Raw genomic sequence first — 57671 nt, 5'->3', positions numbered from 1 at the left:
GGTTTAGATGAAGAAAAACTTTTAAAATATCAAAATGAAATTTTTACAACAAAACAAACACAAGCACACTTAGCTTATTTACTTGAAAAATATAATAAATATAAAATTCAATATTTTATAACTCCTTATGAAGAAGAAGTTAAAAAATATAGTTTAGAAAATCAAGTACTTATATATGCTATTGGTAGACAAGAAAGTAGATTTATTCCCTCTTCTATATCTTTTGCTACAGCTCAAGGAATAATGCAAATAATGCCTTTTTTATCAAAAGCTTTAGCTAAACAATTAAATGTTTCATATAATATATATGAACAATTTATTCCTTCTGTAAATATAAAGTTTGCCAATAAACATTTAAATACTCTAAAAAAACAATTTAATTATAATCCACTTTTTATAGCTTATGCTTATAATGGTGGACCTGGTTATACAAGGGGACAATTAAAAAGAGGTTTATTTAAAAATTTAAATAAAAAGTTTGAACCATTTTTAAGTATGGAATTGATTTCTTATAATGAAACTAGAAAGTATGGTAAAAAAGTTCTTGCAAACTATTATATATATAATAATTATTTAAATAAGAAAAATAAGAAGAGTTTATCTTCTATTTTTCAAACTTTAACTGTACCTTAGAATTTTTGCCTTTTAATTCTAAAGTTAAATTTGTTTCTTTTTTTAAAGTTTCAAATTTAACTAAATAATGTTTTCCCCATGCTCTATTTTTTAAAATTGAACTGTACTTTCCATCTTCTTTTACTTCTTTAATACTTAGAGGTTTATTTTTCTCATTTAAACTTATTTTATAGTCATAATCATTTAAGTTTTGATTTTTCTTATTAATAAAATATGTACTAATTAAAAAAGTTTCTTTGTCTAACTCTTTTATATTATTTAAATATGTTGCCCAAAATAAAACTTTTTGTTCATTATTTTCTAATATATCTGCTTTTTTTGTGTGTTGAATTGCTCTTGCTTTTTGTTCATTTGCTTTAAAATATTTTAAAGCATTTGTAGATGAACATCCTACAAAAATTGTAGAAAGCAGGCTTAATAGTATAGTTTTATACATAATTACTCCAAATTTATATGAAGCTAATTTTACTTTAAATATCTAAAATAGAAATTAACTTACATTTTATATATATAAAACTTTATGAAAATATTGTATTATTCCAAAAAGGAAATATATGAATACACTATTAATAATAGCTCATGGTAGTAGATTAAAAGAATCAAATGATGAAATAATTGATTTTGCTAATAGTATCAAAGATTTAAGTAATAGAGATTTTGAAGTAAGATATGCTTATTTAGAACTTGCACAACCTAATATTTTTGATTCTTTAGAAGAGTGTTTAACGAAAAAACCTAATGGAAAAATAAAAATATTACCTTATTTTTTAGCAAAAGGAAAACATGTAAAAGTTGATATTCCTAATGAAATAGAAAAAATAAAAAGTATTTATAAAAATGCTGAAATTGAAGTTTTACCTCACTTAGGAAAAATTAATGGTTTAGCTCAGCTTATTGTTAATAATTATGCCTTAAATGAAAAATGATTTAATCTAAATATACTTTAACTACAATTTGGATAAAATCCACACTATGAATAATAAAAGATTAGTAGTGGCTTTATCTGGCCCATCAAATAGTGGAAAAACAACAGTTATTGTTAAGTTATCAGAAGCTTTACAAAATAAAGGTTTTAAAGTTTGTATTATAAAGCATGATCCTAAGGATAAAGCTACATTTGATACAGTTGGAAAAGACTCATATAAGTTTAGTCAAACAGGTGCAAATGTAGCAGTTGTAAGCCCTAATAAAACAACACTTTTTAAAAAAGAAACATCAACAATTGATGAAATGATTACTTTGTTTGATGATTTTGATTATTTACTTGTTGAGGGTTTAAAAACTTTAGAATTACCAAGAATTTCTATTTTTAGAAATAATCTTGATGAAACTTATTATCCTTATACAGATGCAATAGCTTGTGATGAAACTATCGATAAAGATAAAATTCCTACTAATATTTTTACATTAGATTTAAATAATCCAGAAGAGATAATCTCTTGGATAGACAAAAACGCAAAAAGAGTATAATAATGCAAGATATAATAAAAGCAATTGAAGAAGCTAGTATAAAAATTAAAGATCTTATTGAAACAGGTGATACAGGGAAAAGTGAACAAGAAAACTCAACAGGTGATACTCAATTAAAATTGGATATAGCTAGTGATGAAATTATTGAAGATATTTTTAAAAAAGTTTCATCAATCAAAGCTATTGTTTCAGAAGAACAAGAAGAGATTGTTAATTTAAATGAAAATGGTGAATATCTTATTGCCTATGATCCTTTAGATGGGTCTTCATTAGTTGATGTTAATTTATCAGTTGGTTCTATATATGGGATTTATAAAAATGAATTTAATGCAAAAAGTATAATTGCTTCTGTTTATGTTGTATTTGGTCCAAGAGTTGAAATGGTTGTAGCAACTGATGATGTTAAAATGTATAGATTACTAAAAGGTAAATTTGAATTTATTCAAAATATTGTTTTAAATGAAAAAGGAAAATTAAATGCACCTGGTTCAACTCAAAACTGTTGGGCACCTTATCATAAACAAATGATTGACGATATTTTTCAAGATGGATATAGGTTAAGATATTCAGGTGGTATGGTTCCTGATTTACATCAAATCTTATTAAAAGGTGGAGGTTTATTCTCTTATCCTGGAACTACAGATAGACCAAAAGGTAAACTTAGACAATTATTTGAAGTATTTCCATTTGCTTATGTTTATGAAAAAGCTAATGGTGGTGCTGTTGATGGATTTAAAAGAGCTTTAGAAGTTGAAACAACTCATATTCATGATACAACTCCTTGTTTTTTTGGTTCTAAAAATGAAATTAATAGAGTATTAGAAGTATATAAAAATAATGGATGAAAAACAAGAAATTGTTATTGATGAATGGCAAATAAAGTTAGATAAAAAAATATCTGAACTTAAAACTTGTCAAGAATCAAAAAGTTTAAAATCATGTACTCCTTGTGAGCAGTTTTTTGAGTGTGAACTTAGAAAAAAATATGTAATTGCTGTTTATGAGTCAATGAATAAAGGCTCTGGCGGTGGATTTGAATTTTAAAAAATATTATAAATTATAAAAGAGGTAAAGAATGGAAGAATCTTGTAAAAATGTATATATAACAACACCAATTTATTATGTAAATGATGTGGCTCATATAGGTCATGCGTACACTACTATTATTGCGGATATGCTAGCTAGATATTCAAGATTAACAGGTGCAAATACTTATTTTTTAACAGGAACAGATGAGCATGGTCAAAAAATTGCTCAAAGTGCAGAACAAAGAGGTAAAACGCCAAAAGAGTATGCTGATGAAGTTTCAGGTAAATTCAAAGCTTTATGGGATGACTTTGATATTACTTATGATAAGTTCATTAGAACAACGGATGAACAACATAAAAAAGGTGTTCAAAAAGCTTTTGAAACAATGTATAACAAAGGTGACATTTATAAAGGTGAATATGAAGGTTTTTATTGTGTGTCATGTGAGACATTCTTTACTGAAAAGCAACTAATTGATGAACAGTTCTGTCCTGATTGTGGTAAACCAACTAATATTGTAAAAGAAGAGAGTTTCTTTTTTAAATTATCTGCTTATGAAGATAAACTTATCAAATGGTATGAAGAAAATGAAGACTGCATTTTACCAAGATCAAAGAAAAATGAAATTGTTAATTTTGTAAAAGGTGGTTTAAGAGATTTATCTATTTCAAGAACATCATTTGATTGGGGTGTTAAACTTCCAGATTCTCTTGATGAACCTTTACACGTTATGTATGTATGGCTAGATGCCTTAATGAACTATATTACTGCGTTAGGTTATGGGACTGATGAAAAAGATATGAACCATTGGCCTGCTTCAACTCATTTAGTAGGAAAAGATATTTTAAGATTCCATGCTATTTATTGGCCTGCATTTTTAATGTCTTTAGACTTACCTCTTCCAAAACATATAGCTGCTCATGGTTGGTGGACTAGAGATGGTGAAAAAATGTCAAAATCAAAAGGAAATGTTGTAAATCCTAAAGAAGTTGCAGACGCTTATGGTTTAGATGCATTTAGATATTTTATGTTAAGAGAAGTTCCTTTTGGTCAAGATGGTGACTTTTCTCAAAAAGCTTTAATGGATAGAATTAATTCAGACTTAGGAAATGACTTAGGAAACTTATTAAATAGAATTTCTGGTATGTCTGGAAAATATTTTGATTTTAAAGTTACTTCAAAAGATGTAGAAAAATTCCATAAAAAAGAACTTGAAGAAGTAGAAACAATCTTAAATAATATTGAAGAATATCTTTATAATATGCAAATTAATAGATATTTAGAAGATATTTGGAAGGTATTAACAGTTGCTAATAAAGCAATTGGAGATTATGAACCTTGGGCTAAAATGAAAGAAGGCAAAGAAGATGAAGCAATGGCATTAGTAGCTTTAATTACTAATATTATGGCTAGAGTTGCTATTCTTTTAGATTCAGTAATGCCAGAAAAAATATCAAAAATAGCTGAGTCTTTAGGTCTTGAAATTACAACTGAAAACTATATTAAGTTAATTAAAAATAAAGAACTATTAGAAGATACTACTATTACTAAAGTTTCTCAACTTTTCCCAAGAATTGAAGAGATTTTATTAGAACAAGCTAAAACTTCTGAAGTATCAAAAAATGAAGCAGAAAAAAAGTCTGAGTCTAAAAAAGAAGTAATTGAAGAAGATGATAATTTGATTACAATTGATAAGTTTTTTGAAACAACTTTAAAAATAGGAACAATTGTAGAAGCCGAAGAAGTGCCTAAATCAAAAAAATTATTAAAGTTACAAGTTGATTTAGGAGAGGGGAAAAATAGACAAATTCTAGCTGGTATAAAAGAATTTTATAATGCAAGTGATTTAGTTGGAACACAAGCTTGTGTTGTAGCAAACTTAAAACCTGCAAAATTAATGGGAATGCTTTCTGAGGGTATGTTAATGGCAGCTAAAGATGAAAATGGTTTATCTTTAATCAGACCAGAAACTGCAAAAAAATCAGGAACAAAAATAAGCTAGTGCAAATTTCATCTTTAATAGATATCATTGATGGGAGACTTTTAAACTCTCCCTCAATTTCATTTATTTATTCTTTTAAAACAGATCCTTCAAAAGTAAAAGAAGGAGATTTATTTATAGCTAGAACTATTAATGATATCCCACTTGCTGTACAAAATGGAGCATTTGCAATTGTTTCACAAGATATTCATCCAATTATTGATAAAGAGATTGCATGGATAAAAGTTTTAGATGTTGATTTATCAATAATTCAGTTAATTAGATTTAAATTAGCAAATTATAACATTAAAGCATATCATTGTAATAATGCTTCATACGATTTAATGAAAATTTATTCTCAAACTACAAGTAAAAATATTAAGTTTATTTCTAATAATTTAGATAGTTTTATTAAAAACATTGATGATATTCAAGATAATGATGTTATTTTTTCAAGAAATAAAGAGCTTTTAGAAAAAATCTATCCAAATATAGAAGCATTTGATTATAAAATAAAATATGCTAATTTAATAGAACACTCTTTATTTGAAGTATCATTTACGTATAAAGATATATATTTTTCTAAATTAAAGTTATCTAAAATATATATAGAAGATTTTTTAAGAGTTTATGATTTCTTTAATAAAGATATTGATTTATTAAAATTAAAATCTTTTAATTATTTTAAACCACTTTTTTTAGATAAGTCTTTAGAAATTATAGAATTTGGAAAAAGTGATAAATTTATAATTACTCAAAATAATTTAGAATTAGTAGCAAGTGAAATTAGTTATTTAAAAAATAAGTTCAAATATGCAAAAACATTATTTATAACTTCTAAATATAGTCAACATTTAGAAAAAAATCAAATTATAGTGAAAACTACAGATGAGTTGAAAGAAATATTAAAGAAAAATAGTTTTAATGCTGTTTACGTTATAGGTTTTACTTATGATGAAATTGCTCAAGCTTTACAAAAGTTAGAAAAGCAAGCTTCTCTTTTCTAACTTTATTTTAATAAACCATTCCAAATGAGCTTATTACCTTTCCTACAACTTGAATATCTTCAGTACTAAGTATTTGAGCAGGATAATCTTTATTATCTGAGATAATATCAAAATTTCCATCTACTCTTTTTTGTATTCTTTTTACAAAAAGTCCATGATTTGTAGTAAACGCAAAAATTCCATCTCTTGAGGGATCATTTTTGGTTTTGTCAACAAATATGATATTTTCATCATTGAGTGTTGGTTCCATTGAATCCCCTACTACATTAATAGCATCAATATTTTTTAGATTATCTTCTCCTCCTAACATTTCTATAAAATATGGAGGAACCTCTAATGATTCATAATTATCATCTGCATCATAAGCTCCTCCTCCAGCACTTACATTAACAGAAGGATAGTATTTAATCCAGTATTTATCTGTAGAATCTACTAATGAGTCAGGATTTTGATTATAAAGCAACCAATTAATAGATATTTTTTTTAAAGCACAAAAATTTAAGATATTTTGATAAGGAATTTTGCCTCTATTTTTCATAGTTGCAAAATTTGCTTGACTTAGTTCTAATGAGTTTGCAACATCTTTATCAAAAACTTTTCCATTTTTACCATCTGCACTAATAATATCTTTAAGTTTGTCAATAATTTCACTAACATCTAACATTTTTACTCCTAATACATACTAATTACATAATTATATTACAAAATGAAATATTTTTCAAGGTTTTTTAAAAAATATCATAGAATTTGAAATATTTATTGAAAAAGGATATTAAATGGAAAGAAAAATAACTATAAGTATAGATAATTTTCTTGAATTTTTTCAAAAACTTGACATATTGATTTATAAATTTGGTGAAAAAGTACTTTAAATTACTAAAATTTATAAATTTAATACAAATAAAAGATAAGTATAAATGTTAATAAAGGTACTTTTATATATTATTACAGTGATAATTACATGGTGGTAACCACGGAGAGTATTATGGAAGTAAACTTAATCACAGAAGCACTGAAGTTCATGTTATTGGGAATGGGAGTAGTATTTTCATTTTTAATAATTATGATATTTGTTTTAAAAGCACAAGCTGCTTTAATCACAAAGTATTTTCCTCAAAAGGAAAAGAAGCCTACTGCAAATAAACCTGTTGGTTCATCTGCATCTAACAATTCTGCAAAGACAGCTGCTATCATAGCAGCAGTTCAACATCACAAAAATCTAAAAGGTTAAAATAAAATGGCTAAAAAGTATATTGATGTTATGGATACTACTTTTAGGGATGGATTTCAATCTGTCTTTGGAGGTAGAGTTTTAATGGAAGATTTCTTTCCAGCTGTAGAAGCTGCGAAAGATGCTGGTATAACTCATTTTGAGTTTGGTGGAGGAGCGAGATTCCAATCTTTATTCTTTTACTTACAAGAAAATGCATTTGAAATGATGGACAAATTCAGAGAAATTGTTGGTCCAGATGCAAATCTACAAACTCTTGCAAGAGGTATCAATACAGTAATGTTAGATACTGGTTCAAGAGAACTAATTGACTTACACGCAAAAATGTTTGCAAAACACGGTACAACTACTATTAGAAACTTTGATGCTTTAAATGATGTACAAAATTTAGAGTACTCTGCAGAATGTATTAAAAAATATGGTTTAAATCATGAAGTTGTTGTTACACTAATGGATTTACCTCCAGGATGTGAAGGTGCTCATGATGTTCCTTTTTATGAAAAAACATTAAGACAAATTTTAGATAGTGGTATTCCACATGACTCAATTTGTTTTAAAGATGCTTCAGGGACATCATCTCCTCAAAAAGTGTATGAAACTATCCAAATGGCTAGAAAGTTAGTTGGTGAAGATACTCATATTAGATTGCATACACATGAAACAGCAGGTGTTTCTGTTGCTTGTTATTTAGCAGCATTAGAAGCTGGTGCTAATGGAATTGATTTAGCAGCATCTCCTGTTTCAGGTGGTACATCTCAACCTGATATTTTAACAATGTTACATGCTGTTAAAGGTAAAAACTATGATTTAGGTGGTTTAGATATTGAGAAAATCTTAAAATATCAAGAAACTTTAAATGATTGTTTAGGTGAATATTTTATGCCACCTGAAGCAACTCAAGTTTCACCTTTAATTCCTTTCTCACCTATGCCAGGGGGAGCATTAACTGCTAATACTCAAATGATGAGAGATAATGGTACTTTAGATAAGTTCCCAGAAGTTATAAAAGCAATGAGAGAAGTTGTTGAAAAAGGTGGATATGGTACATCTGTAACTCCTGTTTCTCAATTTTATTGGCAACAAGCTTACGCAAATGTAATGTTTGGACCATGGAAACAAATTGCACCTGGATATGGGAAAATGGTTCTTGGATACTTTGGTAAAACACCTGTTGAACCTGATGCTGAAGTTGTTGCATTAGCAGCAGAAAAATTAAAAATGGAACCTACAACTGAAAATCCACTTGATATTGCAGATAGAGATGAAAAGAAAAAAATCTCTGTATGGAAACAAAGATTAGAAATGGAAGGTTTAGAAACTTCAGAAGAAAACATTTTCATTGCTGCTGCATGTGATGAAAAAGGAATTGCTTTCTTAAAAGGTGATTCACCATTAAATGTAAGAAAAAATGATACAACACAAGGGGAAAATACAATGGCAAATGCAACTGGAAACTATACTGTAGTAGTAGATGGACAAAAATTTAATGTAAGTATTGCTGAAGGAGATGCTGATATTCAAGTAACTCCAGCAACAAATAATACTTCTGCTTCATCAGCAACACCTATTGTAAATGGTGAAGCTACTGAAGTTCCTGCAACTGTTAATGGTAATGTATGGAAAATTTTAGTAAATGAAGGTGAAAAAGTAGAAAAAGATCAAAAAATAATGATTTTAGAAGCGATGAAAATGGAAATTGATATTAATGCCCCAGTTGCAGGTACTATAAGTAAAATTACAGTGGGTGCTAATGAATCAGTAGATGAAGGACAAACATTAGCTATTATTGGCTAATTGTATATTTGGAGTTAATATGAAAAAAAACCTATTTATCTTACTGTTTACAATATTAAGTGTTTTTTCAATAAATTCACTAGCTGCATCAGCACCTGTTGAAGGTGCTGGTGAGCAAAAAGAGTATCATTCTAAAACAATGACAGAACTTGTTGAATCATTTTATGATACAACAGGTTTAAAAGCAATTATTTCTCCTGTTGAAGGTTTAAAAGGACCTCATGGAGAAGAATTAACTAAATTTGCACAAAGCTTTGGTAGAATCATTATGATTCTTATTTGTTTTGTATTATTTTATTTAGCTATTAAAAAAGGTTTTGAACCTTTACTATTAATACCTATTGGATTTGGTGGACTTTTAGCAAATATTCCAATTGCTGAAATTGCTGGTGAAGATGGTATGTTAGGTATTATTTACAATATGGGTATTGCTAATGAATTCTTTCCCCTATTAATTTTTATGGGTGTTGGAGCAATGACTGACTTTGGTCCTTTATTAGCAAATCCTAAAACTGCATTACTTGGTGGTGCAGCACAATTTGGTATTTTTGGTTCATTAGTTGGTGCTGTTGTACTATCTCAATATCTTCCAGGAATTGACTTTACACTACAACAATCAGCAGCTATTTCTATTATTGGTGGAGCTGATGGGCCAACATCAATTTTTATTGCTTCTGCTTTAGCACCTGAGTTACTTGGAGCAATTGCAGTTGCTGCTTATTCTTATATGGCATTAGTACCTGTAATTCAACCTCCAATTATGAGAGCATTGACATCAATGGAAGAAAGAAAAATTAAAATGGGTTCTACTAGAAAAGTTTCTAAATTAGAAAAAATAGTATTCCCTCTTATTGTTTTAGTTTTAACATTATTAATTTTACCTGATGCATCGCCATTAATTGGTGCTTTATGTTTTGGTAATTTTGCTAAAGAATCAGGAGTTGTTGATAGATTATCTGATACAATGCAAAATGCATTAATCAATATTGTTACAATCTTCTTAGGTCTTGGTGTTGGTTCTAAACTTGCTGCTGAACAATTCTTAGTTGCAGAAACTATGGGTATTATGGCTATTGGATTAGTTGCATTTGCTTCTGGTACTGCAATGGGAGTTATCATGGCAAAAGTTATGAATATGTTAAGTTCAAAAGAGAATCAAGTAAATCCACTTATTGGTGCAGCTGGAGTATCTGCTGTTCCTATGGCAGCGAGAGTTGTTAGTAAAGAGGGTCAACAGTACGATCCATCAAATGTATTATTAATGCATGCAATGGGCCCAAATGTTGCGGGAGTAATCGGATCAGCAGTTGCAGCTGGTGTTCTGTTATCAATTTTTAAATAAAACAAATTTTATATAGTAGGGAAAGTTAAATTATGTCTGAGATTAAAGACGCTTTAGGTCTAGAAAATGTAGGTGAAGTAAAAAGGAATCTTGATATAGATTCTTTAATTAAAGATGCAGTAGCAAATGAAGGAGCAAGAGTTTCTTCAACTGGTGCTTTAATGGTAGATACTGGTATTTTCACAGGAAGAAGTCCAAAAGACAAATTCTTTGTTAACCAAGATCCTTCGAATAAATATATTGCATGGGGTGATATAAATCAAAAAGTTTCAAGTGAAGTTTATGAAGATTTATTAAAAAACTCTAAAAAGCAATTAAGTAATAAAGATTTATATGTTACTGATGTTTATTGTGGAGCTTCATTAGATTCTAGAAAATCTGTAAGATTTATTACAGAAGTGGCATGGCAAGCACATTTTATTCAAAATATGTTTATTGTTCCTCAAACACAAGAAGAATTAGATAATTTTGAGCCAGAGTTTACTGTTTATAACTCTTGTAAAACGTGTGATATGTCTTATGCGAGTCATGGTTTACATTCAGAAGTTTATGTGGTATTTAATGTAGAAGAAAACACAGCTATTATTGGTGGTACATGGTATGCTGGTGAAATGAAAAAAGGTGTTTTCTCTATGATGAATTATTGGCTTCCTTTAGAAGGTAAGCTTCCAATGCATTGTTCAGCAAACATTGGAAAAGATGGTGATACTGCATTATTCTTTGGATTATCAGGGACTGGAAAAACTACATTATCTACAGATCCTAATAGAGCTTTAATTGGTGATGATGAACATGGTTGGGATGACAATGGTATTTTCAATTTTGAAGGTGGTTGTTATGCTAAAGTAATTAACTTAGACGAAAGTTCTGAACCTGAAATTTTTGGTGCTATTAAAAAAGGTGCTATTTTAGAAAATGTTGTTGCTGATGAAAATGGTGTTGTTGATTATTCAGATGGTTCAAAGACAGAGAATACGAGAGTATCTTATCCATTAGATCATATTGAAAATCATACTCCTGATATGAGGGGTGGACATCCAACAAATATTATTTTCTTATGTGCAGATGCTTTTGGTGTTTTACCTCCAGTGGCAAAGCTTGATAAACAGCAAGCAATGTATTATTTCTTAAGTGGATATACAGCTAAAGTTGCAGGAACTGAAAGAGGAATTACTGAACCCGTTGCTACATTCTCATCTTGTTTTGGTGAAGCATTTTTACCTCTTAATCCTACTAAATATGCTGAATTATTAGGACAAAAAATTGATAAGCATGGAGTTAATGTTTATTTAGTTAACACTGGATGGACAGGTGGTCCTTATGGTGTTGGTTCAAGAATGAGTATTAAAAATACTAGAGCTTGTATAAATGGAATTTTAGATGGTTCTATTGAAAAATCAGAATTTGAAACGTTACCAGTATTTAATTTATCAATTCCTAAAACATTAAATGGTGTTGATACTGAGGTTTTAAATCCTAGAAATACATGGGAAGATAAAGCTGCTTACGATGAAACTAAGAAGAAGTTAGCAGGTATGTATATTGAAAACTTTAAAAAATACTTAACTTTAGAAAGTGAATATGATTTCACAGCTGCAGGACCAATATTATAAGGTATAATTCTACTATAAAAAGTTTACTGTTAAAAGGAGTGAAGTTTTCACTCCTTTTTTTCATTAAATAAAATAGGAGAAATATATGAGATTATCAGATTTTTTAGCTGACATTAAAAATACAGAAGACGAAGTAGTACATTATTGTTGTAAACACTTATTATCAAAAAAGTATAATGTTGAAGAAGATTCTTTAGATGAAGAAACTTTAAAATCATTACTTGTAGATTATGATAATTTTAGTAGAGCACTAAATGATAGTGCAGGTACAATTTATAGAAAGTATGAAGCTGAGTTAAATGATGTATATAAAAGCATTTGTAATAAGTTTAATGAAGATTATGATAATAAATCTCTTTTTGAATATAGATTAGCTAGAGTTTCAAATCAAGAACCTAGACAATTTTTAGATATTGAGGATAGAGATACACAAGAAACTGTTATTCAAAAATATGAAGATAAAATCAATGCTATACTTGAATCAAAATATTATAAAGAGAATAAAGAAGAGTTATCTAATAATTTAGTGATTCCTCAAAAAACATTAGATCTAATTAAATCAGCAGCTGGTTTAGTTTGATTTTTCAAATAGAGTTTAACACTCTATTTGAATTTCTTCAATTATTTCTAATCCAAAACCTTGTAATCCTACAAATGAATGTTTTCCTCCACTTGTCATAAGTTTAATTTGTTTTATATTTAAAGAATTAAGGATTTGTGCCCCTATTCCATAATCTTTTTGAGTTTCTCTTTTTTTCTCATCAGATAAGAAAATTAATACTCCCCCTTTTGCTTGTAAAAAGTTAATTGTTTTTAACATAGAATTTAATTTTTCATCTTTTAAAAATAGTTCTATATCAGGTAAAATTGTATGGAATTTTACATGACTTATTTCATTTTGATCTCCAAGAAGTATTGCAGTATGTATATTCCCTAAATGATCTTTAAATTCTTTTTTCTTTGCGTTACTTCCTAAAAATACTGTTTCTTCATTACTGATTTCTTCAACAAGTTTTTCATGTGATAATCTATACTCAACTAAATCTGAAATATAAATTTGTTTCATATTGTGTTTTTGGGCAAAAATATCTAAATCATCTCTTCTTGCCATTGTTCCATCTTCTTTCATTATTTCACAAATAACAGCTTCGCCATTTAATCCTGCAAGTTTACATAAATCTACACTACCTTCTGTGTGACCTGTTCTTACTAAAACACCACCATCTTTTGCTATAAGTGGGAATATATGCCCTGGTCTTACAAGTTCAGATGCTTTTGAAACAGGATTAGCTAAAATTTTAATTGTATCATCTCTTTCCCCTGCACTAATTCCTGTTGCTGCATCTGCTGCATCAACTGAAACTGTAAATGCAGTCTCATAAGATGAAGTGTTAGAATTAACCATAGGATTTAATTCTAATTTATTTGCAGTTTCTTTTGTAACTGATACACAAATTAAACCTTTTGCATGAGTAGCCATAAAGTTAACTTTCTCTGGTGTACTTAATGCTGCTGAATAAACTAAATCTCCTTCATTCTCTCTATCTTCATCATCTAACATGATGACCATATTTCCTTTTTGTATTTCTTCAATTGCTTCTTTTACTCTTTGTATTGCGTTCATATCTCATCTTTTTAATAGTTTTTTTAATATATGATATATTATATCAGAAATTTTAAAATTCTTTATAAAAGCACTTGACAAATATCATGATTTCTACTATAATTTCGGCACTTAAAAAATGGGGTATCGCCAAGTGGTAAGGCAACGGTTTTTGGTATCGTCATTCGTAGGTTCGAGTCCTACTACCCCATCCATTTTAGGTACTTTTAACGCGGAATAGAGCAGCTAGGTAGCTCGTCGGGCTCATAACCCGAAGGTCACAGGTTCAAATCCTGTTTCCGCAACCAAATAGCCATAGTGTCAAGGTAGCTCAGCTGGCTAGAGCGCTGGTCTCATAAGCCGGAGGTCGAGAGTTCAAGTCTCTCTCTTGACACCATTATTCACAAAGTGAATAATACTTAATATTTTTGGAAGCTGGTGTAGCTCAGTTGGCTAGAGCAGCTGATTTGTAATCAGCAGGTCGGGGGTTCAAGTCCCTTCACCAGCTCCATTAAACTTTACTAAATACAAATAATCATTAAAATATATTTATTCAGTAGCTTTATGTATTGCTTCTTTTGTTCCTTCATACACTTTTTTAGTACCTTTTTTTGTTGCTTGCCAAGCATCAGAACTATCCTCTTTTACACCTTCCCATGTAGCACAAGCATTAAATAAAAATGCCGATATTATAAGTAGTAAGATATTTGTTTTCATGAGTCTTTTCCTTTATGGGTGTGGATTCTCAAAGAATATATAGTTTGTAGAATAATCTGAAAACTCAAAATAAACTTTACTTTCATTATTATCTTTTTTAAAGTTTAAATTTTCATCAAGAATTCCATAACCAAATCTATATGGTCTATTATTTTTACCTTCAGTTGCTACAGCAGTTGAAAGTTTATCAATTTTTATAAATCTTTTTACTAGTTTTTCTCCTGCATAAACTTCAAGTACACCATTTACCCCTGTCCAATTCTGAATATATCTATTTATTTTATTTTGTTTTTCTTCACAGCCATTAAAAAAAAGTGCTGTTGCAATTATTGACGTACTTATTAGTATTTTTTTCATTAAATCTCCTTAAAATGTAATTTAAAATAAAAGTGTACAACAAATGCACTAAAATGAAAATAATTAGTTATATATTAAACAATAGAATGTGAAAATTTAAATTTGTGAGTCTATAAATAGGGTTTTGCCCTATTTATATTTATTTAGATAGTAATTTCTTTAATATCAGCGATTTTTCTGAAAGCTTGGTAAACTTTACCAATTGTATTTTTTCTATTTCTTTTAATAGCTTCATTTTCATGGTTTACGAAAACGTTATCAAAGAAATTATCAAGTTGTGGTTTTAAACTAAATAAAGCTTCTAATTCTTCATCATAAGTTATATAGTTTTTTGATGTAATTTTATTAAAAGTTTCAACTAATTGTTTTTCTGCTTCATCTTCAAGAAGTTCTTCTTTTACTGTTAGTTCTGAATTAACATCTAAATCTTTTATAATATTTGCAACTCTTTTAAATGTTGCTGTATATTCTTTAAAATTATCACTTTGAACAATTGGATTTAAAGCGCAAAGTTTTTTAGAAATTTTAAATATATCAGTCTCTTGTGAACCAAGAACTGCTTTTAATACTGATGGATTTACATCAAAAATTTTAAATAATCTTTCATTGAAAAATTCAATTAATTGTGATTTATCTAAGCCTGGATAATTTGAAGATAATGTATCTATGATTTTATCTAAATCAACTGATAACTCATGTTCCATAGCAATTTTAACAATACCTGCTGCTGCTCTTCTTAATCCAAATGGATCTTTTGAACCAGTAGGAATTTTTCCAACACTAAATAATCCCATCAGATTATCTAGTTTATATGCTAAAGCTACTACTGCAGAGAATTTATTTGATGGTAATTCTGAGTCTTCTCCATCTGGTAAGTACTGTTCTTTAAGAGCTGTATATACTAGTTCATCTTCTCCTGCAAGTTTTGCATAGTAGTATCCCATAAGACCTTGAAGTTCTGTAAATTCAAATACCATTTCAGACATTAAGTCTGCTTTACTTAGCATTACAGCTTTTTCAATAAGTTCTTTTTGCTCAATATTAAAAGTGTCAGCTAAGAAAGAAGCAATTTTTGCTTCTCTTTCACATTTTTCATACATAGAACCTAAACCTTCTACAAATGTAAGTTTTTTAAGTCCTTCATTTGAAAGTCCTGCTTTAATATCGTTTTTCCAGAAGAACATACCATCTGCAAGTCTTGGTCGTAGAACCTTTTCGTTACCTTCAATAATGTATCCAAAGTCATTTGTTTTAGAGTTTGATACAACGATAAAGTTATTTGTTAATTTGTCATCTTTATAAACAGCAAAATATCTTTGATGTTCTTTCATAGAAGTTACAATAACTTCTTCAGGAAGTTCTAAAAACTCTTCATCAAATTTACCAATTAATGCTGTTGGATACTCTGTAATTGCTACTACTTCTTCTAGTAATTCTTTATCAATTTCAATTTTTACACCATCTCTTTGCTCAATTTCTTTCATTTGATCTAAAATGATTTTTCTTCTTTCATCTGGGTATAAAATAACACCATTTTTATCAAGTTTACAGAAATAATCACCTGCAAAATCAAATGTAAAAGGTTCATAAGAAACCATTCTATGGGCAAATGAAAAGTTAGAAGATTTTACACCAAATAATTCCCCTTGAACAATTTCTTCTCCTAACATAATACTTAAACTTCTAATAGGTCTAATAAAGCTATCTGTTCTTGAAGCCCATCTCATAGATTTTCCAAAGTTTAATGAAGAAATAAATTCATTTACCATAGTATTTAATAATTCAGTACTATTTGTTCCTATTACTTCTTTTTTGTAGTATAAAACTTCCCCTCTTCCTTGATCAATTTTTTCTAATTCATCTACATTTACACCACATTTTTTAGCAAAACCAAGTGCAGCTCCTGTTGGTTCACCATCTTTAAAAGCAATTTTTACAGGTGCTCCAAACATTTCTTGTATTGAGTTTTCTTGTTTTACTTGAAATTCTCTATGCCATAATACTAATCTTCTTGGTGTATAGAAAAATTCAAAATCTGTTAATAATCTATTTTTTTCTAAAATGTCACTCCATTTTTTTTCAATATTTGGTAACTCTTTTAAAAATGGAATTGCTGGTAATTCTTCAACACCAATCTCTATTAATAATGGTTTATTCATCTACTGTTTCCTTATTAGAAGTCTTGTCATCTTTATTTTCTATTTTATCTTTGTATTTCTGTATTTGTTGTTTATTAAAGTTGATAATGAATAATGCAATCATAATAACAAACATAATAAGAATTACTATATCTAATATTTCTTTCATATTTTTGCCTATATATTTATATAAAAGGTAATTATATTATCTAATGTTTGCTTATTTTTTGGTTAGTTATTTTAATCAAGAATTGACTTATAAATAACTCCATCTATTTCAAATGAAGCTATTTCTTCTAATTCATTATTAGATGTTATTATAGCTAACACTTTTGAGTCAAACATATAGTTTTCTGCAACCTTTTGAATTTGTTTTGCTAAGTTTTTAGATGCAATAATATATTTTGCATTTAAAGCATTTGCATAAATTGCTTCTTTTATTGATGCTACTACAATAGCACTATTTAAATTATTTTTAAATGTATATTTTAATATTTCTTCGTTATAACCAAATGAAATAAGACTATTTGCTTTAGTTTTATATATTTCATCAATTGAAGAGATATTAAAAACTTCTTCAAAGGGTACAAGTTTATCACCAATTAGAATCATTCTTAATCCTACTTATTATTTAAGCACTCTTTAGAACAGTAGAATTTCCCATTACTTAATATTGCTTCTTTTTGAGAAACATAAGTTTTACAAGTTGGACATTCAACCATTTCATCAGAAATGCTTTCATCTTTTTTTGTTTGTACAATATCTTTTTCTCTGCCTTTTTTAAAGAAAATTAAATAAACAAAGAATAATACAACTAGTACCGCTAAAATTTTTAATATCATTATTTACCTTTTATATATAGATAGTTTCTATCTTTTCTATTTACTATTGTATAGTTATTTACTTTAGCATTTTCTATTTCTTCATTTACAAGTGAACCTTTATAGAAAAGATAAGAACTTGTTTCTTGTTTAATGTTTTTAGTTATGTCTAAAAGTAAATTTGTATTAGTAACAGCTCTTGAAGTTATTAAATCTACATTTAAATCTTCTACTTTTTCTACCCTGTTACAAATAACAGTTAAGTTTTCAAGTTTTAAACTTGCTTTTACAAAGTTTAAAAAAGAGACTCTTTTAACTCTTGGTTCAATAAGATACGCTTTTACATCTCTTAGTGCTATAGCAAGAATAAGTCCAGGATATCCAGCCCCTGTTCCAATATCAGCAAAACTTTTATGTTTATCTATAAATTTAAGCGGATATACTGAATCTAGTATATTTTCATTTATGTCATTTATTTGAAGGCTTCCTGTTAAATTATGAACTTGGCCCCATTGTCTAAGTAGTTTTGTGAAAACTTCACAATCTTCATAAAATTTATCATCAAATTTTAAATCATTTGATTCTATTAATTCTTTTAAACTCATTATAACATGTGTCCCATTTGATCTTTTTTTGTTTTTAAATAGTGTTCATTGTGTTTGTTTGTAACTGTAATTGCTGGAACTCTTTTTACTATATCAATTCCAATACCTTCAACATATTCAATTTTTTTAGGATTATTAGTAATTAGTTTTATTTGATTAACTTTTAAATCTTTAAAAATATATTCAACTACTCTATAGTCCCTATCATCTTCTCCAAAGCCTAATTCAAGATTAGCTTCAATAGTATTTCTACCTTGATCTTGAAGAGCATAAGCATTTACTTTATTAAATAAACCTATATTTCTTCCTTCTTGTCTATGGTAGATTATAAGACCACCCTCTTTTGCTATAAAATCTAATGCTAAATTTAATTGATTTTGACAATCACACTTTAAACTTCCTAGTGTATCGCCTGTTAGGCATTCTGAGTGAATTCGTACAAAGGGTGCTTTTATATTTTCAAAGTTTTCACTCATAATTGCTAAATGTTCTTGATTTCCATCTTTATATGCTTTTATTCTAAACTTTCCATGTTTTGTAGGTAGGTTAGCAATATTTGATTGTATTATATTCATTGTTCTTTAAACCTTATATTGTTAGAATTCGTGATTATAACCAAAAGAGGTAAATAGAATGTTTAAACGATTTAGAAGACTAAGAATAAATGAAACACTTAGAAATTTGGTACAAGAAACACATCTTTCTTGTGATGATTTTATCTATCCATTATTTGTAAGAGAAGGAGAAAGTATCAAAACTGAGGTTTCTTCAATGCCTGGTGTATTCCAAATGAGTATTGATGAAATTTTAAAAGAGTGTGAATATTTAATAAGTATTAATCTTAAGTCTATTATATTATTTGCTATTCCTGATGTAAAAGATTCAGTAGGTAGTGAGTGTTTATGTGATGAAAGTATTATATCAAGAACTATTAAAGTTATTAAATCTAAATACCCAGAAATGTTTATTGTTACAGATTTATGTTTTTGTGAATATACAGATCATGGACATTGTGGAATTTTAGACCCAAAAACACAAACTGTTGATAATGATAAAACATTAGAAATTTCTGCACAACAAGCGATTGTTCATGCAAAAGCTGGGGCTGATATGATAGCACCTTCTGGAATGATGGATGGAATTATTACAACACTTAGAACAGCATTAGATGAAAATGGGTATGAAAATTTACCAATTATGGCATATTCAACTAAATTTGCAAGTGCCTATTACGGACCATTTAGAGATGTTGCTGAATCAACACCATCTTTTGGAGATAGAAGAACATACCAAATGAATCCTGCAAATAGACTTGAAGCTATTGAAGAGTCATTAGCAGATGAAGCAGAAGGTGCAGATATTCTTATGGTAAAACCAGCACTTGCATTCTTAGACATAATTAGAGATATTAGAAATGAAACAAAACTACCATTATGTGTATATAATGTAAGTGGAGAGTATGCTATGCTTAAAAATGCAGGAGCTGCTGGTCTTATTGATTATGAAAGAGTTATGATGGAAACTTTAATAGGTTTTAAAAGAGCTGGAGCTAATATGATTATTACTTACCATGCTAAAGAAGCTTGTGAATTATTAAGAAATAAATAATATGGGTAATACTTATCAAGATGCAATAGAGAATTCTAATATAGTATCAAAAACTGATACTAATGGAATAATTACATTTGTAAATGATGAGTTTTGTAAAATTTCAGGGTATTCTTATGATGAGTTGGTAGGACAAAACCATAATATCGTAAGACATCCTGATGTCCCCTCTTCTAATTTTGTAAGTCTTTGGGAAACTATTCTTTCGAAAAAACCTTATAAGGCTACAGTTAAGAATTTAACAAAAGATGGTAGAACTGTTTATCTTAATACTACTATTACCCCTATTTTAAATGAAAAAAAAGAAATAAAAGAGTTTATAGCTATAAGATATGATGTTACAGCAGAAGTTGAACTAAAAAAAAGATTAGAGTTAAAAGAGAAAGAGTTAGAAGCTTTAAATACAACACTTGAATTAAGAGTTGAGCAACAAACAAAAGAATTAAAAGATTTAAATGCAAATTTAGAAGATAAAGTTAAAAAAGAAGTAGCAAAAAATAAAGAGAAACAAAAAATTTTATTTTGGCAATCAAGAATGGCAAGTCTTGGTCAAATGTTAGGGAATATTGCACATCAGTGGAGACAGCCTTTAACTGAATTGTCTTTAGTGATATTTAATATGAAAAAAGCCTCACTTCAAAATGATGAGAAAAAAGTAAAAGAATTATATATAAATAGTAAAGACTTAATACAAAATATGTCTAACACTATAGAAGATTTTACAAACTTTTTTAATCCCCAAAAAGAGAAAAAAGCATTTAATATTAAACAAGCAATTGAAGAATCTATAAATATTTTAAATAAAACAATACAAAAAGAGAATATAAATATAAAAGTTTCTATAAAAAATGAGTGCGAAGTTATAGGGGTTTTAAATGAATTATCTCAAGTAATAATAAATTTGATACAAAATGCAAAAGATGCTTTTTTAAATCAAAATATTATAAAAAGAGATATTTGTATAAAACTTGAAAAGAGAATACTCTTTGATAAAAGTTATGCAGTTTTAGAAATATATGACAATGCTTTGGGTATTTCAAAACAAAACATTGATAAAATATTTGAACCATATTTTACAACAAAACATAAAAGTCAAGGAACAGGTCTTGGACTTTTTATGTCAAAAATGATTATAGAAAAAAGTTTAAATGGTACAATTGAGCATAAAAACTATAAAAATGGCTCTAAATTTACAATCAAAATACCTATGGAATAATACAATGGATTATAATTTATTAAAAACACTTAAAATTTTAATAGTTGAAGATGAAGATAATTTATCTAAACTTTTAAAAGATGCAATAGCAGACTTTTTCTTTTCAGTTATTGTAGCAAAAGATGGGGAAGAAGGTTTTATGAAATTTAAAGCTACTAAACCTGATATTATAATTACTGATATCATGATGCCAAATTGTGATGGTTTAGAAATGACAAAAAAAATTAAAGAAGTAGATGAGTTAATACCTATTATTGTATTAAGTGCTTATTCTGATAAAGAAAAACTTTTAAAAGCTATTGATATTGGAATTAATAAATATTTTATTAAACCCTTTGACCCAGATGAAGTAATAGAGCATATAAATAAAATAGCTCCCAGTTTAAATAAGAGAAGAAAAGTAAAATTAAAAGATTCATATACTTTTGATAATAACTCTAGGTCTTTGTATAAAGATAATAAATTAATAAATCTTACTAAAAGAGAAAAAGAGTTTTTTTATATTTTATTGAAGCATAGTAATGAAGTTGTAGATTCACAAAAAATAAAAGATAGTTTATGGGATGAACCTGTAAGTGATGAAAGACTTAGAACTTTTATAAAAAGACTTAGAATTAAAACATCAAAAGATATTATAGAAAATGCTTCAGGACAAGGTTATTTAATTTCTCCATTGTATATCTAAATTTTTTGCTTTAATTAAATCTTTGTTTATCCCTAAACCCTCTTTTATATTTCCAATATTTGATGAGGTAAGTAAAAAATTTTGTAGATAATAGGTATTTTTATATCCTAATTCTATTAGAATATTTATCATTTTATTTATATCTTCTTCTTGTAAAAGATTCGAATTTATAGTAGTTCTTAATTCAAAAGGGAAATTTACTTTTAATAAATATTTAATAGTTTCAATAAAAGTATCATATAGATTTGTTTTGGTAATTTCATAAAATTTATCTTTGTGTGATTTGAAGTCTATAGCCATATAATCAATGAGACTTAATTCCACAAGTTTTTTTAATTGTTTTAGATTTGTAGCATTTGTATCTAGTTTGATTTTAAAGCCTAAAGCTTTTACTTCTTTACAAAAGTCAATTAAATTATGTTGTGTAGCCTCTCCTCCTGAAATTACTATGGCATCAAGTAATCCCACTCTTTTTTTCAAAAAGACTAAAACTTCATTCAAAGTATAATTGGCTGTTTTATTAAATACTAAATCATCATTGTAGCAATATAAACATCTAAAATTACATTTATTTAACCAAACTACACAAGATAAATATCCTATGTAGTCAGTTGTTGTAAATTTTGTAAGACTATAAACATTTTTTAGATTCAATGAATTTAACTCTTTGTTCATGTTCACCTTTTTTACCAATATTAAAACTTTCAATAGGTCTATGGTAACCCATAACTCTAGTATATACTATACATTTAGTTCTTTTATGTGAATTTTTTTCAAGCACTTCTTGTTTTTGCATTTTCTTTTAACTCCTTTTCTAAAATTTCTTCATCACATTTTGGACAATATTCATGTTCTCCATTTATATATCCATGCTTATCACAAACAGAGAATACAGGTGTAACTGTAATATAAGGTAATCTAAAATTAGTAATTACATTTTTGATAAATTTTCTACAAGCTTCAACAGAAGAAATTCTTTCTCTCATGTATAAGTGCATTACTGTACCACCTGTATATTTGCATTGAAGCTCATCTTGTAACTCTAAAGCTTCGTAAGGGTCTTCTGTGAAATCAACAGGTAATTGAGATGAATTTGTATAATAGATATTTTCTCCACTACCAGCTTGAACAATATTTTTGTATCTTTTTTTATCTTCTTTAGCAAATCTGTATGTAGTTCCCTCAGCTGGTGTTGCTTCAAGATTATATAAATTTCCTGTTTCTTCTTGATATGCTACAATTTTTTTTCTCATAAAATCTAATATCTCTATACAAAAAGCATTTCCAAGTTCAGATGATAAGTCTGTATTATCATCAAAATAGTTTTTAACCATTTCATTCATACCATTTATTCCAATAGTTGAAAAGTGGTTATTAAATCCTTTTAAATATCTTTGTGTATAAGGGAATAAGCCTCTTTCATATAAGTCTTGGATAAAAACTCTTTTTTTCTCAAGAGTTGCTTTTGATAAATCCATTAATTCTTCTAATCTTTTAATTAAACCATTAATATCATTTTTATATAAATATCCTAATCTAGCCATATTGATAGTTACTACACCTATACTTCCTGTCATTTCGGCACTTCCAAATAATCCTCCACCACGTTTAAGAAGTTCTCTTAAGTCAAGTTGTAATCTACAACACATAGATCTTACATGACCTGGTTTATAAGCATTTTCATTTTCAACTAGATTACCATTTTCATCTCTTATATATTGGCTACCTATAAAGTTTTGAAAATATGATGAACCAATCTTTGCACTATTTTCAAAAAGTAAATCTGTATTTTCTCCATACCAGTCAAAATCTTCTGTAATATTTACTGTAGGGATTGGGAATGTAAAGGGTTGACCTGTTTTATCACCTTCTGTCATTACCTCATAATAAGCTTTATTAATCATATTCATTTCTTTTTGAAAAGCTTTATATGTTAATTCTTCAAATGAGTTATAACCTTTGTCTTGAATTATTTTTAATAGCTGACTATCTTTTAGGTTTTTAAATAAATGATTTTGGTTTCTTGTTGGAATTTGATCTTTTAAATCATCTGGAACTACCCAATCAATTGTTATATTAGTAAATGGGCTTTGACCCCATCTTGCTGGTACATTTAAATTATAAATAAAACTTCTAATATGTTTTTTTACTTCATTAAATTCTAATTTATCTTTGAATACATAAGGAGCTAAATAAGTATCAAATGAAGAAAAAGCTTGTGCACCAGCCCATTCACTTTGTAAAATTCCTAAAAAGTTTGCCATTTGTCCTAAAGCTTCTCTAAAATGATTAGGAGCAGTACTTTCAACTCTACCTCTTACTCCATTAAAGCCTTCATCAAGTAAGGCTCTTAAACTCCACCCTGCACAATATCCACTAAGACAATCTAAGTCATGAATATGATAATCTGCATTTCTATGAGCATATCCCTCTTCTTTTGAGTAAATTTTATCTAACCAATAGTTTGCTATTACTTTTCCTGCACTATTATTAATAAGTCCTGCATGAGAATAGCCAGTATTTGAGTTGGCATTAATTCTCCAGTCTGTACCATCTATATATTCTTGAATAGTTTGTGTTGAGTTTATATATGTTGTATCTTTGTCAAGTTGAAGAACCTGCTCTCTTTGTATTTTATGTAAATGTCTATATAACATAAAAGATTTCATAACTTCAAAATATCTAGCTTTGTATAGCTCTTTTTCTATAATATCTTGAACATCTTCTACTGTTATTACTCTTTTTTCATTTATTAAATCTAATATATTAAAAAAAATAGTTTGGTCATACTTTGTATTTACACTTTTAAATGCTTTTTTTATAACATCTTCTATTTTAAATGACTCAAATTTTTCTTTTTTACCATCTCTTTTTAAAATCTCTTCTATCATGTATTATTCCTTAAAAATATTTGTTATTTTAAGGAATAATCTCTTAACTTAATATTATCAAAAAAGTCACTAAAGTGTCATTTATAGGTGCTTTGAGCTTTTGTCTATAGATATAAATTAATATCCATATTAAATTTAAGTTAATAATAATCCATAATTAAATAAAATGTTCCTTTTTATTAATTTACAGAGGAATTATTATGAGACATTTCTTAACATTAGCAGACTACACTAAGGATGAAATTCTAGAAATTCTTGATTTAGCTAAGCAAATCAAAGATGAGACAAAAAGAAAAGAGTTTAAAGAATATATGCCAAAACAAACTTTAGGTATGATTTTTGAAAAAAGCTCTACAAGAACTAGAGTCTCTTTTGAAACAGGTATTTATCAATTAGGTGGTGTAGGATTATTTCTTTCATCAAATGATATTCAACTTGGACGTGGGGAACCTATGAGTGATACTTCAAGGGTAATATCAAGAATGGTTGATATGGTAATGATTAGAACTTTTGAACAAAGTAAACTTGAAGAGTTCGCTAAATATTCAAAGGTTCCTGTAATTAATGGGCTTACAAATGAATACCATCCAGTACAACTTATGGCAGATTATCTTACAATTCAAGAAGCAGGTCTTGAAGAAAATCTAGTTGTTGCTTATATAGGAGATGGAAACAATATGGCACACTCATGGCTAAATATGGCTGCAAAATTAGGTTTTGAACTTAGAATAGCAACACCAAAAGGTTATGAAGTTGATGTTGACATCTTATTGAATGCACAAGAAATGGCTAAAAAATCAGGTGCTAAAATAATCATTGGAAATGATCCTTTAGAAGCTGTAAAAGGTTCTACTGTAGTAACAACTGATACTTGGGTTTCTATGGGACAAGAAGAAGAGAAAGAAAGAAGAGTAAAAGACTTTGATGGTTATATTGTTGATGAAGAAATGATGAGTCAAGCTGATGAAAAGGCTATTTTCTTACACTGTTTACCTGCTTATAGGGGTTATGAAGTAAGTGAAGAAGTAATTGAATCAGAAAAAAGTTTAGTATTCCAAGAAGCTGAAAATAGATTACATGCCCAAAAAGGTGTAATGGTTTGGCTAGATAGACAAAGAAACGTATAATGATTGATTTTTCTAAATTTAAAAAGTATTCAAGACCAGGACCTAGATATACTTCATACCCTACAGCTCCTGAGTTTAGTGAAGAGTTTACACAAGATGATTTAAAAGAGTATTATAAAAAACAAAGTGATGATAGAGCCTTATCTTTATATATTCACATGCCATTTTGTAGAAGTGCTTGTTATTTCTGTGGTTGTAATACGATTTTTACATCAAAAGAAGATAAAAAAGTTAGATATATTGAGTATTTAAAAAAAGAGCTTAATATTTTAAAAAATCATCTTAATACAAAAAGAGTTGTGACTCAAATGCACTTTGGAGGGGGAACACCTACATTCTTCTCCCCTTCTCAACTTGAAGAGGTAATTAATGCTGTAAAAGAAGTTTTTCCTAATTTTTCAAATGATGCTGAGGTTTCATGTGAAGTAGATCCAAGGTTTTTTACAAAAGAACACATGGATGTATTAAAAGCTGGAGGTTGTAATAGATTAAGCTTTGGAGTACAAGACTTAGATGAGAGCGTTCAAAAAACTATTCATAGAATTCAGCCATTTGAATTAACACAAAATGTTATTAAAATAGCTAGGGAAGCAGGAATTCATTCTGTAAATACAGATTTAATTTATGGACTTCCTCATCAAACAAGAGAAAGCTTCAAAAGAACATTAGAAAAAATGATTACATTAGATACTGATAGATTTGCAGTATTTAATTATGCTCATGTTCCTTGGCTTATGAAAACAATGAGAAAGTTTGATGAAACTACATTCCCTCAACCAGAAGAAAAATTAGAGATGCTAAAAGATACAATTGATTTCTTTACTTCTAATGGTTATAAAATGGTTGGAATGGATCACTTTGCTAAGCCAGAAGATGAACTATTTAAAGCTATTGAAAAAGGTGAATTACATAGAAACTTCCAAGGTTATACAACTAAAGGTGGAGCTGATTTAATTGGAATTGGTCTAACATCTATTGGAAATGGAGTTGATTATTACTCTCAAAACTTTAAAGATATTCCTGCTTATGAGGAAGCTTTAGATAAAGGTGATTTACCTGTATTTAAAGGTTATAGATTATCTGATGATGATCAATTAAGACAGTTTGTAATAATGGAACTTATGTCTAATTTCTCTTTAAATATAAAAAGGGTTGAAGAAGAGTTTAATGTAAACTTTAATGATTATTTTTCAGATGCAATTGAAGCACTTCAAGAATTTATAGAAGCGCAACTTGTTGAAATAACAGAGGATAAAATTCAAGTATCGCAAACAGGAACAATGTTAATTAGAAATATATGTATGCCTTTTGACGCTTACTTAAATAAAATACCAGAAAATAAAAGAAGATTCTCAAAAACTATTTAATCTTTGAATAATTTATAAGGGTAGTCTGTAAAGACACCCTTAACTCCTTTTTTAAGAACTTTATCTATGCTTTTTTTATTATTTATTGTATAAACAAAAGTTTCAATTTTTTCTTTTTTAAGTTTTTTTATTTGTTTTTTACTTATTAGTTCTTTGTTTATATTATAAGTTTGTGCATTTAACTTTTTAAGATATCCAACAAGATTTTCTCTTTTTGTATTTTCATCAAGAACTCCTATTGCATAGTCTTTTTTGTAGTTATTAATTATTTCTAAATATTCATGTTTAAAAGAAGAAAATAGTACAAGTTTTGAACAATTGTAATACTCTATTTTTTGGATAATAATATCTATTGCTTTTATTTTATTTATGTTTTTAGGTAGTTTTTTTATTTCTAAATTAAAGAAAATATTTTTTTCTCTAGCAATATTTAAAAACTCACTTAAAGTAGATAGTTTTGTTCCTTTAATATTTAAATTCTGTATTTCACTAAAATTAAAATCTTTTATAAACCATGGCTTATAAGCTTTGAATTTTTTAATATCTTGAATATTTGACATTCTTTTGAGTGTCTCATCATGGTGTATAATAGGAATATAGTCTTTTGTAAATTGAATATCAAATTCTATAAAATCACTGTCTAAAGAAGATTTTATCAAAGCTTCTAAGGAGTTTTCTACATAAAAACTTTTAAATCCTCTATGAGCAATAATTAGTTTATCTTTTTTAAAATTATCCAAAAATCTCATCTAACTCAACCCTTGCATTTTTTATTAATTTATCTTTTGTATTTTTATCATAATTATTATAATCACATATTACATTTGTCACATATTCTATACTATTAAAACACTCTTTTTTATTTAAAAAAGCTAATCTAATTCGTCTTGCTAGAAAATCTAAAGGCATTTTTACATATTCATATTTAATTGCATATATGATTTGTGCTTTTATATAAAGATAATTTTTATTGATTTTTTCATAGGCATTAAATTCTTCAGCTATTTGTACTACTTTATAAATATTACCTCCATACAAATTTTTTAACATTAATATTTGATTCTCAGATAGTTTTTTATTTTCTATAATTATTTTACTTTTGTATGAGCCATGAAGTTTTATTGAATTTGTAATAGACTCTTTTAAAGGTTTTACTAATCCTTTATCAATTGCTAAAGCCATACAAGCCTCAGCTATCTTTCTTGCTGTTGTCCATTTTCCACCAGCAATGCTAATCAAATTTGTAGGAGAGGTTTCTATTATGTGTTCTCTAATAATATCTTTTGAGTTTAGTTCTTGTTTTAGTAAAGTTCTAATTCCAGACCATGAAGATAAAATATCTTCTTTTTTGATTTTTGCATTAAAATATTTATTTATATGATTTAGTAAATAATCTTTTTCTTCTTCTGATATTTTAAGGTTTTTAGAAAATTCACATTTTATATCTGTTGTACCTATTAAAATATGATTTTCCCATGGAAGTATAAAAAGTACTCTTTTGTCACTTGTTTTAGGAATTAAAATAGCTTCTTTAATCTTTAATTTCTCATTTGAAATTACAATATGAGAGCCTCTACTATACTCAACTAAGTCTTTTGTATTTTTGTTATCTAATTTTCTAATTATATCAATATAGTGTCCTGTAGCATTTATAATACAATTACTTTTAAATAAGTACTCTTTTTTATTTAACCTATCATAAACTTGAATACCTTTTATTTTTGAATCTTTATAAATAAAAGCTTGAAGTTGAGTATAGTTTTTTAATATAGCCTCATATTTTTGAGCTGTTTGTAATATAGATATATTAAGTTTACTATCATTAAAACTACCATCATAATATTTAACAGCAAAGGGAAAATTTTTAATATTTAAAATACTTTCTTGAAGTTGTTTTTTTGTTAATATTGAAGTTTTACCTAAACTTTTATTATTACTTATTAAATCGTAAATTTTTAAACCTAAATAATAGTAAGGCAGTTCATACCATTTTTTTATAGGAGTTAAAATGCCAATTTTCTTTGATAAAAAACTAGCATTATCTAGAAAATGTTTTCTTTCTTTTAGAGCTTCAAAAACTAAGTTTAGTTGTTTTTTATCAAGTTTTATAATAGCTTGTTCTAAATATCTTACTCCTCCATGGAGAAGTTTTGTACTTTTTGAGCTAGAACCACTTGAGAAGTCATTTTGTTCAATTAATAAAGTTTTCAAACCTCTTGAGGCAGAATCTAAAGCAATACTACTTCCAATTGCTCCTCCTCCAATTATGATAATGTCATATTTATCATGGAAATCAATTTGCATTTTAATTCCTTTTGTCTGTAGTAAGATTATCAAATATATTGTTAAATTATAATGATACGATTTAGAAAAATTGAAAGATATTTGTATTTAATAAAAGAACCAAGAATGCGACGCTGACGCTACTATTTATGTACTCTTAACACTATTTATTGTATATTGCAAAGCTTATTATATTAAATATTATAAATTTTAAATCAAATAAGGTAATAAAAGTGTCAAAAATTAATAAATTTAATTATAATGCAATCGCTGATGATTGTGTTAAATGTGGTAAATGTAAACCTGTTTGTACCATTTTTAATATAAACCAAGATGAAGCAACTAGTCCTAGAGGATTTATTGATTTATTGGGGGCTTATGAAAATGACCAATTAGAACTTGATGAAAATGCAAAAAATATTTTTGAATCATGTTTTTTATGTACTAACTGTGTTGAGGCCTGTCCAAATGACTTACCTACAGATATGGTAATTGAACAAGTAAGAAGTGATATTGCTAAAAAATACGGAATTGCTTGGTATAAAAGGTTTTTCTTCTACTTATTAAGACATAGAAAAACTATGGATTTACTATCTTCTTTAGGTTGGATGTTTCAAACTTGTGCTTTAAAAATTGATAAGACAAAACAATCTGCTCTTCCAAGATTTTCACTACCAATAGTAAAAAAAGATAGAGCTTTACCTTTTGCTGATATGAGAAGTTTTTTAAAGAAATATCCGGAAAATATTTTTGCAAAACATAAGAAACAAGAAGAAAACAAAAAAGGTAGAGTAGCTGTTTTTATTGGATGTATGAGTAATTATACATATACAAATACAGGAGATTCATTAGTTAAGATTTTAAAAAAATTAGAACTTGATATTTTTATTCCTAAAAAACAAAAATGTTGTGGAGCTCCTGCTTACTTTACAGGTGCTTTTGATACTGTAGATTATTTAACTAAATATAATATTGAATACTTTGAATCATGGATTGATGAAGTAGATGCAATTATTATTCCAGAAGCAACTTGTTCAGCAATGATTAATCAAGACTGGGAACATTATTTACATGACCAACCTCAATGGAAAGAAAGAGCTCAAAAAATTTCTAAAAAGGTATTTTTAGCTACTAAATGGCTAGAAAATAACACTCAATTAAAAGAGATTTTAGCAAACTCAAATAAAAAAATGGAAGATGTAGTAACTTATCATGATCCATGTCATGCAAAAAAAATGCAAGGTGTTTGGGAAGAACCAAGAAATTTATTAAAACAAAATTATGTATTAACAGAAATGAGTGACTCTAATAGATGTTGTGGTTTTGGTGGAATTACTATGCAAACAGAAAAATATGATTTTGCAAAAGCAGCAGGTGCTCCAAAGGCTGCAATGATTAAAGATACAAAAGCACAAGTTGTTAGTGCTGAATGTAGTGCATGTAGAATGCAAATCACTAACTCTTTACATCAATCAAATGTTGAAGAAGTTGTATTTAAGAATCCTATAGAATTAATTGCAGAGGCTTTAGATTAATAATGCAAGAATGGCAAAATATTTACTCACATTTTGACCCTGTAGCTTTTAATGTTGCAGGGGTTTCTGTACATTGGTATGGGATTATGTATGCTCTAGCCTTACTCTCAGCAATTTTTATAGCAAAATGGTTTATAAAAAAAGATAAATTAGCAATTTCAGAAGATACTTTTGATTCTTATATTTGGTGGGCAGAAATAGGTGTAATTTTAGGTGCTAGACTTGGATATATACTTTTTTATGATCCAAATACTATTTATTATCTTACTCACCCATGGCAAATATTTAATCCTTTTGGAAATAGTGGAGAATTTGTTGGTATTTCAGGAATGTCTTATCATGGAGCATTTATTGGATTTATATTAGCTTCATATCTATTTTGTAGAAAAAATAAAATTTCATTTTGGTTTGTAACTGATATTGCTGTACTTGGTATTTCAGCTGCTTATGTATTTGGAAGAATAGGTAATTTTTTCAATCAAGAGTTAATAGGTAGAACAACTGATGTTCCTTGGGGAATTTATGTAGATGGAGTTTTAAGACATCCTTCTCAAATATATGAAGCTATATTAGAAGGTTTAGTAGTATTTTTAATATTAGTTTATTATAGAAATCGAAAAACTTTTGATGGTCAATTAGCTTTAATGTACGGTATTTTATATTCTCTTATGAGAATTACAGCAGAGTTTTTTAGGCAGCCAGATGTACAGTTAGGTTTCTTATATAGTGACTGGCTAACAATGGGTATATTACAGTCTGCGGGTGTATTATTTGTATGTATAGGAGTGTTTTTTTACGCTAGTAAAAGAAATAAAAAAAATAGTTAACAAATCTAATTGTTAACTATTCTCTTCAATATAGCCAGAATCAATAGCTAATTCGTCTATTTTCTTCTTTAATAAATCTAATCTCCATCCATGTCTATTCGCAAAATTCTCTATCTCAGCTTCTCTTTGTTCTGGAGTACAAAATACAAAGATTCTTTTTAGGAATGGTTTTGGAATTTGTATAGCTATTAATTGAAAATAATTTTCTTTACAGCTTCTTGAACAAAAAGCTTTGCTCATAGCAATTTTCTTTTTGCAGTATGGACAATGCGACATTATTTATTACCTTTTTGAATTAATTTGTAGAACTTTGCTTTGGTGACATCTTGTAGAAATTTAGGGTCAATATCATGTAAAGCTATAATATCCACTTCCTTATCTTCCATAAGCCAACCTTTTCCTGTATCTTTTATGGTTTCTTCCTCAAAAAGTTTAATTAACTCTTCTTTTGATACTATTAGTTCTTCTTGCATATTATAACTTTTTTATTAACATTTGTAAATAGATAATCTTATTTTTTAAAATTATCTATTGTATATCCCTTATTAGAATGATTTTTTACTATCTCATAATAAGTTTTTTGTCTTACTTTATTTACAATATTTCTCATAGTGTAAATTGACATATCTTTGCCTTTCCAAACGACTTCTTTGATTAAATCATAATCAACAATTTCATTTCTTTTTGAAATTAATAGTTTTAAGAATGATTTTTCAAGTCTAGTGAATTCTATTAATACTCCACCAGCTTTAAAGAATTGATCTCTATATTCATCAAAATAAATACCATTATCAAATTCTATTTTATCACCTCTTTTTGTTTGATTTAGACACATAATAACTGCTAATTTAATATCTTTTGCTCTTAAAGGTTTAGATAAAAAAGTATAAGCACCATTGTTAATAGCTGTAACAATATTTTCATTTTCATCAGAATCAGAAATAACAATTTTTGGTAAAGTAGGAGCTACTTCTGTTAATTCACTGCAAAGCTCAGAAAAAGAAACACCTTCAACATTTGTGTCAATTACTGCCATGTCATAAGTAGTTGAAGTAGCTAATTTTATTGCACTATCTAAATTCTTTGCAATTTTTAATTCTTTAAAATATTCGTCAAATTCATTTTCTATAGTTTGATGAACTGTTTCATCAGCACTAATAAAAAGTAACTTAGCGTTGTATAACTTTCTTGTATTTTTTACTGTTTTTAACATGTTATTACTCTTTATATATTAATTTTATACATAATAATAACAAATATTTCTTTACTTGTCAAAATAAAAGTTATATATTTGATATTATTAAGTAAGAATTAAGATTATTTCAAATCTTGCCAAGAGTCTCCTACACATACAGACACTTCTAGTGGTATTTTTAATTTATAAATATTTTCCATTATTTTAGATAAATCAGAAGTTATATTTTCAACTTCACTCTCTTTTATTTCAAAAATAAGTTCATCATGTATTTGAAGTAACATTTTTACATTCTCATTATTTTCATATTTTTTATGAATCTCTAACATAGATAATTTTATTAAATCTGCAGCACTACCTTGAAAAAGTGTATTTACTGACTCTCTTAAATAAGCTGCTTTTTGCATACCATTTGCAGAATTAAAATCAAATAGTCTTTTTCTTTTTATTAATGTTTTTACATAACCATTTTCATAAGCAAAATCTTCAATTGATTTTAAATAATCTTTCACATTTTTAAAAGCTTCAAAATAAGATTCTATGTAAACTTTTGCTTCTTTTGATGGAATTCCTAAAGTATCACCTAATTTTTTACTTCCCATACCATAAAGTAATCCAAAGTTAATTGATTTTGCAATTGATCTTTTTTCATCTGCGTGTTCTTCCCCAAAGATCTTAACCGCAGTTTGTCTATGAATATCTAAATTATTTTGAAAAGCCTCTACTAAAGCTTCATCTTCACTAAAGTGTGCAAGTAATCTAAGTTCAATTTGCGAATAATCAATTCCTACTAATTTATATCCATCTTGTGGAATAAAAGCCTTTCTTATTCTTTTACCTACTTCACTTCTTACAGGGATATTTTGTAAATTAGGATTTTTAGAACTTAATCTTCCTGTTGCTGTACCTGTTTGTAAAAATGATGTATGTATTTTACTATTTTCATTTTCTAAAGCAAGTTTTAAAAGTGGTTCTAAATATGTTGATTGAAGTTTATATGCTTCTCTATATTCTAGTAATAATGGAATAATTTCATGTTGGTTTTCTAATTTATGAAGTACCACTTCATTTGTACTATAACCAGATTTAGTTTTTTTAACTACTGGTAATTCTAGTGTTTCAAATAATATTACACCTAATTGTTTTGGAGAATTTATATTAAACTCTCCTCCTGCTAATTCATATATTTTTTTTGTTAATTCTTGAATATGAATATTATTAGAAATTTTTAATTCTTCTAAAACTTTTGTATCAATTTTAATTCCATTGTTTTCCATATTACTAAGAACTTTTATAAAATCAAATTCATAATTAAATGCAATATCTAAAAGTTCACTATTTTCATCTTCTTTAAATAGCTCTAATTGTTTATTAAATAATTTTAAAGTCATAAGTGCATCTTCTGCTGCATAGTTACAAGCTTCATTTATATTTACATTTGAGAAATTCTCACCTTTTTTAACAACATCTTTATAAGCTATCATTGTATGATCAAAGTACTTATCAACTTGATAATCTAGTCCTATTTTTTCAGCGGTATTTAAAAGCCATGATAAAATCATAATATCTGCATAAAGATTTAGTTCTATATTTAGATTTTCTTTTACAATTACGTAATCATATTTGAAATTTTGAAGTACTAGTTTAAATTCATTTAATTTATTAATAGCTTTTTTTGAAGCTTCTAAACTTATTTGTTCCCCTACTCCTAAGTAAAAATGAGAAATAGGTACATAATAAGCTTTATTAGTTTCATAAGCAAAAGAAAAACCAACAATTTTTGCATTTTTAGCATCTACATCTGTTGTTTCTGTGTCAAAGGCAACAATTGAGTCTTTTGGAATAGAATTAATTACTTCAAAAAGTCCATTTTCATTATCTAATAATATATATTCATAATTTTCTTTTACTTTTGGTTCTGGTATTTTAGTTTTATAATTTAAACCGTTTTTATTTACCCTGTCAATAATTCTATTCATATCATATTCATTTAAAGTATCAGCTATTTTTAAAATAGGATTCTCTTCTGGTAGTGTAAACTCTTCAATATTATCTATACAATGACAATCATGGCTTAGTGTAACTAATTGTTTAGATATAAATGCCATTTCTTTACCATCTGTAAGAAGAGTTTTCCATCTTTTTTTCTCGATATTTTCTAAATTAGCATAGATATTATCTAGTGTTCCATACTCTTTTATTAATGCTTCTGCTGTTTTAGCACCTACACCTTTTACCCCTGGTACATTATCCGCACTATCGCCTAATAATGATTGGTAATCTGTAAATTGATTAGGTTTTACTCCGTATTTTGAGTAACAATTCTCTTCATTTATAACTACTTTTTTAATAGGATCAAAAAGATAAATAGAATCATCTTCTATAAGTTGGTATAAATCTTTATCATGTGAAACAATTCTAACTTCTAAATCTTTTTGCTTAGCATCATGGGCAATAGAAGCAATAATATCATCTGCTTCAAATCCTGTTCTAATTGCTGTTTTAAAGCCCATTTTTTCTATCCAATCAATGGCAACTGGAAGTTGAGTTAATAAGTCTTGAGGTACATCAGGTCTATGGGATTTATACTCTGGGTATATATCATTTCTAAAAGTATTTCCTTTAGCATCAAGAGCGAAAACTAAGTAGTCTGTTTGAAAGTCTTTACCTATATTTGATATAAAATTCATAAAGCCAGTTAATAGTCCTGTTGGAAAACCAGTTTTTGATTTTAAAGGGGGTAAAGCATAATAGGATCTAAATAAAAATCCAAATGTATCAATAACAGTAATAGTTTTTTTCATTAATTTCTTCTTTCATAGTCGTATTTAAAGATAAAATATTATAATATATACACTAAAAATAAGGTTTTATAAGATAAGGAATTAAAATGATTATTATACCTGCAAGATTAAATTCTAGTAGATTTGAGAATAAAATATTAGTTGATATTATGGGGTTACCTATGGTTATAAAAACAGCAAAGCAAGTAAGTTCACTTGATAAAGTTGTTATAGCTACGGACTCACAAGAAGTAATTGACCTTGCGAAAGAGCATGGTTTTGATGCTGTTTTAACTTCAAGTGAGCATCAAAGTGGTACAGATAGAATTAATGAAGCAGTGAATAAATTAAATTTATCAGAAGATGAAATAATTGTAAATGTTCAAGCAGATGAACCATTTATTGAAACACAAGTTGTTGAAGCCGTTATAAATAGAGTAAAAAAAGTAATAGAAGAAAAAGAAGATGTAATGATTACTTCTTGTTATAAAAAAATTAGTTCAGAATTAGCAGATGATCCAAATCATGTTAAGGTAGTTTTAGATGAGTTAGGTAATGCTATTTATTTTTCAAGAGCAAAAGTTCCTTATCATAGAGACCATTATGAAAACTCAAGTTATTATGGGCATTTAGGTATTTATGGTTTTACAAAAAAGTCTTTAAATGCATTTTGTAAGTTAAACCCTTCAAAGCTAGAATCAGTAGAAAAATTAGAACAGTTAAGAGCCATTGATAATGGTAATACTATTGCGATGGTTAAAGTTGAATCTAAATCTTTTGGAATTGATACTCAAGAAGATTTAGATAATGCTTTAAGAATATTTAAAAAATAATTATAATTTTATAGTTTACATAACAAAGTGCTAATATAAAGTAAGTATAAAGCATTTTTATGTAAAACTATGAAAATAAATAACTTTAAGGTAAAGAATGCATTTTAGTGTCTTAATAGCTGATGAAAATCTAGAAGAATACACAGGGTTTAGTCAACACATTAAAAAATATACTAATAATATTACTATAAATTATTCTACAAATAATAAAGAAGTTTTTTTTAATTTAGAAAATACTAATTTGTTAGTACTTAATACAAAAATTCAAAGCTATGAAGAATTAATAATTAAATGTAAAGAATTAAATATAAATATTATACTTATTTGTAATGAAGAAGTATCAAAAAAAGAGTTTGATTATTTAAGTTCTCCTATTGATTTTGAAGAGCTATATTTTAAAATTGAAAATTATAGAAGTTTATATACAAAAGATGTTCAAATTAAAAAAGAGCAAGAATTATCAAGTTCTATAATTAATAATATAAATAATCCTCTTTTTTTAACAGATGGGAAGACTGTAATATTTTCTAATCAATATTTTAATCAATTGACTTCATGTAAAAATGAAGAGGAAATTAATAAGAAATATAAAAAAATTTCTAATTTATTTGAAAATGAAGTTCAATGTATAAAAAAAGGTGATGATAACTGGTTAGAAAAAACTGAAAAAGATGATAATAAAGTTTGTATTTTTGATAAAGATGAAAAAAAGTATTTTACTATACAAAAAATCTTTTTGGCTCACAATCATACAAATATTATTTTACTAAATGATATATCCCATGAAATAAAATACAAAAATGATTTATATAACCTTTTATATACAGATAATTTAACATCTTTGCCTAATCGTGCAAAGCTAATTGATAGTTTACAACAAAATAAGTTGAATTTAGACGGAATTTCAATTTTTGATATAAATTCATTTAAAGAAATTAATGATTTTTTTGGACATAGAATTGGTGATGATATTTTAAAAGGTGTTGGAGAATTAATACATAATTGTATTAAAGATTATAAACAATTAAGTTTATATAAGTTCCCTGCTGATACTTATTGTATTACAAATACTAATTTAGAACAAGATAAATTTTTGGAAATTGTACAGAATATTTCAGAAGAAGTTTATAAAAAAGTTTTTTATTATGAACAATATGAAATTGATGTGAGAATTACGGCAGGAATTTCTTTTTCTCATAAAAATAATAAATTAATTACAGCAGATATTGCTTTACAAAGTGCAAAAAAAGATCATAAGGATTATCTTGTATTTTATGATGAATTAGATAAATTACAAGAGTATGAAAATAATATGCTATGGTCAAAAAAGTTAAAAACAGCATTTCAAAATGATAAAATTGTAGTATTTTATCAACCTCTGATAAATAATAAAACATTGAAAGTTGATAAGTATGAGTGTCTTGTAAGACTTATTGATGAAGATAATAAAGTAATATCTCCATTTTTCTTTTTAGATATCTCAAAAAAATCAAATCAATATTCAAAACTTACAAAAATAGTAATAGAAAAGTCTTTTAAAAAATTCAGTGAATTACCATTTGAATTTTCTGTAAATATTTCCTATGAAGATATTGAAGATCTGCAATTTTTGGATTTTATAAAAGAAATGCTTAATAAATATAAAGTGGCAAATAAAGTTGTTTTTGAAATTTTAGAAGATGAAAATATTAAAAACTATCAACACTTAATAAATTTTGTAGATGAAATTAAAGAATTAGGTTGTAAAGTTGCAATTGACGATTTTGGAAGTGGTTATTCAAATTTCGAACATTTATTAAAAATGAATGTTGATTACTTAAAAATTGACGCTTCCTTAATAAAAAATATTGCTACAGATGAAAACTCATTAAAAATCACTAAAACAATTGTAGAGTTTGCGAAGAATTTAAATTTAAAAACAATTGCTGAATTTGTTGAAAATGAAGAGATATTCAATATAATTAAAGATTTAGGTGCAGATTTTTCTCAAGGTTATTATTTTTCAGCACCAATTCCAGAACCTAATTTGTATGAATTTGCAGGAGTAATTAATGAATAAAGAAATTTTAGAGAATATCTCTGTATTATATGTAGAAGATGAAAATGATGTAAGAGAATTTACTGCTAAACTTTTGGGTTCTTTAGTTGAAAATGTATATTCTGCACAAAATGGATTAGAAGGTTTAGAACTATTTAAAGAAAACTCATCATCTATTGATCTAATTGTTTCAGATATTAATATGCCTAAAATGGATGGTCTGGAAATGTGTACTTTAATAAAAGAAATAAATAAAGATATTCCTATTGTAATTACAAGTGCACATAATGATCCAAATTTTTTAAAAAAAGCTATTGATGTTGGAGTAAACACTTATGCTATGAAACCTATTGATTTGTATCAATTAGTTGAAAGTATGATAAAAGCAATTGAACCAATTATTTTAAAGAAAGAACTAGAGCAATTAAATGTTTCTTTAGAATCAAGAGTTGAACAAGAAGTTCAAAAATTGAAATCAATATTAGATGCACAAGATAACATAGTATTAGTTACAAATAATGATACTTTAACAAATGTGAATAAAAAATTTTTAGAGTTTTTTAAAGTTAAAGATATTGAAGAGTTTACTTCAAAAACTCCAAAAGTATATGAACTTTTTCAAGAAGAGTATGGTTTTATTACAAAAGATTTATTACAAAAACAAAAGTGTTGGATTACTTATATAAAGTCTTTACCAGAAATTGATAGAGTTGTAAAAATAAAAAATGAAGATAATGAACAAAGAATTTTTACTATAAATATTGATAATTATGATGAGAAGGATAATTATTTTGTAATTTCCCTTACTGATATTACAGAATTAAAAGAAAAATCTAATTTACTTGAATATCAAGCTAGTCATGATCCTTTAACTGGATTAAATAATAGAAATAAATTTAAAGAAATTTTTGGAAAAGAAATAAGAAGAGGACATAGATATAAGAATGATTTATCTTTAATAATTTTTGATTTAGACTTCTTTAAAAAAATAAATGATAATTATGGTCATCAAATTGGAGATGAAGTATTAAAAGATATTGCTCAAGTAGTCTTAACAAATGTTAGAGAACATGATATTGTTGTTAGATGGGGTGGTGAAGAGTTTTTAATACTTTTACCTGAAACAGGAAATGATGGGGCTATTAAGGTTGCTGAAAAAATCAGACTTGCTATTGAAGAAAAAAGTTTTAGTTCAAAGAACTTGAGTTTAACTGCTAGTTTTGGAGTAGGAACTTTACTTGAAAATGATGAAGAAAGTTCTTTTTTAAATAGAACAGATGAAGCATTATATAAAGCAAAAAATACAGGGAGAAATAAAATTATATCATGTTGATAAAAAAAGATTTTAACTTTAAAAGTTAAAATCTTCTCCTAAGTAATGTTCTCTTACTTTGTTATCGTTTTTAATTTCTTCACTAGTTCCACTAGCAAGTAAAGCCCCTGCTTTCATTACATAAGCTCTATCACAAATCTCTAAAGTTTCTCTTACATTATGATCAGTAATTAAAACGCCAATATTAATTTTTGTTAATTGTGAAATAATTTCTTGAATATCTTTTACTGCAATTGGATCAACTCCTGCAAAGGGTTCATCAAGTAATAAAAATTTAGGATGGGAAACTAAAGCTCTAGCAATTTCAGTTCTTCGTCTCTCTCCCCCTGATAAAGATACTCCTTTTCTTTGTCTGATGGGTTCAATATTAAATATTTCAAGTAGTTCTTCAACTCTTTTGTGCTGTTCTTCTTTATCATCAGTTACTATTTGTGCTGCTAGCATAAGGTTATCTTCTACTGATAAATCTTTAAAAATTGAAGACTCTTGTGGTAAATAACCTATACCTTTTAAAGCTCTTTTATGTAAAGGTAAATGAGTTATTTCCTTGTCATCAAAATAAACATCACCAGAACTTGGTTTTACTAAACCACATACTGTATAAAAAGTTGTTGTTTTTCCTGCACCATTTGGCCCTAATAATCCTATAATTTCTCCAGAATTTACTTCTAAAGAAATACCATGTAAAATTTCTGTTTTTTTAATTGATTTTGTTATATCTTTTATTTGTAGTTTATGATTCAATTGTATATAACCTTTTATTCTCTTTTTTATCTATATTTATCACTAAAACTTCATATCCATATTCTGTAAGTATTTCTTGAAGTTTTTTATCTCCCCACTCTACAAAGTGAATACCTTCTTTTTCAAACTCTTCTAACATTCCAAGAGAGATAAATTCCTCTAAAGTTTTGTTGTAAACATCATAATGATATATTTCATCACTATAGATTGATTGTAATGAAAAAGTTGGAGATGTAACTAAGTCATTTAATCCTTGAGCTTTTACGTAGTTTTTTACAAGAGTTGTTTTACCACTTGCTAAATCACCCCTTAGTATTACAATATAATCTTTATTTTTTACAATCGAATCTAAATATGAAATTAATTGCGTTAATTCATTTTCTTCAAGTTCAAATTTTTTTTTCAAGTTATTACCATCTACTTTAATTGATTTGATACTTTAATAAGTTCTTCTAATTTTTCTTTTGTTTTTCCACTTTGAATGGCATCTCTTGCTATTTCTATACCTTCTTTGATATCTCTTGCTTTTTCATCAACTATTAGTGCTAAGGCAGCATTTATTAAAACAATATCAAGCTTTGGACCAATTAGTTCATTTGATAGAATAGCTCTTGTTGTATAAGCATTTTCAATAGCATCTCCCCCAACAATAAACTCTTTTGGAGCAAGTTTTAATCCAAACTCTTCTGGGTCAATCTCAAAATCTTCTATTTTCCCATTTATTAGTGAAGTTGCATAGGAAATATCAGAAATTGATACTTCATCCATTCCATCTTTTGAAGATACTATGATTGATCTTTTTGTATCAAGCATATCTAAAGCATAAGCAATTTTATTTATATAAGTTTTATCAAAAACACCTATCAACTGCTTTGAAACAGTAGCTGGATTTGATAAAGGACCTAATATATTAAATATTGTTCTATGTGGGATACTTTTTCTAATAGGCATTATATATTTCATGGCAGGATGATGTTTTTGTGCAAACATAAAACAAAAGTTTGATTCTTCAAGCATTTTTGCTGAATTTTCAAGTGACATTTCAAGATTAAGTCCTAAAGCTTCAAGCATATCAGCACTTCCACTTTTACTTGTAATACTTCTGTTTCCATGCTTTGCTACATAACAATCACAAGCAGCTAAAATAATAGATACAGTAGTTGATATATTAAATGAATTAGATTTATCTCCTCCTGTACCACAATTATCAATTAGTTTTTCTTTAATACTATAATTTACTGGTAAAGGAATCAAATGATCTCTCATTGCACTAGCAGCTCCTGCTATTTCAGCAGCTGTTTCTCCTCTTTCAAATAACTCAATTAAATAATCTCTAACTTCTTCTTGAGGCAGCCTATTTTCAAATATATCATCAAATTTTAATTTTGCCGTATTAAACATATTTATCCTTCTATTTTCTTAACATACTCAGACATTTTAGATTTTGGAGTAGACTTTGAAGTTGGTATTTGTAATACTTCAAATTTATCAATTTTTTCAAGATATCTAATTTCTATTAAATCCCCTACTTTAACCTCTTTTGCTTTTTTTACCGCTTGGTTATTTATAAAAACTACTTTGTGTTCAAGCATATCTTCAGCAACTGCTCTTCTTTTTGTTATATTTACTGCGTTTAAAAATTTATCTATTCTCATAAGAGAGATTATATCTAATTATTATTAAAAGTGCTTTTTATACAATGGAAATTAAGTAAAGGTTAATAATATGTTTAAATTATTTTATAGATATATTTAGATATAATATTTGCTTAAAATTTATATGAAATCATAGGATAAATTAAATGAGTAAAAAAGATGTTAAAAAAGTTGTATTAGCTTATAGTGGTGGGCTTGATACTTCAACTATATTAAAATGGCTTCAAGATGAGTATAAAGCTGAAGTTATTACTTTTACTGCTGACTTGGGACAAGGTGAAGAAGTTGAACCTGCAAGAGAAAAAGCTTTAGCTTGTGGAATTAAACCTGAAAATATTTTTATTTTAGATATCAAAGAAGAGTTTGTAAAAGATTATGTATTCCCAATGTTTAGAGCAAATGCAATTTATGAAGGTGAATATTTATTAGGTACATCTATTGCTAGACCTTTAATCGCAAAAAAACAAATTGAAATTGCTAATAAAATGGGTGCAGATGCTGTATCACATGGAGCTACAGGAAAAGGAAATGATCAAGTAAGATTTGAACTTGGATACTTAGGATTAAACCCAGATATTACTGTTATTGCTCCTTGGAGAGAATGGGATTTAAATTCAAGAGAAAAACTATTAGCTTATGCAAGAAAACATGGAATAGAAATTGATAAAAAACATTTAGATGAAAATGGAAATCCAGCAATTTCTCCTTACTCTATGGATGCAAATTTACTTCATATCTCTTATGAAGGTTTATCATTAGAAGATCCAAATGCAGAACCAGAAGAATCAATGTGGTTATGGACTAATTCTCCTGAAGAAGCACCAAATGAAGCTGAATATATTACTATTTCATATAAAAATGGTGATCCTATTGCTATTAATGGTGAAGAAATGTCACCTGCAACTATCTTAGAGACTTTAAATAAATATGGTAATAAACATGGAATTGGAAGAATCGATATTGTTGAAAATAGATATGTTGGGATGAAAGCTAGAGGTTGTTATGAAACTCCAGGTGGAACTATCATGTTAAAAGCACATAGAGCAATTGAATCAATTACATTAGATAGAGAAGCTGCTCATTTAAAAGATGAATTAATGCCTAAATATGCTAAGTTAATTTACCAAGGATATTGGTTCTCTCCTGAAAGAGAAATGATGCAAGCAGCTATTGATAAAACACAAGAAAATGTAGAAGGTACAGTAAGATTAAAACTTTATAAAGGTAATGTTATTGTAGTTGGAAGAGAATCAGAAAAATCTTTATTCTCAGAAGCACACTCTACATTTGAAGAAGATGAAGTATATAACCAAAAAGATGCAGAAGGATTTATCAGACTTAATGCTCTAAGATTTATAATTTCTGGTGAAAATAAAAAATACTATCATTTATAAAAATATAAATAAATAATATTTATATTACTTACAAAAAGGGCATTTTTTACAAATGCCCTTTTTTTATTATTAATTAAAACTATACCCAAACTTTTTATAGTAGCTAAAATGTAACTTTTTTAAGATATAATATTATGTGTATTTATATAATTTAAAAAAAGTGAAAATAAATGAACTATTTAGAAGATCTTAAAAAAATAGTAAAAATCAATTCATATACTGCAAATAAAGATGGTGTGGATGAAGTTGGCTTACAAATGACACAATGGCTTGAAAATATAGGCTACTCTACAACTAAATATAAAAGAGAACTTATTGGAGATCATCTTTTATTTAAATCAAACAAAAAAAATGGAAAGAAAATATTATTATTAGGTCATAATGATACTGTATTTCCAAAAAATTATTTTGAAGATTATACAGAAGATGAAAAATGGATTTATGGTCCTGGTGTTTGCGATATGAAGGGTGGGAATATTGTAGCACTAGAAGCTCTTAGAAATCTTTATAAAAAATATGGTCAAATTAATAATATCGATTTTTTACTAGTAAGTGATGAAGAAACTGGAAGTGATGATTCTAAAGATGTTACTTCTAGTTTAGCAAAAAATTATGATTATTGTTTTGTTTTTGAAGCTGCAGGTAAAAATTTAGAAGTAGTAACTTCACGAAAAGGTGTTGGAAGATATATTGTTAAAATAGAAGGAAAAGCAGCTCATGCAGGTACTTCTTATGAAAAAGGAATAAATGCAAACCTTGAAGGAGCAATTAAACTACAAAAATATAGTCAATTACTTGATTTAGATGAAGGTACTATTGTAAATGTAGGAAAATGTGAAGGTGGAATAGGAATAAATACAGTATCTCCTTTTTTTGAAATGATGTTTGAATTTAGATTTGATAAAAAAAGTGAAAAACAAAGAGTGATGAGTTGCGTTGAGGAAATATCTAATACTAGTTTTGTTGAAGGTTCAATTTGTCATCTTGATGGAATAATTCAAAGAGATGTTATGGAAGAGAATCAAAAACAATTAGAGTATCTTAATTTTTTAGAAAAACTTACAAATCAAAAAATTCCTAAAGAACACAGAGGTGGAGTTAGTGACGCTAATATTGTTTCAAATTGTGGAACAATTACTATTGATGGTTTCGGTCCTTATGGGGATGGGGATCATACTTTAAAAGAAAGAGCACTTAAGAGTTCTTTTGAACAACGAATACAAATGATGACAAAAATTTTAGATTATTATCAAAATAGCAATTAAAAATATTTATAGAAGGGATAGTATGGGCAATAGACAAATTGGTATGTGGTTATATCAAAATGGTGGTGGAGATAAAATCCAAGAAAAATTAATTAAACAATTAAAACAAAGAGATATTGATGTACTTGCTAATATAAATTTAAGAGATGCAATTGCAAAAAATGGGCATATCTTATACAAGGATATTAAACTTGATAAATTAGATTTGTTCTTTTCTTATAATGCAGGAGAGCAAACGCAATATCAAATGTATTTGTATAAAGCATTAAATCATGTAATACCAATGATTAATTCTTATGATGCTTTTGAATTAACAGAAGATAAATTTCAAACATCTTTTCTTTTAAGGCACAACAAAATACAAACAGCCGATTATAAACTTTGTCATAGGGATGATACTCATCATCTTCAAGAAATAATGGAGAAGTGGACTAAGATGGTTTATAAACCAACTGATGGTTGGGGTGGAGTTGGTCTTACAAAAATAGAAAACCAAGAGACATTAGATATGTTAATTCCTTTTTTAAATCAGATGGATTTGAGATATTTTTATGTAGAAAAATTTATAGATTATGATAATACTGATTACAGAATTGATATTGTTGATGGACAGTTTGTTGGTTGTTATGGAAGAAAGGCAAGAGAAGGAAGCTGGAAAACAAATGTTACTAGTGGAGGAAGTGTTTTTCCTAGAGAGGTAAATGATGATGTAATCAATTTGGCACTAAAAGCTGTTAAAGTTACAGGACTTGATATTGCAGGAGTTGATATTATTTATGATAGAAAAAAAGAAGAGTATATAGTTTTAGAAGTAAATGGAATTCCTGCTTTTGCAACACCAGAGCAAGAAAAACTTGGACTGGACTTTAATGATAAAAAAATAGAACTAATAGCAAATTTAATTGATAAAAAAACAAAAAAATAAGGGAGAGAAAATGGATAAATTACCAAAATTGGGATTTTTATATCTTGATTATGTTTTAAGATTCTTTGATCATTCAAATTTCAAAGGTTGGCCAGATAAAATTGAAGAAGTTGTATATCATTGGAAAAATGATAAAGATAGATTTATTAAGGAAGTTAAAAGAAAAAAGATTGATATCTTAATTGGTAATATTCCAGCTACTGCTTATGATACTTTTGTAGAGATATCAAAAGAGTTACCTCATGTTAGGTTTGTTCCTTCACTACAAACACAATTTTCAAATAAATCAAAAGAGAATGTAACTTTATTTTGTGAAAAAAATAATCTTAGTATCCCTAAAACAAAGATTTTTTATGATAAGAAAAAAGGTTTTGAATATTTAAAAAACAAAGCCTCTTATCCTCAAATTATAAAAAGGTCTTATGGACCATCTAATTATGGTGGATACTATGTACACAAAGCAGATAATTATAATGAAGCAAAGAAATTATTAGAAGATAAAAAATATAATCCTATTTATACACAAAATGCAATTGATTTAAAATATTCAGGGGATTTAAGAGTTATGTTAATTGGACATAAACCAATTTGTGCATTCTGGAGATTCTCAGGAGCTGGTGAATGGATTACTAATACATCTCAAGGTGGTTCAATGTCTTATGATAATGTTCCTATGAATGCTTTAGAATTAGCAGTAGATGCAAGTAAAGCTGCAAAAGCTGAGTATTGGGCTTGTGATATAGCAATAGATGCCAAAACTAATAAAGCATATATATTAGAGTGTGCGACTGCATTTGCAGCCTTTCCTTATATTAGAGATTGGATTGGACAATATTTAATGTGGGACTTTTCAAATGGAAGATTTGGAATACCTCATATTCCTTTATATTCGTGGGAAGAATTAGGAAAAATTGATTCATCTTTACTTAGAACTATGAGACATATTGGGTTTAGTAAATATAAACCTTCTTGTGATGGTACATGGTATATAAATGATCCTAAAGATAAATTTGATATGTCTTTAACAGAAAAATCAATTGATTCAGATTTCCCTGCTTCTGTTAATTCTAAAGATTTACCAATTAAAAAAGAGTTAAATAATCAAGCCTTAAAAGATGAATTTGTTTTAGAAAGAATAAACTTCAATTGTGCTTCTCTAACTGATATTATGACTCTTCATGGTATGGAAGAGGAGTTAGCATTAGAAATTCAAGAATATTTAAAAGATAACATTGTGACAGATGCAAGTGATTTATTAGAACTTGAATCAATAGATGAACAACTTTTAAAAACATGGGATGAAAATCTTGATGATATGAGAATTGATATAAATACTGCAAATGAAGAAACTCTTAAGAAAATTAAAGGGATTGGATCTAAATTAGCAAAAGTAATATTAGATTTTAGAAATACTTTTAATGATTTTAGTTCAATTGATGAGTTAAAACAAATTGATGGTATAGGAAAAAATAAACTAACTCAATTAAAGTCTAGATTAAAAATAGGAGAATAAGTTGAAACAACTTTATAGATCATACGCCCAGTCAACAGAAATTTTTAAAGATTTAGAAAAGAAGTATCCAAAGTACATTAAGCTTGAATCAATTGGACGAACTTGGGAAAAAAGAGATATAAATTTAATTACAATATCAAAAGATATACAAACAGCTTCAACTAGACCTGCCTTATTTTACACAGGAACTATTCATGCTAGAGAATGGATTGGACATGAATTAGCAATTGAATTTGTAACTTATATTTTAGAAAATTATGATAATGACCCTATTCTTAAGTTCTATTTAGAACACGCAACAATTTATATGGTTCCTTGTGTTAATCCTGATGGTTATGAATATTCAAGAAACCATTTTTCTTTTTGGAGAAAAAACAGGCGTGTAAATGCTGATGGAACTTATGGAGTAGATTTAAATAGAAACTTTCCAATAGGTTTTGTAAAATCAACATTAACTACTTCAAATGTATATGGAGGCCCAGAGCCATTTAGTGAACCTGAAACTCAAGCTTTAAAAAAATTTGTTGAAAGTCATGGGAATATAACAATAGCTTTAGATTATCATTCTCAAGGAAATGTCTTTTTCCCTGCCCATGATTTTAGACATGAGGATACTTTTGATACAACAGATATGAATACTTTATGTGCAAATATGGCAGAAAAAATTAGAAAAATTTCAGGTCGAGAATATGGGATACATCAAGGAAAACCACCAGCTAAACTTATTTCAGGAAGTGGTAGAGAATTTTATTATTCTAAAGGAATAATCTCTACTGTTGTTGAAGTTGGAACTAGAAATATAAGTGATTATTTAGATGATATGAGTGAACATATTAGAGAACATATTCCTGCACTCTTAGCTGCTGTAGCAGAAGTACCAAACTATAGTGGAAATGGCCCTAAAAGAGTTGAATCTTTTGAAGTAACTGATATAGGTTCTTCCCATGTAGAACTAAAATGGAATTATGAAGATAAAGAAAATATATACTTTGAGATTTATAGAAGTTTAAAAAATAAGTCTTTTTGTAATGATAGTAATTTAATAGTGAGAACTCAAAAATTAGAATTTAGTGATATTAATCTTTTTTCAAATAAAGATTATTATTATAATATTAGAGCTGTAAATAGTAAAACAGGTTTAAAATCACCTTTTTGCCCACAAATTAAAATTAGAACAAATCTTGAATATGATGAATTTAGTAGAACTTATTATGCTAGTAAAAATGAAACAGGATATGTATCTGAAAATATTAATGATAATGCAAAACATTTTGGTGTTAACTCTTTGTTTGTTGGTGTTGATGAACATAAAGGTGTTTCTTATGCAGTTATTACTATTGATATAAAGTCTTTACCTTCAAATGCATTAATAAAACATGCAGAGTTTAATTTATACCCTATTAATAGAGTATCAACAACAATTGAAAAATATGGTGAATGGAATGTTGCTATAGTTGATCAAACCCAAATGGGAGATATTACTGATTTTGATGATGTTGATAATATGAAAATTATTAAATATATAGGAAGACCAACTCAATCTCATCAATTAACACAAGGTATATGGAGAACTTGGGAATTCTCGGCTATGGAGTGTGAATTTCTAAAAAAGTATGTTCATAATAATAAAATAGTATTAAGAGTTGAAGGTCCAAAAGAACTTAGAATTGGAAGAACTAGACAAATGATGCAATGGGACATAGGTTATGGTAAATTTGGTTTTGGTCTTACATATAGACCAAGGTTAGAATTAACATATACATTAAAACCTGAAATAACTGCTTTATACCCTACTTCTGTTAATACAATAAGCAAAAATGAGATAAAAAATGATGAGATAACAGCTGGTTTTGATGAAAATGGATTAAAAATATATTCAACTTTTGAATTTAATTTATCATCATTACCTCCTTATGATAAGAGCATGATTACAAAAGCATATTTTGAGTTAAATTCAACAAAAATATATATTAAAGATGATATTAGATTTCATATTGAATTTGTCGATGATAATATTGAAAAAAATTATGAAAGTATCACAAATAGAGAAGTTATACAAAATATTGGTTATGATGTTAGTGCAGCAGAGCTTAAGAATAATCAAACACAGTATTTTATGTTTGACACTTTTGCTGAAAAGACTTTAAATGAAAAAGTAAAAGATAAAGAAAGTATTTCTTTTGTCTTAAAACCTACTTCTTCAAAAAAATCAATCAAAAATAAAAAAGTATCTTGGGAAATTAAAAATATATCTTTATCACCAAAATTAATTATTGAACATATACCAAAAAGAAGAGATAGTTTAGCTCAAGTAAAAAATGCAAAGCTAATTGAAGAAAATGGAAAAGTGAAATTAACTTGGGAAAACCCTATTGATATTGATTTTGTAGGTGTAAAAGTTATAAAAAATCCATTTAGAGAGCCTTATTCTTCTCAGGATGGTCAAAAACTTTATGCAGGTAAAGATGATTATACTTATGATGATTTTGGAGCAATGGATATCGATAAGTATTATGCTATATTTACTTATGATGATGTTCCAAATTATAGTAAGCCTATAATATTAAAATATAATGCAAGTAAGTAATACTTATTTGCATTTTTAAAAATCACAAGTTATAATAAACCTAAAAAATTAGGAAATAATATGATTTTGAAGTTTAAAGAATTTTATCCAAAAATAGATTCAACTGCGTGGGTAGCACCTAGTGCTGATATTATAGGTGATGTTATTATTGGCGAAAACTCTTCTGTTTGGTTTCAATGTGTAATTAGATCAGATGTAAATAAAGTTAGAATAGGCAAAAATACTAATATTCAAGATTTATCTATGATACATACAGATACTCACACATCAACCATAATTGGAGATAATGTAACTATAGGACATAAAGTTATGCTTCATGGTTGTAAAATTGAAAATAATTGTCTTATTGGAATGAGTGCTACTATTCTTGATGATGCAATAATTGGTGAAGGTTCTATTGTTGGAGCTAACTCTTTAGTAACATCAGGGAAAAAGTTTCCACCTAAGAGTTTGATTATGGGAAGTCCTGCTAAAGTAGTAAAACAGCTAACTGATGAAGATGTAGAAGGCTTAATTAAACATGCAGGTCATTATGTAGATTATAAAAATGATTATAGCTAAAAGAGTTTTCTTTTAGCTATAAATTACTTACATTGTTTATAAGACTCTTCAAGTTTAGTGTATAAAATTTCAAAGCTTACATCTTCCATATTTTCAAGATGTGAAACCATAACTACATTATCTTCTTTTCCATTCCATTCTTTGATATATGTACCTTCTTTGTATCCATTGTCTTGTCTAAATTTATTTAAACAGTTTTTTCCAATATAAAGTTTTTGTAGCCAAGTAAATGATAACCCTGATACCTTACAACATCTAAAAAACTGATCAATAAATCTTTCAACACCACTAAATGATGGCATATTATTAGTTTCAATTGCTAAAGCTATATAAGATAGTTTTTCTGCTTCTTTTACCATAAGTTTTACATCAACTTCTGTTACAGCTTCATATATACAATGTGTATTTACTAAAGATACAGCTTTTGGTACATTTGTTTCTTGTAATATATAAGACATTAAAAAGTGCCAAATATCAACTAATTCTACATGAATATTTTGCATATCTGGTTTTGCATTAATATTTTTCCAGTGTTTCCAAGGAGTAGAATCAATTAATTCAGCAACTTCCATGTGGATACATCTAAGCCAGTTGATTTCTTTTCCAAATTTATTTCTTCCTAATTCCCAATTTTTACCATTTGTTGAATCATTTAATTGTTTTTGTAGTAAAAACATCTCTTCTAGTTTATGAGGGAAAGATGAAGCTTCTTCTAATAGTTCAGCTAAAGGTAGACACTCTTCTACTAAATTATCTAATGTAGTGTTGTTTGGTAATTCTTTTTCACCTTTCAATAAATGAATAATTAAAGATACAGTATAAGGTACTTCATCTTTTTCTTCCCAAACTAAAACATCTGATGATGTAACACCAATATATTGTACAAAATCTTCGATTGATAAAAATCCTAAAGTTTTTATACTATCTTTTAAGTCTTTATATAACAAACTTGTCTCCTAATAATAAATAATTGTTTCATTTTTGTAATAATAGCTAATTTTGCATGAAGAGTAGATTTTGTAAAAAATAAATATTTAAAAAGTTATAAATAACTAATTATAACTTTTTTTGTTGATAAAAACTACATATACTTCCACTAGAGTTTTTTACAATAATTGAAGGAATAATTTTTGATTTAAATCCATAAGCTTTACAACCATGGGGGCTGTTTTGTTCCCATGTTACATAATAATAAATACACTTTTGACATATAATTCTTTTTTCCATAGCTACATTTTAACAAAAATTAACTATAATAAAATTAAATTAAAAAAATAACTAAAATAACGCTAAAGGTTAGAGAATGTTTACAAACATGAGTACAGACAAAAGACTTTGGGTAAATATGATACTTACTCAAATAGGTTTTGCTTGCATTAGTATTATAGCTATTATTTCTGCATCTGATATGGTTGCTATTGTTACTATAAACATAGTTTTTGCTATTTTAATTGCATTTACTACTTATGCTGCAAAAAAAAGAATCGTTGGGGGTATTTTTAGATTTAAGAAATATCTTGAAGAGATGATAAACTTTACATTTATGAGAAGTAATAGTGTTCAAAGAGCCGAATATATCAAAAAAGATGAGATAGGTCTAATTCTTCATGAAATGAATGATTATTATGATACATTTGATGCTATGAGAAAAGCTGATATGAAAGTATTAGGTGAAATTATTTTAACTTTAAACAAAGTTGAACAAGGTATTTATAAATGTAGAGTAAAATCTGACTCTGATAACTTTATGATTAGTACTTTAAGAAAAGCATTAAATCAAATGTTAGATGTTTTAGAAGAAAATATGAATAGTTTAAAAGAAGTTTCTACATCTTATGCAAAAGATGATTTTACAAAAAAAATTGATATACCTTCATATCTAAAAGAAAATATGCTTGAAGTTATGACTAGTGTAAATATATTAGGTGATGCCTTATCAAAATCAGCAAAAACAAGTTTTGAAAATGGTGAAAAATTAAAAAATAACTCAACTTTAATGAAAACATCAATGGATAACCTTTCTTCTAAAGCAAATGAACAAGCAGCTTCTTTAGAACAAACATCAGCTTCATTAGAAGAAATCACTTCAATTACTAGAAACAATGCAAATAATGCAGCAAAAATGGCTGAACTTGGAAGTACTGTAAATAATGCAGTTTCAAACGGAAGAACTTTAGCTTCTCAAACAGCTTTATCTATGGAAGAAATTAATACAAAAGTATCATCAATTAATGAAGCAATTAGTATTATTGATCAAATAGCATTCCAAACAAATATTTTATCACTTAATGCAGCAGTTGAAGCAGCAACAGCTGGAGAAGCTGGAAAAGGTTTTGCAGTTGTAGCTCAAGAAGTAAGAAATCTTGCTTCAAGAAGTGCAGAAGCAGCAAAAGATATTAAAAGTTTAGTTGAAGATGCCAATGAAAAAGCTAATGAAGGTAAAAATATTTCTGATGAAATGATTAAAGGTTATGAAACTTTAGATAATCATATTAAAGAAACAATCTCAATTATTGAAGATGTAAGTACTTCATCAAAAGAGCAAATGAGTGGAATTGAGCAAATTAATGATGCTGTTACAATGCTTGATAGAGTTACACAAGAAAATGCTAATGAAGCAAATCAGACTACTAATATATCAAATGAAGTATCGTATATGGCAGATTTATTAGTTGAAGATGCAAAAAGCAAAAAATTTTAAACTGAATAATTAAAAGAAAAAGAAATAATTGGAGATATATTATGGCAGCAGGACAAGAAACAGTATTAGATGATTATGCTTTTTTAGTTAGTGAAACTGATGAGAAAGGTATAATAAGATTTGCAAATAACGACTTTTGTAGTATTGCAGAGTATACAATTGAAGAATTATTAGGTCAACCACATAGTATGGTAAGACATCCAGATATGCCAAGCAAAGCGTTTAAATCACTTTGGGAGACAGTACAAAAAGGTGAGATTTGGACAGGTTATGTAAAAAATGCTACAAAAACTGGTGGTTACTATTGGGTTTATGCGACTGTATATCCATTTGAATCGTGCGATGGATCAAAAGGTTATATGTCTTGTAGAAGAAAAGCTAGTAGTAGTGAAATTGCAGAAGCACAAAAACTTTATGACCAATGGAACAAAGAAGAAGGTAGAAATTAAACTTCTACCCTACTTTGTATAGCTTTAGATAAAGATAAAATATCAACATTTTCTAAACTAACACCTGTTGGAACTCCTTGGGCTATTTTAGAAAATTTGATATCTTTATTTTTTAATTTATCTTCTATAAATAAAATAAAAGCATCATTAGCAATTGATGGAGTTATAGCAAATAAAACCATCTCAACATCATTTTCATTTACAAATCTAATTAAAGCATCAATAGCTTCTTGATCTAATTCTTCTATAACAAAATATTTTCCATCAAATTGTTTTGAATCTTCGATAATAAATATATCTTTTGCACTTTGTACAATACATAACTTTGTATTATCTCTAGAATCATCTAAGCAAAATTCACATATTTCATGTTCACTCATTGAACCACATTTAACACATTTAGTTATATTTTTTAACGCATTTTCAATACTATGTGCAATTTTAATACCACAATAGTTATCATTCATTACTACATGATAAGCAAGTCTTAAAGCTGATTTTTTACCAATTGTTGGTAAAGATTCGAAAGCTTCAACTAATTCATAAAATTTTTCTAATCCTTTTTTCATAGGCGGATTATATCTTATTTTTATAATATTTTAGATAAAATCGCGAATATTAACAAATATAAAAAATTATTTAGGAGATATTTAATTGACTGAATTAGATTATTATGAAGTATTAGAAGTAAGTAGAGATGCACAAAAAAGTGAAATAAAAAAAGCTTACAGAAAAATGGCGATGAAGTATCACCCAGATAAAAATCCTGATGATGCTGAAGCTGAAGAAAAATTTAAAGCTGTAAATGAAGCATATCAGGTATTAAGTGATCAAGAAAAAAGATCAATTTATGATAGATATGGAAAACAAGGTTTAGAAGGACATGGTCAAGGTGGAGGTTTCTCAGGAGGCTTTGATGACTTAAGTTCTGTATTTGAAGAAATGTTTGGTTCTACTTTTGGTGGAGGTTCTTCAAGAAGGCAAAGAAAATCTTATAATTATAATTTAGATATTGCAGTTGAAGTAAAACTAGAGTTTAATGAAGCAGTTTTTGGATGTAATAAAGAAGTAGATTATAAATATAAAACAGCTTGTAAACCATGTAAGGGTACAGGAGCAAAAGATGGAAAGCTTTCAACTTGTCCAACGTGTCAAGGTGCAGGTCAAGTACATACAAGACAAGGCTTTATGACATTTGCACAAACTTGTCCAACGTGTCAAGGTTCAGGTCAAGCTGTAAGTGCTTCTTGTAAATCTTGTGGTGGAAATGGATATGATGAAGTAAAAGATTCATTTAAAGTTGATATTCCAGAAGGTGTTAATGATGGAATGAGAATAAGAGTATCAAATAAAGGTAATATAGCACCAGATGGTACAAGAGGAGATTTATATTTACAAGTAAATGTAAAAGAAGATTCTCATTTTGTTAGACATGATGATGATATTTATCTTGAAGCTCCAATTTTCTTCACTCAAGTTGCACTTGGTGATAAGATTAAAATACCTGGTCTTAGAGGTGAACTTGAGCTTGAAATACCTGCAGGAGCTAAAGATAAACAACAGTTTAAATTTAGAGGAGAAGGTGTTAAATCTGTACAAGGTTACGGTAAAGGTGATTTAGTAGTACAAATTAAAATTGAATACCCTAAATCTTTAACTGATGAACAAAAAGAATTATTAGAAAAACTTCAAGAGAGTTTTGGAGTTGAAAGTAAACCTCACGAATCAAGCTTTGAAAATATGTTTGATAAAGTAAAGAAGTGGTTCTCTTAATTTAATAAGATTAATCCTTATTTAAGTATAATACTTGAATAAGGATTAATATGAAAAATATACACTTCATAATACTTTTTCTAAATTTTATTTTAGTTAGCTGTTTTGCCTCTGATGAAATCAATTTAACAAAAGAAGAAAAACAATTTATAAAAAATAACCCTATAATTAATGTTGGGGTAGAAAAAGATATCGCTCCATTTTATTTTAAATATGCCAATGAATATACAGGTCTTAGTAAAAAATATTTAAATATAATATCAAAAAAAACGGGTCTTAAATTTAAAGAAATAGAAGATAGCTGGGAAAATATTTTAGAAAAAACTAAAAATAAAAAAAATGATCTTATACCATTAATAGTTAAAAATAAATATAGAGAATCAAATTTCATATTTTCAGATCCTTACTTAACTGCAAGAGACTATGCCTTTATCAATACTAATGATTCTACTGAATATAAATCTTTGAATGATTTAAAAGGTAAACGATTTGCTGTTGTAAAAGGATATCCTGAAATTAAATTTATGAAAGAAAATTATCCAAGTATTAAAATTGTTTATACAAACAACTTATTAGAAACAATCGATGCAGTAGTTACTCAAAAAGCAGATTTTTTTCTTTCTAATATTGCAATAGCAAATTATATGATTACTACAAATTCAATCAATAATATAAAACCTGAATTTTATACAAATGAAATGGGAAATATTTTACATATTGCAATTAGAAAAGACTATATTATTTTAAGAAATATTATAAATAAAGTTTTATCAAGTATTCCAATTGAAGAAAAAATCAGATTATCAAACATTTGGATGAATGAAAAATTAGATATTGTAAAATCAAAAATTAATTTTACTAAAGAAGAACAAAGTTTTTTAAAAAATAAAAGTAAACTTATAATTGCTAATGAGTATGATTGGATACCTTTTGACTTTTATGAAAATGATAGACCTAAAGGATATATTGTTGATTATATTAAACTTATAAGTAGTAAACTTGGATTGGAACCAGTTTTTATAACAGATAATTGGACTCAGTTATTAAAAAAATTTAAAGAAAATAAAATTGATGTTTTACCAGTTATTGCTTACAGTGAAAATAGAGAAAAATACTTAGAATATACCTATCCAGTATTTGAACAAGTTTTATCAATAGTTACAAAAAAGTCTACAACTAATATTATTAATATTGATGACTTAAAAAATAAAAAATTAGGAATGATTAAAGATTGGCAGCTTACAAAGGTTATAAAGAAAGAATATCCTCAAATTGAAATAGTTGAATATAAGACTTTAAAAGAAATTTTTGATGCAATTAAAAATAATTATATAGATGGGAGTATTCAAAATAATTTATTAGCAAGATATTATATTAACAAGTATTATTCAAGGGATTTAAAAATTACTTCATCTGTAATTATACCTAATTTTAAAAATGAGTTATATATAGGAGTTAGAAAAGATTTGATTATGCTAAAAAAGCTTATTAATAAGGCTATTAACTCTTTAAATCAAAAAGAGTTAGAACTATTAAATCAAAAGTGGCTTAATTATGCAGAAGAAATTAACTTTACTAAAGAAGAACAAGAGTTTATAGAAAATACAACTATAAATGTTGCCTATGGTGTTGATTGGGCACCTATAAGTTTTGTAGAAAATGATAAAGCTTATGGTTTAGGTTTTGATTTTTGGCAATATATTACTAATAAAGCAAATTTAAAAGTAAACTTTGACTTTAAAAGCAATTTTACTAATGCTTTAGAGGATATAAAATATAAAAGGAATGATATTATCATTAGTACATCTAAAACTAATGATAGAGAAAAATATGCAATATTTTCAGATATTTATTACAAAGCTCCTTTAGGAATAGCAACTTTAAACAATAAAAACTATATTCCTGATGCTTCATATTTATTAAATAAAAAAGTTGGTGTAGGTAAAGACTTCACGGCATATAGATTATTAAAAGAAGCATATCCTAAAATGAAATTTATTTTTTACAATGATATTAAGCAAGGTTTAGAGTATCTTTCTAAT

59 protein-coding genes and 4 tRNA genes (2 of these 63 running past the window's edge) are annotated in these 57671 nt (G+C 27.1%); 36 read left to right on the top strand and 27 right to left on the bottom strand.

Going from position 1 to position 57671, the window contains the following annotated elements; all coding sequences use genetic code 11:
* Nucleotides 1–633 carry the 3' end of a lytic transglycosylase domain-containing protein gene (locus ACH5BK_RS01840; RefSeq protein ID WP_404304099.1) on the top strand. 1026 nt of this gene lie to the left of the window's left edge, so 633 of the gene's 1659 nt are visible here — the last part of the coding sequence; its start codon lies off the left edge, out of view; the stop codon is at nucleotides 631–633.
* Here ACH5BK_RS01840 and ACH5BK_RS01835 read toward each other — a convergent pair.
* Nucleotides 605–1069, bottom strand: a complete 465-nt coding sequence (locus ACH5BK_RS01835; RefSeq protein WP_404304098.1) for a hypothetical protein — start codon at nucleotides 1067–1069, stop codon at nucleotides 605–607. The genes ACH5BK_RS01840 and ACH5BK_RS01835 overlap by 29 nt on opposite strands.
* Before the next feature lie 118 nt (nucleotides 1070–1187).
* Here ACH5BK_RS01835 and ACH5BK_RS01830 point away from each other — a divergent pair, with 118 nt between their 5' ends.
* The 6 genes from ACH5BK_RS01830 to ACH5BK_RS01805 are packed head-to-tail and all read left to right on the top strand — an operon-like array spanning nucleotide 1188 to nucleotide 6120.
* Nucleotides 1188–1559, top strand: a complete 372-nt coding sequence (locus ACH5BK_RS01830; RefSeq protein ID WP_404304097.1) for a sirohydrochlorin chelatase — start codon at nucleotides 1188–1190, stop codon at nucleotides 1557–1559.
* Nucleotides 1560–1605: 46 nt separating this feature from the next.
* Nucleotides 1606–2103, top strand: a complete 498-nt coding sequence (gene mobB / locus ACH5BK_RS01825) for a molybdopterin-guanine dinucleotide biosynthesis protein B (RefSeq protein WP_404304096.1) — start codon at nucleotides 1606–1608, stop codon at nucleotides 2101–2103.
* 2 nt (nucleotides 2104–2105) lie between these two features.
* On the top strand, nucleotides 2106–2948 hold the full coding sequence (locus ACH5BK_RS01820) for a class 1 fructose-bisphosphatase (RefSeq protein ID WP_404304095.1): 843 nt from the start codon (nucleotides 2106–2108) through the stop codon (nucleotides 2946–2948).
* On the top strand, nucleotides 2941–3147 hold the full coding sequence (locus tag ACH5BK_RS01815; RefSeq protein ID WP_404304094.1) for a hypothetical protein: 207 nt from the start codon (nucleotides 2941–2943) through the stop codon (nucleotides 3145–3147). The genes ACH5BK_RS01820 and ACH5BK_RS01815 overlap by 8 nt, the downstream gene beginning before the upstream one ends.
* Nucleotides 3148–3178: 31 nt before the next feature.
* Entirely contained in the window at nucleotides 3179–5134 is a 1956-nt protein-coding gene (gene metG, locus ACH5BK_RS01810; protein WP_404304093.1) for a methionine--tRNA ligase, read from the top strand.
* Nucleotides 5134–6120 (top strand): peptidoglycan synthetase, encoded by a 987-nt coding sequence (locus ACH5BK_RS01805; protein ID WP_404304092.1) that lies wholly within the window; start codon nucleotides 5134–5136, stop codon nucleotides 6118–6120. Before metG ends, ACH5BK_RS01805 begins: the two co-directional genes overlap by 1 nt.
* Before the next feature lie 7 nt (nucleotides 6121–6127).
* Here ACH5BK_RS01805 and ACH5BK_RS01800 read toward each other — a convergent pair whose 3' ends face one another.
* The gene (locus ACH5BK_RS01800) at nucleotides 6128–6784 is read right to left on the bottom strand and encodes a helix-turn-helix transcriptional regulator (RefSeq protein ID WP_404304091.1); all 657 of its coding nucleotides are present in this window, start codon (nucleotides 6782–6784) and stop codon (nucleotides 6128–6130) included.
* A gap of 321 nt (nucleotides 6785–7105) precedes the next feature.
* Between ACH5BK_RS01800 and ACH5BK_RS01795 the strand changes: the two genes are divergently transcribed.
* The 5 genes from ACH5BK_RS01795 to ACH5BK_RS01775 all read left to right on the top strand — a co-directional run bounded on the left by ACH5BK_RS01795 (nucleotide 7106) and on the right by ACH5BK_RS01775 (nucleotide 12680).
* On the top strand, nucleotides 7106–7351 hold the full coding sequence (locus tag ACH5BK_RS01795; protein ID WP_404304090.1) for an OadG family protein: 246 nt from the start codon (nucleotides 7106–7108) through the stop codon (nucleotides 7349–7351).
* A 6-nt stretch (nucleotides 7352–7357) separates the two neighbouring features.
* Complete coding sequence (locus ACH5BK_RS01790; RefSeq protein ID WP_404304089.1) at nucleotides 7358–9145, top strand: biotin/lipoyl-containing protein; 1788 nt, start codon at nucleotides 7358–7360, stop codon at nucleotides 9143–9145.
* A 19-nt stretch (nucleotides 9146–9164) separates the two neighbouring features.
* Nucleotides 9165–10487 (top strand): sodium ion-translocating decarboxylase subunit beta, encoded by a 1323-nt coding sequence (locus tag ACH5BK_RS01785; RefSeq protein ID WP_404304088.1) that lies wholly within the window; start codon nucleotides 9165–9167, stop codon nucleotides 10485–10487.
* Between the two features lie 32 nt (nucleotides 10488–10519).
* Nucleotides 10520–12100, top strand: a complete 1581-nt coding sequence (gene pckA, locus ACH5BK_RS01780; protein ID WP_404304087.1) for a phosphoenolpyruvate carboxykinase (ATP) — start codon at nucleotides 10520–10522, stop codon at nucleotides 12098–12100.
* 85 nt (nucleotides 12101–12185) lie between these two features.
* Nucleotides 12186–12680, top strand: coding sequence for a hypothetical protein (locus tag ACH5BK_RS01775; protein WP_404304086.1), 495 nt, complete (start codon nucleotides 12186–12188; stop codon nucleotides 12678–12680).
* Nucleotides 12681–12695: 15 nt separating this feature from the next.
* Here the strand turns inward: ACH5BK_RS01775 and ACH5BK_RS01770 are convergent, their stop codons facing one another.
* Nucleotides 12696–13724, bottom strand: a complete 1029-nt coding sequence (locus ACH5BK_RS01770) for a bifunctional 3,4-dihydroxy-2-butanone 4-phosphate synthase/GTP cyclohydrolase II (protein ID WP_404304085.1) — start codon at nucleotides 13722–13724, stop codon at nucleotides 12696–12698.
* Between the two features lie 119 nt (nucleotides 13725–13843).
* On the opposite strand from ACH5BK_RS01770, the gene ACH5BK_RS01765 reads away from it, so the two are divergent.
* The 4 genes from ACH5BK_RS01765 to ACH5BK_RS01750 all read left to right on the top strand — a co-directional run bounded on the left by ACH5BK_RS01765 (nucleotide 13844) and on the right by ACH5BK_RS01750 (nucleotide 14214).
* Nucleotides 13844–13918, top strand: a tRNA-Gln gene (locus ACH5BK_RS01765).
* Between the two features lie 16 nt (nucleotides 13919–13934).
* Nucleotides 13935–14011, top strand: a tRNA-Met gene (locus tag ACH5BK_RS01760).
* A gap of 12 nt (nucleotides 14012–14023) precedes the next feature.
* Nucleotides 14024–14100, top strand: a tRNA-Met gene (locus tag ACH5BK_RS01755).
* A 37-nt stretch (nucleotides 14101–14137) separates the two neighbouring features.
* Nucleotides 14138–14214: transfer RNA gene (locus tag ACH5BK_RS01750), tRNA-Thr, on the top strand.
* A gap of 38 nt (nucleotides 14215–14252) precedes the next feature.
* Here ACH5BK_RS01750 and ACH5BK_RS01745 read toward each other — a convergent pair.
* From ACH5BK_RS01745 to ribA, 8 genes are all read right to left on the bottom strand, one after another.
* Nucleotides 14253–14420, bottom strand: a complete 168-nt coding sequence (locus ACH5BK_RS01745) for an entericidin EcnAB (RefSeq protein ID WP_404304084.1) — start codon at nucleotides 14418–14420, stop codon at nucleotides 14253–14255.
* Between the two features lie 12 nt (nucleotides 14421–14432).
* The gene (locus ACH5BK_RS01740; RefSeq protein WP_404304083.1) at nucleotides 14433–14777 is read right to left on the bottom strand and encodes a hypothetical protein; all 345 of its coding nucleotides are present in this window, start codon (nucleotides 14775–14777) and stop codon (nucleotides 14433–14435) included.
* Between the two features lie 143 nt (nucleotides 14778–14920).
* Nucleotides 14921–16936 (bottom strand): glycine--tRNA ligase subunit beta, encoded by a 2016-nt coding sequence (gene glyS, locus ACH5BK_RS01735; protein WP_404304082.1) that lies wholly within the window; start codon nucleotides 16934–16936, stop codon nucleotides 14921–14923.
* Nucleotides 16929–17084, bottom strand: a complete 156-nt coding sequence (locus ACH5BK_RS01730) for a hypothetical protein (protein ID WP_404304081.1) — start codon at nucleotides 17082–17084, stop codon at nucleotides 16929–16931. The genes glyS and ACH5BK_RS01730 overlap by 8 nt, the downstream gene beginning before the upstream one ends.
* A 71-nt stretch (nucleotides 17085–17155) precedes the next feature.
* Nucleotides 17156–17527 carry a hypothetical protein gene (locus ACH5BK_RS01725; RefSeq protein ID WP_404304080.1) on the bottom strand — a complete coding sequence of 124 codons (372 nt, stop codon included), beginning with the start codon at nucleotides 17525–17527 and terminating at the stop codon, nucleotides 17156–17158.
* A gap of 8 nt (nucleotides 17528–17535) precedes the next feature.
* A complete protein-coding gene (locus ACH5BK_RS01720) occupies nucleotides 17536–17757 on the bottom strand; it encodes a PP0621 family protein (protein WP_404304079.1) in 222 nt (73 codons plus the stop codon).
* On the bottom strand, nucleotides 17757–18341 hold the full coding sequence (rsmG, locus tag ACH5BK_RS01715) for a 16S rRNA (guanine(527)-N(7))-methyltransferase RsmG (protein ID WP_404304078.1): 585 nt from the start codon (nucleotides 18339–18341) through the stop codon (nucleotides 17757–17759). Before rsmG ends, ACH5BK_RS01720 begins: the two co-directional genes overlap by 1 nt.
* Nucleotides 18341–18916: a GTP cyclohydrolase II gene (gene ribA, locus ACH5BK_RS01710; protein ID WP_404304077.1), complete on the bottom strand. Its 576-nt coding sequence runs from the start codon at nucleotides 18914–18916 to the stop codon at nucleotides 18341–18343. The genes rsmG and ribA overlap by 1 nt, the downstream gene beginning before the upstream one ends.
* A 58-nt stretch (nucleotides 18917–18974) precedes the next feature.
* Between ribA and hemB the strand changes: the two genes are divergently transcribed.
* From hemB to ACH5BK_RS01695, 3 genes are read left to right on the top strand one after another with little or no spacing between them, the layout of a single operon-like run.
* Entirely contained in the window at nucleotides 18975–19949 is a 975-nt protein-coding gene (gene hemB / locus ACH5BK_RS01705) for a porphobilinogen synthase (RefSeq protein WP_404304076.1), read from the top strand.
* 1 nt (nucleotide 19950) lies between these two features.
* Nucleotides 19951–21165 (top strand): PAS domain S-box protein, encoded by a 1215-nt coding sequence (locus ACH5BK_RS01700; protein WP_404304075.1) that lies wholly within the window; start codon nucleotides 19951–19953, stop codon nucleotides 21163–21165.
* A 4-nt stretch (nucleotides 21166–21169) separates the two neighbouring features.
* Complete coding sequence (locus ACH5BK_RS01695; RefSeq protein WP_404304074.1) at nucleotides 21170–21850, top strand: response regulator transcription factor; 681 nt, start codon at nucleotides 21170–21172, stop codon at nucleotides 21848–21850.
* Here the strand turns inward: ACH5BK_RS01695 and ACH5BK_RS01690 are convergent.
* The 3 genes from ACH5BK_RS01690 to ACH5BK_RS01680 are packed head-to-tail and all read right to left on the bottom strand — an operon-like array spanning nucleotide 21827 to nucleotide 24741.
* A complete protein-coding gene (locus ACH5BK_RS01690) occupies nucleotides 21827–22525 on the bottom strand; it encodes an anaerobic ribonucleoside-triphosphate reductase activating protein (RefSeq protein ID WP_404304073.1) in 699 nt (232 codons plus the stop codon). The genes ACH5BK_RS01695 and ACH5BK_RS01690 overlap by 24 nt on opposite strands.
* Nucleotides 22482–22646, bottom strand: a complete 165-nt coding sequence (nrdD, locus tag ACH5BK_RS01685) for an anaerobic ribonucleoside-triphosphate reductase (protein WP_404304072.1) — start codon at nucleotides 22644–22646, stop codon at nucleotides 22482–22484. Before nrdD ends, ACH5BK_RS01690 begins: the two co-directional genes overlap by 44 nt.
* Nucleotides 22624–24741, bottom strand: coding sequence for a ribonucleoside triphosphate reductase (locus ACH5BK_RS01680; RefSeq protein ID WP_404304071.1), 2118 nt, complete (start codon nucleotides 24739–24741; stop codon nucleotides 22624–22626). Before ACH5BK_RS01680 ends, nrdD begins: the two co-directional genes overlap by 23 nt.
* A gap of 200 nt (nucleotides 24742–24941) precedes the next feature.
* Between ACH5BK_RS01680 and argF the strand changes: the two genes are divergently transcribed.
* Together argF and hemN are read left to right on the top strand one after the other, a co-directional pair.
* The gene (gene argF / locus ACH5BK_RS01675) at nucleotides 24942–25868 is read left to right on the top strand and encodes an ornithine carbamoyltransferase (RefSeq protein WP_404304070.1); all 927 of its coding nucleotides are present in this window, start codon (nucleotides 24942–24944) and stop codon (nucleotides 25866–25868) included.
* A complete protein-coding gene (gene hemN, locus ACH5BK_RS01670; RefSeq protein ID WP_404304069.1) occupies nucleotides 25868–27235 on the top strand; it encodes an oxygen-independent coproporphyrinogen III oxidase in 1368 nt (455 codons plus the stop codon). The genes argF and hemN overlap by 1 nt, the downstream gene beginning before the upstream one ends.
* On the opposite strand, the gene ACH5BK_RS01665 is transcribed toward hemN, so the two are convergent.
* Nucleotides 27232–27984 (bottom strand): glycerophosphodiester phosphodiesterase, encoded by a 753-nt coding sequence (locus ACH5BK_RS01665; protein ID WP_404304068.1) that lies wholly within the window; start codon nucleotides 27982–27984, stop codon nucleotides 27232–27234. The two genes, hemN and ACH5BK_RS01665, sit on opposite strands and share 4 nt — an antisense overlap.
* Nucleotides 27968–29539 carry a glycerol-3-phosphate dehydrogenase/oxidase gene (locus ACH5BK_RS01660; RefSeq protein WP_404304067.1) on the bottom strand — a complete coding sequence of 524 codons (1572 nt, stop codon included), beginning with the start codon at nucleotides 29537–29539 and terminating at the stop codon, nucleotides 27968–27970. The genes ACH5BK_RS01665 and ACH5BK_RS01660 overlap by 17 nt, the downstream gene beginning before the upstream one ends.
* A gap of 212 nt (nucleotides 29540–29751) precedes the next feature.
* Between ACH5BK_RS01660 and ACH5BK_RS01655 the strand changes: the two genes are divergently transcribed.
* Both ACH5BK_RS01655 and lgt read left to right on the top strand, forming a co-directional pair.
* Nucleotides 29752–31053: a (Fe-S)-binding protein gene (locus ACH5BK_RS01655; RefSeq protein ID WP_404304066.1), complete on the top strand. Its 1302-nt coding sequence runs from the start codon at nucleotides 29752–29754 to the stop codon at nucleotides 31051–31053.
* Nucleotides 31054–31055: 2 nt separating this feature from the next.
* Entirely contained in the window at nucleotides 31056–31880 is an 825-nt protein-coding gene (gene lgt, locus ACH5BK_RS01650; RefSeq protein ID WP_404304065.1) for a prolipoprotein diacylglyceryl transferase, read from the top strand.
* A gap of 12 nt (nucleotides 31881–31892) precedes the next feature.
* Here lgt and ACH5BK_RS01645 read toward each other — a convergent pair whose 3' ends face one another.
* The 4 genes from ACH5BK_RS01645 to polA all read right to left on the bottom strand — a co-directional run bounded on the left by ACH5BK_RS01645 (nucleotide 31893) and on the right by polA (nucleotide 35879).
* On the bottom strand, nucleotides 31893–32156 hold the full coding sequence (locus ACH5BK_RS01645) for a DUF2116 family Zn-ribbon domain-containing protein (RefSeq protein WP_404304064.1): 264 nt from the start codon (nucleotides 32154–32156) through the stop codon (nucleotides 31893–31895).
* A complete protein-coding gene (locus ACH5BK_RS01640) occupies nucleotides 32156–32353 on the bottom strand; it encodes a hypothetical protein (protein ID WP_404304063.1) in 198 nt (65 codons plus the stop codon). Before ACH5BK_RS01640 ends, ACH5BK_RS01645 begins: the two co-directional genes overlap by 1 nt.
* 38 nt (nucleotides 32354–32391) lie before the next feature.
* Entirely contained in the window at nucleotides 32392–33093 is a 702-nt protein-coding gene (locus tag ACH5BK_RS01635) for a response regulator transcription factor (protein ID WP_404304062.1), read from the bottom strand.
* A gap of 104 nt (nucleotides 33094–33197) precedes the next feature.
* Nucleotides 33198–35879: a DNA polymerase I gene (gene polA, locus ACH5BK_RS01630; protein ID WP_404304061.1), complete on the bottom strand. Its 2682-nt coding sequence runs from the start codon at nucleotides 35877–35879 to the stop codon at nucleotides 33198–33200.
* An 86-nt stretch (nucleotides 35880–35965) separates the two neighbouring features.
* Between polA and kdsB the strand changes: the two genes are divergently transcribed.
* The 3 genes from kdsB (at nucleotide 35966) to ACH5BK_RS01615 (ending at nucleotide 40062) form a co-directional block, all read left to right on the top strand.
* Nucleotides 35966–36691, top strand: coding sequence for a 3-deoxy-manno-octulosonate cytidylyltransferase (gene kdsB / locus ACH5BK_RS01625; protein ID WP_404304060.1), 726 nt, complete (start codon nucleotides 35966–35968; stop codon nucleotides 36689–36691).
* 97 nt (nucleotides 36692–36788) lie between these two features.
* Nucleotides 36789–38750, top strand: coding sequence for an EAL domain-containing protein (locus ACH5BK_RS01620; RefSeq protein WP_404304059.1), 1962 nt, complete (start codon nucleotides 36789–36791; stop codon nucleotides 38748–38750).
* Nucleotides 38743–40062, top strand: a complete 1320-nt coding sequence (locus tag ACH5BK_RS01615) for a diguanylate cyclase (protein ID WP_404304058.1) — start codon at nucleotides 38743–38745, stop codon at nucleotides 40060–40062. Before ACH5BK_RS01620 ends, ACH5BK_RS01615 begins: the two co-directional genes overlap by 8 nt.
* Before the next feature lie 18 nt (nucleotides 40063–40080).
* On the opposite strand, the gene lptB is transcribed toward ACH5BK_RS01615, so the two are convergent.
* From lptB to ACH5BK_RS01595, 4 genes are read right to left on the bottom strand one after another with little or no spacing between them, the layout of a single operon-like run.
* Nucleotides 40081–40806 carry an LPS export ABC transporter ATP-binding protein gene (lptB, locus tag ACH5BK_RS01610; RefSeq protein WP_404304057.1) on the bottom strand — a complete coding sequence of 242 codons (726 nt, stop codon included), beginning with the start codon at nucleotides 40804–40806 and terminating at the stop codon, nucleotides 40081–40083.
* Nucleotides 40796–41212 carry a tRNA (adenosine(37)-N6)-threonylcarbamoyltransferase complex ATPase subunit type 1 TsaE gene (gene tsaE, locus ACH5BK_RS01605; protein WP_404304056.1) on the bottom strand — a complete coding sequence of 139 codons (417 nt, stop codon included), beginning with the start codon at nucleotides 41210–41212 and terminating at the stop codon, nucleotides 40796–40798. The genes lptB and tsaE overlap by 11 nt, the downstream gene beginning before the upstream one ends.
* Before the next feature lie 11 nt (nucleotides 41213–41223).
* Entirely contained in the window at nucleotides 41224–42207 is a 984-nt protein-coding gene (trpD, locus tag ACH5BK_RS01600) for an anthranilate phosphoribosyltransferase (protein WP_404304055.1), read from the bottom strand.
* 2 nt (nucleotides 42208–42209) lie between these two features.
* On the bottom strand, nucleotides 42210–42461 hold the full coding sequence (locus ACH5BK_RS01595) for a S4 domain-containing protein (protein ID WP_404304054.1): 252 nt from the start codon (nucleotides 42459–42461) through the stop codon (nucleotides 42210–42212).
* A 146-nt stretch (nucleotides 42462–42607) separates the two neighbouring features.
* Here ACH5BK_RS01595 and ACH5BK_RS01590 point away from each other — a divergent pair, with 146 nt between their 5' ends.
* The 6 genes from ACH5BK_RS01590 to ACH5BK_RS01565 all read left to right on the top strand — a co-directional run bounded on the left by ACH5BK_RS01590 (nucleotide 42608) and on the right by ACH5BK_RS01565 (nucleotide 50706).
* Nucleotides 42608–43855 (top strand): argininosuccinate synthase, encoded by a 1248-nt coding sequence (locus tag ACH5BK_RS01590; RefSeq protein WP_404304053.1) that lies wholly within the window; start codon nucleotides 42608–42610, stop codon nucleotides 43853–43855.
* A 170-nt stretch (nucleotides 43856–44025) separates the two neighbouring features.
* A complete protein-coding gene (locus ACH5BK_RS01585; RefSeq protein WP_404304052.1) occupies nucleotides 44026–45120 on the top strand; it encodes a M20 family metallopeptidase in 1095 nt (364 codons plus the stop codon).
* A 22-nt stretch (nucleotides 45121–45142) separates the two neighbouring features.
* Complete coding sequence (locus ACH5BK_RS01580; protein WP_404304051.1) at nucleotides 45143–46045, top strand: RimK family alpha-L-glutamate ligase; 903 nt, start codon at nucleotides 45143–45145, stop codon at nucleotides 46043–46045.
* Nucleotides 46046–46055: 10 nt separating this feature from the next.
* A complete protein-coding gene (locus ACH5BK_RS01575) occupies nucleotides 46056–47558 on the top strand; it encodes a helix-hairpin-helix domain-containing protein (RefSeq protein WP_404304050.1) in 1503 nt (500 codons plus the stop codon).
* Between the two features lies 1 nt (nucleotide 47559).
* Nucleotides 47560–50145: a M14 family zinc carboxypeptidase gene (locus ACH5BK_RS01570; protein WP_404304049.1), complete on the top strand. Its 2586-nt coding sequence runs from the start codon at nucleotides 47560–47562 to the stop codon at nucleotides 50143–50145.
* A 60-nt stretch (nucleotides 50146–50205) separates the two neighbouring features.
* Nucleotides 50206–50706: a gamma carbonic anhydrase family protein gene (locus tag ACH5BK_RS01565; RefSeq protein WP_404304048.1), complete on the top strand. Its 501-nt coding sequence runs from the start codon at nucleotides 50206–50208 to the stop codon at nucleotides 50704–50706.
* Between the two features lie 23 nt (nucleotides 50707–50729).
* Here the strand turns inward: ACH5BK_RS01565 and ACH5BK_RS01560 are convergent, their stop codons facing one another.
* Nucleotides 50730–51653: a dUTP diphosphatase gene (locus ACH5BK_RS01560; protein ID WP_404304047.1), complete on the bottom strand. Its 924-nt coding sequence runs from the start codon at nucleotides 51651–51653 to the stop codon at nucleotides 50730–50732.
* 109 nt (nucleotides 51654–51762) lie between these two features.
* A complete protein-coding gene (locus ACH5BK_RS01555) occupies nucleotides 51763–51933 on the bottom strand; it encodes a uracil-DNA glycosylase (protein ID WP_404304046.1) in 171 nt (56 codons plus the stop codon).
* 76 nt (nucleotides 51934–52009) lie between these two features.
* Here ACH5BK_RS01555 and ACH5BK_RS01550 point away from each other — a divergent pair, with 76 nt between their 5' ends.
* Together ACH5BK_RS01550 and ACH5BK_RS01545 are read left to right on the top strand one after the other, a co-directional pair.
* A complete protein-coding gene (locus ACH5BK_RS01550; protein WP_404304045.1) occupies nucleotides 52010–53407 on the top strand; it encodes a methyl-accepting chemotaxis protein in 1398 nt (465 codons plus the stop codon).
* Nucleotides 53408–53448: 41 nt separating this feature from the next.
* Nucleotides 53449–53856 carry a PAS domain-containing protein gene (locus tag ACH5BK_RS01545; protein WP_404304044.1) on the top strand — a complete coding sequence of 136 codons (408 nt, stop codon included), beginning with the start codon at nucleotides 53449–53451 and terminating at the stop codon, nucleotides 53854–53856.
* Here the strand turns inward: ACH5BK_RS01545 and recR are convergent.
* On the bottom strand, nucleotides 53853–54425 hold the full coding sequence (gene recR / locus ACH5BK_RS01540; RefSeq protein ID WP_404304043.1) for a recombination mediator RecR: 573 nt from the start codon (nucleotides 54423–54425) through the stop codon (nucleotides 53853–53855). The two genes, ACH5BK_RS01545 and recR, sit on opposite strands and share 4 nt — an antisense overlap.
* An 85-nt stretch (nucleotides 54426–54510) precedes the next feature.
* Between recR and dnaJ the strand changes: the two genes are divergently transcribed.
* Both dnaJ and ACH5BK_RS01530 read left to right on the top strand, forming a co-directional pair.
* On the top strand, nucleotides 54511–55629 hold the full coding sequence (dnaJ, locus tag ACH5BK_RS01535; protein WP_404304042.1) for a molecular chaperone DnaJ: 1119 nt from the start codon (nucleotides 54511–54513) through the stop codon (nucleotides 55627–55629).
* A gap of 50 nt (nucleotides 55630–55679) precedes the next feature.
* Nucleotides 55680–57671, top strand: the 5' portion of a protein-coding gene (locus ACH5BK_RS01530; RefSeq protein WP_404304041.1) for a transporter substrate-binding domain-containing protein. It continues 1434 nt past the right edge of the window; the window shows 1992 of its 3426 coding nt (coding positions 1–1992); the start codon lies at nucleotides 55680–55682; the stop codon falls past the right edge of the window.

It is taken from the genome of Arcobacter sp. YIC-80, assembly GCF_044841725.1.
GTDB lineage: Bacteria > Campylobacterota > Campylobacteria > Campylobacterales > Arcobacteraceae > Arcobacter_B.
Note: the sequence above shows the minus strand (reverse complement) of the source record. Positions and strands in the feature narration are given on the sequence as shown.

Excerpts from the sequence above, each read along its gene's own strand:
- ACH5BK_RS01835 (WP_404304098.1), bottom strand. The coding sequence starts at position 1,069 with ATGTATAAAACTATACTATTAAGCCTGCTTTCTACAATTTTTGTAGGA.
- ACH5BK_RS01830 (WP_404304097.1), top strand. The coding sequence starts at position 1,188 with ATGAATACACTATTAATAATAGCTCATGGTAGTAGATTAAAAGAATCA.
- mobB (WP_404304096.1), top strand. The coding sequence starts at position 1,606 with ATGAATAATAAAAGATTAGTAGTGGCTTTATCTGGCCCATCAAATAGT.
- ACH5BK_RS01820 (WP_404304095.1), top strand. The coding sequence starts at position 2,106 with ATGCAAGATATAATAAAAGCAATTGAAGAAGCTAGTATAAAAATTAAA.
- ACH5BK_RS01815 (WP_404304094.1), top strand. The coding sequence starts at position 2,941 with ATGGATGAAAAACAAGAAATTGTTATTGATGAATGGCAAATAAAGTTA.
- metG (WP_404304093.1), top strand. The coding sequence starts at position 3,179 with ATGGAAGAATCTTGTAAAAATGTATATATAACAACACCAATTTATTAT.
- ACH5BK_RS01800 (WP_404304091.1), bottom strand. The coding sequence starts at position 6,784 with ATGTTAGATGTTAGTGAAATTATTGACAAACTTAAAGATATTATTAGT.
- ACH5BK_RS01795 (WP_404304090.1), top strand. The coding sequence starts at position 7,106 with ATGGAAGTAAACTTAATCACAGAAGCACTGAAGTTCATGTTATTGGGA.
- ACH5BK_RS01790 (WP_404304089.1), top strand. The coding sequence starts at position 7,358 with ATGGCTAAAAAGTATATTGATGTTATGGATACTACTTTTAGGGATGGA.
- ACH5BK_RS01785 (WP_404304088.1), top strand. The coding sequence starts at position 9,165 with ATGAAAAAAAACCTATTTATCTTACTGTTTACAATATTAAGTGTTTTT.
- pckA (WP_404304087.1), top strand. The coding sequence starts at position 10,520 with ATGTCTGAGATTAAAGACGCTTTAGGTCTAGAAAATGTAGGTGAAGTA.
- ACH5BK_RS01775 (WP_404304086.1), top strand. The coding sequence starts at position 12,186 with ATGAGATTATCAGATTTTTTAGCTGACATTAAAAATACAGAAGACGAA.
- ACH5BK_RS01770 (WP_404304085.1), bottom strand. The coding sequence starts at position 13,724 with ATGAACGCAATACAAAGAGTAAAAGAAGCAATTGAAGAAATACAAAAA.
- ACH5BK_RS01745 (WP_404304084.1), bottom strand. The coding sequence starts at position 14,420 with ATGAAAACAAATATCTTACTACTTATAATATCGGCATTTTTATTTAAT.
- ACH5BK_RS01740 (WP_404304083.1), bottom strand. The coding sequence starts at position 14,777 with ATGAAAAAAATACTAATAAGTACGTCAATAATTGCAACAGCACTTTTT.
- glyS (WP_404304082.1), bottom strand. The coding sequence starts at position 16,936 with ATGAATAAACCATTATTAATAGAGATTGGTGTTGAAGAATTACCAGCA.
- ACH5BK_RS01730 (WP_404304081.1), bottom strand. The coding sequence starts at position 17,084 with ATGAAAGAAATATTAGATATAGTAATTCTTATTATGTTTGTTATTATG.
- ACH5BK_RS01725 (WP_404304080.1), bottom strand. The coding sequence starts at position 17,527 with ATGATTCTAATTGGTGATAAACTTGTACCCTTTGAAGAAGTTTTTAAT.
- ACH5BK_RS01720 (WP_404304079.1), bottom strand. The coding sequence starts at position 17,757 with ATGATATTAAAAATTTTAGCGGTACTAGTTGTATTATTCTTTGTTTAT.
- rsmG (WP_404304078.1), bottom strand. The coding sequence starts at position 18,341 with ATGAGTTTAAAAGAATTAATAGAATCAAATGATTTAAAATTTGATGAT.
- ribA (WP_404304077.1), bottom strand. The coding sequence starts at position 18,916 with ATGAATATAATACAATCAAATATTGCTAACCTACCTACAAAACATGGA.
- hemB (WP_404304076.1), top strand. The coding sequence starts at position 18,975 with ATGTTTAAACGATTTAGAAGACTAAGAATAAATGAAACACTTAGAAAT.
- ACH5BK_RS01700 (WP_404304075.1), top strand. The coding sequence starts at position 19,951 with ATGGGTAATACTTATCAAGATGCAATAGAGAATTCTAATATAGTATCA.
- ACH5BK_RS01695 (WP_404304074.1), top strand. The coding sequence starts at position 21,170 with ATGGATTATAATTTATTAAAAACACTTAAAATTTTAATAGTTGAAGAT.
- ACH5BK_RS01690 (WP_404304073.1), bottom strand. The coding sequence starts at position 22,525 with ATGAACAAAGAGTTAAATTCATTGAATCTAAAAAATGTTTATAGTCTT.
- nrdD (WP_404304072.1), bottom strand. The coding sequence starts at position 22,646 with ATGCAAAAACAAGAAGTGCTTGAAAAAAATTCACATAAAAGAACTAAA.
- ACH5BK_RS01680 (WP_404304071.1), bottom strand. The coding sequence starts at position 24,741 with ATGATAGAAGAGATTTTAAAAAGAGATGGTAAAAAAGAAAAATTTGAG.
- argF (WP_404304070.1), top strand. The coding sequence starts at position 24,942 with ATGAGACATTTCTTAACATTAGCAGACTACACTAAGGATGAAATTCTA.
- hemN (WP_404304069.1), top strand. The coding sequence starts at position 25,868 with ATGATTGATTTTTCTAAATTTAAAAAGTATTCAAGACCAGGACCTAGA.
- ACH5BK_RS01665 (WP_404304068.1), bottom strand. The coding sequence starts at position 27,984 with ATGAGATTTTTGGATAATTTTAAAAAAGATAAACTAATTATTGCTCAT.
- ACH5BK_RS01660 (WP_404304067.1), bottom strand. The coding sequence starts at position 29,539 with ATGCAAATTGATTTCCATGATAAATATGACATTATCATAATTGGAGGA.
- lgt (WP_404304065.1), top strand. The coding sequence starts at position 31,056 with ATGCAAGAATGGCAAAATATTTACTCACATTTTGACCCTGTAGCTTTT.
- ACH5BK_RS01645 (WP_404304064.1), bottom strand. The coding sequence starts at position 32,156 with ATGTCGCATTGTCCATACTGCAAAAAGAAAATTGCTATGAGCAAAGCT.
- ACH5BK_RS01640 (WP_404304063.1), bottom strand. The coding sequence starts at position 32,353 with ATGCAAGAAGAACTAATAGTATCAAAAGAAGAGTTAATTAAACTTTTT.
- ACH5BK_RS01635 (WP_404304062.1), bottom strand. The coding sequence starts at position 33,093 with ATGTTAAAAACAGTAAAAAATACAAGAAAGTTATACAACGCTAAGTTA.
- polA (WP_404304061.1), bottom strand. The coding sequence starts at position 35,879 with ATGAAAAAAACTATTACTGTTATTGATACATTTGGATTTTTATTTAGA.
- kdsB (WP_404304060.1), top strand. The coding sequence starts at position 35,966 with ATGATTATTATACCTGCAAGATTAAATTCTAGTAGATTTGAGAATAAA.
- ACH5BK_RS01620 (WP_404304059.1), top strand. The coding sequence starts at position 36,789 with ATGCATTTTAGTGTCTTAATAGCTGATGAAAATCTAGAAGAATACACA.
- ACH5BK_RS01615 (WP_404304058.1), top strand. The coding sequence starts at position 38,743 with ATGAATAAAGAAATTTTAGAGAATATCTCTGTATTATATGTAGAAGAT.
- trpD (WP_404304055.1), bottom strand. The coding sequence starts at position 42,207 with ATGTTTAATACGGCAAAATTAAAATTTGATGATATATTTGAAAATAGG.
- ACH5BK_RS01595 (WP_404304054.1), bottom strand. The coding sequence starts at position 42,461 with ATGAGAATAGATAAATTTTTAAACGCAGTAAATATAACAAAAAGAAGA.
- ACH5BK_RS01590 (WP_404304053.1), top strand. The coding sequence starts at position 42,608 with ATGAGTAAAAAAGATGTTAAAAAAGTTGTATTAGCTTATAGTGGTGGG.
- ACH5BK_RS01585 (WP_404304052.1), top strand. The coding sequence starts at position 44,026 with ATGAACTATTTAGAAGATCTTAAAAAAATAGTAAAAATCAATTCATAT.
- ACH5BK_RS01580 (WP_404304051.1), top strand. The coding sequence starts at position 45,143 with ATGGGCAATAGACAAATTGGTATGTGGTTATATCAAAATGGTGGTGGA.
- ACH5BK_RS01575 (WP_404304050.1), top strand. The coding sequence starts at position 46,056 with ATGGATAAATTACCAAAATTGGGATTTTTATATCTTGATTATGTTTTA.
- ACH5BK_RS01565 (WP_404304048.1), top strand. The coding sequence starts at position 50,206 with ATGATTTTGAAGTTTAAAGAATTTTATCCAAAAATAGATTCAACTGCG.
- ACH5BK_RS01555 (WP_404304046.1), bottom strand. The coding sequence starts at position 51,933 with ATGGAAAAAAGAATTATATGTCAAAAGTGTATTTATTATTATGTAACA.
- ACH5BK_RS01550 (WP_404304045.1), top strand. The coding sequence starts at position 52,010 with ATGTTTACAAACATGAGTACAGACAAAAGACTTTGGGTAAATATGATA.
- ACH5BK_RS01545 (WP_404304044.1), top strand. The coding sequence starts at position 53,449 with ATGGCAGCAGGACAAGAAACAGTATTAGATGATTATGCTTTTTTAGTT.
- recR (WP_404304043.1), bottom strand. The coding sequence starts at position 54,425 with ATGAAAAAAGGATTAGAAAAATTTTATGAATTAGTTGAAGCTTTCGAA.